Source organism: Croceitalea rosinachiae (assembly GCF_031846445.1).
Taxonomy (GTDB): Bacteria; Bacteroidota; Bacteroidia; order Flavobacteriales; family Flavobacteriaceae; genus Croceitalea; species Croceitalea rosinachiae.
Genome location: NZ_JAVRHR010000001.1, coordinates 57,672 through 115,342, shown reverse-complemented (window position 1 = coordinate 115,342; position 57,671 = coordinate 57,672). Strand labels below are relative to the sequence as shown.

Genomic DNA, 57,671 nt, shown 5'->3' with positions numbered 1-57,671 from the left:
TCCAGTAGTTGATGAAGTAGTGCCCGAAAACCCTAAGACTGAATTGATAGAGGAGTCCTATAAATCGTTTTATGCACATGCCCAAAGAAAATATCAAGTAGTACCTAATTTAAAGGGTATGTGTGGAATGGACGCCGTGGCCATTTTGGAAAACCTAGGTGTTGAAGTTGAAGTTAAGGGCAATGGAAAAGTAAAACAACAATCTGTTGAAGAAGGCACAAATATCAAAGAAATCACAAAAATAGTATTGCAACTTTCATGAAGCTGTTAAAAGACATATTGTATGGTGTTAGCCTAACTGCTGTAACAGGGGATACCAATGTAATGGTAAACAATGTGCATTTTGATTCTCGAAAAGTTGAAATGGACGATGTCTTTGTAGCTATTAAGGGTTTGATAACCGACGGGCATAAATATGTACAAAAGGCAATTGATTCTGGCGTAAAGGCAATTGTATGTGAAGTGATGCCTGAACTGGTGGTTAATGGTATTACCTACTTGCAAGTGGATAATGGCAATAAGGCATTGGCCATAATGGCCTCTAATTTTTATGAGACCCCTTCAAAAAATTTAAAATTAGTTGGGGTCACTGGTACCAATGGCAAAACTACGGTTACCTCATTATTGTATAGTTTGTTCAAAAAAGCAGGCTATAAAGTTGGACTAATATCTACTATAAAAATAATGGTAGATGACAAAGAGTACAAAACGACACATACGACACCAGATGCCCTTGCCATTAATTACCATTTGCATTTGATGAATGAAGCGGGTGTCGAATTCTGTTTTATGGAGGTAAGCTCACATGGTATCCATCAAAAAAGAGCAGAGGGTTTAAAATTCGAAGGAGCCATTTTCACCAATCTGTCTCATGATCATTTAGATTACCACAAGACTTTTGCCGAGTATCGAGATACTAAGAAAAAGTTGTTTGATGGTTTATCTAAGTCTGCATTTGCGTTGACCAATCTAGATGATAAAAATGGAATGGTGATGCTTCAAAATACAAAGGCAAAAAAATATACCTACGCATTAAAATCCTTTTCTGATTACAGAGGTCAAATATTAGAACATCAATTAGATGGTCAATTATTGAAAATTGATGACAATGAACTATGGTCAAAACTAATAGGAGATTTTAATGCTTATAATATACTTGCTATTTATGCGACCGCCGATTTGTTGGGTCTTGAAAAGTTAGAGATTTTAAAATTGATCAGTGAGTTGGATAATGTAGACGGTAGGTTCCAATATTTTATATCGAAAGAGAAGATTACGGCAATAGTTGATTATGCCCATACACCGGATGCACTAAAAAATGTGTTGATTACTATCAACGCATTGAGGACTGGAAATGAAAACGTCATCACCGTAGTGGGGTGTGGTGGTGATCGTGACAAGTCGAAGCGTCCGGTTATGGGTCATATCGCTTCTGATATGAGTAATCAAGCCATTTTCACCTCTGACAACCCAAGAACAGAATCCCCTGAAAAGATTATTGAAGAAATAGAGGCAGGCGTTGAGCCTCAAAATGCAAAAAAAACACTGTCCATAGAAAATAGAAAACAAGCCATCAAAACAGCTTGTAAGCTTGCTATGGCCAATGATATAATACTAGTTGCTGGTAAGGGGCATGAGACCTACCAAGAAACTAATGGTAAGCGTGTTGACTTTGACGATTTTAAAGAAGTTAAAGCCGCACTTCATGATTTAAATAAATAGACACAATGCTTTACTATCTATTTGAATATTTAGAACAACAATATCAACTGCCTGGGGCATCACTGTTTCAGTTTTTGACATTTCGCGCTGCAATTGCGGTATTGCTGTCATTGTTGATAGCCGTTGTCTATGGTAAGCGGGTCATTTTATTTTTACAGGCAAAACAGATTGGAGAAAGTGTACGCGATTTAGGGTTGGAAGGACAGAAACAGAAAGCAGGGACCCCTACAATGGGAGGTATTATCATTATCATATCAACTCTGATTCCTGTTTTATTATTCGCCGATTTAAAGAACATTTATGTGATTCTTTTAATAATTACCATGCTCTGGATGGGGGTTATTGGGTTTATTGATGATTACATTAAAATTTTTAAGAAAGATAAAAAAGGCCTTAAAGGAAGATTTAAAATAATGGGTCAAGTTGTTTTGGGCTTGATTGTTGGCATCGTTCTCTATTTCCATCCAGAAGTTACTATGAAAGAAAAGGATGGCACCGTAATTACCGAACAGTTTACAGTTGAAAAGGTAATAGGGAAGGAGAAAAAATCGGTCCGTACCAATGTTCCTTTCTTTAAAAATAACGAATTGGATTATACAGAATTTATTGCTTGGGCTGGTGATGGAATGGAGAAATATGCTTGGTTGATTTTTATTCCAGTAGTAATTCTAATTGTAACAGCAGTATCTAATGGTGCTAACCTAACTGATGGTATTGATGGTTTGGCAGCCGGCTCATCTGCAATCATAGTATTGACCCTTGGCATTTTTGCATGGGTTTCGGGCAACATTCAATTTTCTGATTATCTCGATATTTTTTATATACCCCGTGTAGGTGAATTAGTAGTTTTTATCGCTGCTTTTGTAGGGGGATTAGTTGGTTTTCTATGGTACAATGCATTCCCGGCCCAAGTATTCATGGGTGACACAGGTAGTTTGACCATTGGTGGTGTAATAGCCGTAATTGCCATAATCGTTCGTAAAGAATTATTGATTCCCATTTTATGTGGAATCTTCTTTGCGGAGTCCATTTCGGTCATGTTACAAGTGGGCTATTTTAAACATACAAAGAAGAAATATGGTGAGGGTAAACGAATCTTTTTGATGGCACCCTTGCACCATCATTATCAAAAAAAATTATATCACGAGAGTAAGATAGTAACGCGGTTTTGGATTATCGGGATTTTGCTAGCTGTAGTTAGTATTGTCACCTTAAAAATAAGGTGATATGAAACGCTTGGTTGTACTTGGAGGAGGCGAAAGTGGCATTGGTACAGCTATTTTAGGGAAACAACAAACATTTAAGGTTTTTGTTTCTGATAAGGGAGAGATTAAAGAAAAATATAAAAACGTTCTTAAACATTTTGAGATTGAATGGGAAGAAAATCAGCATACGGAAGCTAAGATTTTGAATGCTGATTTGGTCATGAAGAGTCCTGGAATACCAGATAAAGTTTCTTTAGTGCAGCAATTAATGAAAAAAGGAATTCCAGTTATTTCTGAAATAGAATTCGCATCAAGATATTCTGAGGCTATAATTATCGGAATTACAGGGAGTAACGGTAAGACTACCACAACAATGCTTACCAACCATCTGTTAAAAGAAGCTGGGTTTAATGCGGGTATGGCAGGTAATATTGGTAATAGCTATGCTAAAATGGTTGCGGAGAATGACTTTGAAAACTTCGTTTTGGAAATCAGCAGTTTTCAATTGGACGGAATTATTGATTTCAAGCCAAGGGTGGCAGTGATTACCAACATTACACCAGATCATTTAGATCGGTACGAATATCAATTTAAAAACTATATCGCATCAAAGTTTCGTATTGCGATGAACCAAGATGAAAATGACTACCTGATTTATGATGCGGATGATGAAGTTATTGTCGAATGGCTTAAAGAGCATCCTGTTCAATCCAAATTAATTCCTTTTTCTCTTGTAAAAGAGCAAGAAATAGGAGCTTGGTTGGAGAATGATACAATTAAAATACAATTAGAACCTAATAACACTTTGAAGATGAGTACAGATTTTTTAACACTAGAAGGTCAGCATAATGTAAAGAACGCCATGGCAGCATCACTTGCTGGGCTTTTGGTAAATGTGCGAAAAGAAACCATTCTTAAAAGTATTCAATCGTTTCAAGGTGCTCCACATCGATTAGAAAAAGTATTGAAGATAAATCATGTAGAGTATATCAATGATTCAAAAGCAACTAATGTAAATGCGACATATTATGCTTTGGACGGAATTAAAAAGCCTATAGTTTGGATAGTTGGCGGCGTAGATAAAGGCAATGACTATTCACAGTTGATGCCGATGGTACGAGAAAAGGTAAAAGGAATTATTTGCTTAGGTGTTGATAATACAAAGCTGATAGACACTTTTGGAAATGTAGTGGAACCCTTGGTGGAAACTATGTCTATGGATGAGGCTGTAAAAGTGGCATATAAAATTGCGGGGCGAGGTGATGCAGTTTTATTGTCTCCTGCTTGCGCAAGTTTTGATCTTTTTGATAATTATGAAGATAGAGGTAATCAGTTTAAAGCAGCGATAAAGAAATTATAAGATGTTGGCACTGTTCAAAAATTTAAAAGGAGATAAGGCTATTTGGGGCATAGTGGCTCTTTTGGCACTATTTTCGTTTTTGCCGGTCTATAGTGCGAGCACAAATTTGGTCTATGTAAAGGACACGGGCACCACTATCGGGCATTTAGTAAAGCATGGCGTACTCTTGTTTTTGGGTTTCATGATAATTTACGCTGTCCATCGCATTCCCACACATTATTTCAAAGGCCTTTCATTGATTGCCATGCCTATTGTTTTGATTCTTTTAGGCTATACATTGACTGTTGAGACTAATATTGGTGGCGTAAGTGCAAACCGATGGATTAAGATTCCTTTTGTTGGTATTCCCTTTCAAACATCAACCTTAGCTTCGGTGGTTTTAATGATTTGGATTGCTAGATATTTAAGTAAAATACGAGATGCTAAAATCACATTCAAAGAAAGTATATTACCCTTATGGCTCCCTGTAGGTCTAGTCGTTGGTTTAATACTCCCTGCTAATTTTTCTACTGCAGCTATTGTCGGAATATTGGTGTTGGTGCTCTGTTTTTTAGGCGGTTATCCCTTGAAATATTTATTTGCAATCACAGGAACAGGATTGGTATTGGCAGGCATGTTTCTTTTTGTTTTATTCAAAACGCCAGAAGTGCTTCCAGATAGAGCAGGAACATGGAAATCAAGAATTGAGACTTTTATTCATCCTGAAAATGCCAGTGCAGACGCTTCGCGCCAGGTCAATTACGCAAAAATGGCCGTAGCTGAAGGCGGATTGTTCGGTAAAGGAGCAGGTAAAAGTGTGATGAAGAATATTTTGTCTCAAAGCACCTCTGACTTCATATTCGCCATTATTATTGAAGAATATGGTTTGGTGGGAGGATTAGGATTGTTATTCTTCTACCTGTTACTACTATTTAGAATCGTAGTGGTTGCAAATTCTACTAAGACTGTTTTTGCAAAATTACTGGTGATTGGAGTTGGGCTGCCCATAGTTTTTCAGGCATTTATCAATATGGCAGTAGTGGTACAATTATTTCCTACCACAGGACAGCCTTTGCCTTTAATCAGTATGGGAGGTACTGCTATTTGGATGACCTGTTTAGCTATAGGTATAGTATTGAGTGCAAGTGATAAAAAGCAAGAAGAACCAGATGGTTTGAATATAGATGAGAATAACCCATTAGAAGTGCTAAGTGGGCAATTATAGGTTCATACTTTCTGGGGGTGGCACTGGAGGTCACATTTATCCGGCGATTGCTATTGCAAACGAATTGAAAAGGAGATTTAATGATGCTGAGTTTTTGTTTGTTGGCGCCAAGGATAAAATGGAAATGGAAAAAGTTCCACAAGCTGGATATAAGATAGAAGGCCTTTGGATAAGTGGATTGCAACGGAAACTGACTTTAAAAAATTTGATGTTTCCAATAAAATTGATGAGTAGTTTGTTTAGAGCACGCAACATAGTAAAAAAGTTTAAACCAGATATCGCAATTGGCACGGGCGGTTTTGCTAGTGGTCCATTATTGAAAATGGCTACAAGTTCAGGTGTGCCCTGTGTGCTACAAGAACAGAATTCTTATGCCGGAATAACCAATAAGCTATTAGCCAATAAAGCAAAAAAAATATGTGTTGCGTATGACGGAATGGAGCAGTTTTTTCCTGAAGAGAAAGTAATCAAAACAGGCAATCCTGTGCGGGCTGATTTGGTTAATATTCAAGTAGATAAAAAAGAAGCATTAGACTATTTTGGTCTCCATAGCGATAAATCAGTGGTACTAGTTTTAGGTGGAAGTTTGGGCGCTAGAAGAATTAATCAATTGATTGAAAAAGAACTGAATTTTTTTAAGGAGCTAGAGGTGCAATTGGTTTGGCAATGTGGCAAATTGTATTATGAGGATTATAAAAAATATGACTCAGAGACTGTAAAGGTAAAATCCTTTTTAAATAAAATGGATTATGCTTATTCAGCATCAGATATTATTATCTCAAGAGCTGGGGCAGGATCGGTTTCTGAATTGTGTTTGGCGGGTAAACCAACACTTTTTATTCCTTCACCTAATGTTGCTGAAGACCATCAAACCAAAAATGCGGAAGCCTTGGTTAAAGAAGATGCAGCATTGATGCTTAAGGAGAATAATTTAGAAACAGAATTTAAAACTCTTTATAAAGAGTTGATGAATTCAAAAGAAAGACAAAATATACTTGCAAAAAACATTAAAAAAATGGCTCTGCCAAAGGCAACAGAGCATATTGTTGATGAAATAGAGAAAATATTGAAATGAATTTAAAAAACATACATAACGTCTACTTTATAGGTATAGGTGGTATAGGTATGTCTGCGCTTGCGCGTTACTTTAAATTTATAAACAAAAATGTAGCAGGATATGACAAAACCCAAACCCCATTGATAGATGAGTTGGTGAATTTGGGAATTTCCATTCATTTTGAAGATAATATAAACTTTATCGAAGACCCGTATAAATTGTCAAAAAACACTTTAATTGTTTATACGCCTGCAGTATCTGAAGACCATAAAGAATTACAATTTTTTAGAACAAATGGATTTGAAATCAAAAAGCGTTCAGAGGTTTTGGGAATCATTACAAAAGATACTTTTTGTTTTGCTGTGGCGGGTACGCATGGTAAAACAACTACGTCGAGTATACTTGCCCATTTGCTTAAAGAAACAAACACACCTTTAATAGCCTTTTTAGGGGGTATTTCAGAAGATTTCAATAGCAATTTTGTTCTAGAGGGAACGGAATTTTCAGTTGTTGAAGCAGACGAGTACGATCGGTCCTTTTTACATCTTTCGCCTAATGTAGCTTGCGTAACATCTATGGATGCTGACCATCTAGATATTTATGGAACAGATGATGCACTAAAAGATTCCTTTATTGATTTTGTAAGTAAAATAAAGCCTAACGGCAAATTATTGGTCAGAAATGGTCTACCACTTAAAGGAATGACCTATGGAATCGAAGATGATTCTGACTATGCGATTACTAATATTAAGATTGAACAGGGTACCTACATATTTGATTTGAGAACTCCGGAAGAAACATTTACCAATGTTCGTTTCAATAAACCGGGGAAGCATAATTTGCTTAATGGATTAGCTGCTTTTGCAATGGCGGCGCAGGTCATTTCCCAACCGCGCCGTCTAGCTGAAGCTTTAGAAACTTTTAAAGGTGTTCAGCGCAGATTTTCATATCAAATCAAAGAAAAAGATTTCGTTTTTATTGATGATTATGCCCATCATCCAACAGAAATTGAGGCTGTACATCAGGCAGTATCAGAAATGCATCCTGATAAAAGAGTAGTTGCGGTTTTTCAGCCACATTTATTCTCTAGAACAAAGGATTTTGTAGAAAGCTTTGCTAGTAGTTTGTCAAAGTTTGATAGGATATTGCTACTGGATATTTACCCCGCAAGAGAAGAGCCTATACAAGGTGTTACCTCTTCTTGGTTATTAGAGAAAATTGAAAATCCAAATAAAAAGCTAATCACTAAGGCTACTTTAATTAACGAGATAAATAGCTGTGAGCCAGAGGTTTTGGTGACAATGGGTGCTGGTGATATTGGACTTGAAGTATTAAAAATAAAAAAAGAATTGGCTTATGCGAGTTAATTGGAATTATATCAAATTTTTAGGATTGTTATTGACCGTAATTGGGCTTTATGGGTTCGCCGATTATAGAAACAAGGCAAAAAATGTAGAAGATATTTCCATTAAGTTTTTAGGAGACAACAACTTATACTTGACAGAAGACGCAGTTAATAAATTGTTAATACAAAATTATGGCAGCGTAAAAAATAGGGCAAAAGAACAAGTAGTTTTGAATACCATAGAGACGATAATTTCGTCTAATGACATGGTGAAAAGTGCCCAAGTCTATCTCTCAGTTGAGGGAGAGCTTATTTCTAAAATTGTTCAGCGAAAACCAATTGGACGGGTTGAAGGCGTCTCCAAATTTTATTTGGATGATATGGGAAAACGCATGCCGTTATCGCGGTATCACTCGGCAAGAGTACCCATTATCACGGGTAAAATAACAGGTAAAAGCTTGGAGGATGCTTATGTCATCTTGGATTATGTAAACAAAGACAATTTTTTAAGAAAAAATGTCATAGGAATTCATATTGAAGACGAAGGAAAGTATCAATTGAAGTTTAGAGTTGAAAATTTTGTAGTGAATTTAGGTGGTGTGAAGAATCTTGATGAAAAATTTAAAAATTTTATGGCCTTTTATGTAAAGGCAACAAAAGATAAAACTTTAGAAAATTACGCAGTAGTGAGTTTAGAATTTGACAATCAAGTTGTTTGCACAAAAATATAAAGTATGGAACAGGGTAATTATTCAGTCGGTTTAGATATTGGTACTACCAAAATAGTGGCCATAATCGGTAAAGAAAACGAATACGGTAAGATTGAGATTTTGGGTACTGGTCGGTCTAAAAGCCTTGGTGTTCACCGTGGTGTTGTCAATAATATCACACAAACAATTTCTTCAATTCAGCAAGCGGTAGAGCAGGCCGAAGTGAATTCGGGCTTAAAAATTGGTTCTGTGGTTGTTGGTATTGCAGGTCAACACATAAGAAGCTTGCAGCATAGCGATTACATCACAAGACCAAATGCAGAAGAAGTTATTAATGATGAGGATTTAGACAAACTTTGTAATCAAGTTTACAAATTGGTCATGTTGCCCGGTGAAGAAATTATTCATGTGCTACCACAAGAATATAAAGTTGATGGTCAATCTGAAATTAAGCAGCCTATTGGCATGTATGGCGGACGTTTAGAAGCCAATTTTCATGTAGTGGTTGGGCAGGTAACCTCAATAAAAAATATTGGACGTTGTATAAAAAGTGCAGGATTGGATTTAGGTAACATTACGCTTGAGCCTTTAGCATCTGCCGAAGCCGTTTTAAGTCAAGAAGAAAAAGAAGCTGGCGTAGCATTGATCGACATAGGTGGTGGTACTACCGATTTGGCAATTTTTAAAGATGGGATTATCCGTCATACCTCTGTGATTCCTTTTGGTGGAAATGTTATTACTGAAGATATAAAAGAGGGTTGTTCCATAATTGAAAAACAAGCTGAATTATTGAAAATGAAGTTTGGTTCAGCTTGGCCAGGTGAGAACAAAGACAATGAGATTGTATCGATTCCTGGTTTGAGAGGTCGAGAACCTAAGGAAATTACACTAAAAAATCTTTCAAAGATAATTCATGCTCGAGTGGTTGAGATTGTTGAACAGGTTTATGTTGAAATCAAAAACTACGGACATGAAGAGCAGAAAAAGAAACTGATCGCAGGTATTGTTTTGACAGGTGGCGGTAGTCAATTAAAGCACTTAAAACAGTTAGTGGAATACATAACCGGAATGGATACTCGAATAGGATATCCAAATGAGCATTTAGCAGGCGATTCAGATGAAGAAATTGCCAGCCCTTTATATGCCACAGCAGTAGGCTTATTAATGAATGCCCTAGAAACAAGCTCAAAAAATATTGCCTCAGAGGAAGTAGTAGAAGAGCAATTGCAAGAACATGAGCAGGTACTGGCGGGCCATGAAAATATTCAAGGTAATATAGTATCCGGTACTACGCAAAGAGAACGTAAATCTATTTTTGATAAATGGTCTGAGAAATTGAAAGATTTCTTAGACAACGCAGAATAAAAACACCCACAATAAAAATCAAGTACAATGAGTAAAAACACAGAATTTGAAAATATAGGTTTTGATTTGCCCAAGAATAAAAGTAACGTCATAAAAGTTATTGGCGTAGGCGGTGGCGGTAGTAATGCCATTAACCATATGTTCCAAGCTGGAATCAACGGTGTTGATTTTGTTATTTGTAATACAGATTCTCAAGCTTTAGAGAATAGTTCAATTCCCAATAAAATCCAATTAGGGGTTTCATTGACAGAGGGTTTAGGTGCTGGCGCGGATCCATCTGTAGGTGAGCAAGCGGCTATGGAAAGTATGGAAGATATTAAGACCTTGTTGGAACAACAGACCAAAATGGTTTTTATAACGGCTGGCATGGGTGGTGGCACAGGTACTGGTGCCGCTCCGATAATCGCAAAGGCGGCAAAAGAATTGGGTGTTCTTACCGTGGGTATAGTTACAACTCCTTTTCAATTTGAAGGAGCTCATCGTTGCGGTCAAGCGCAACAGGGTATTGCCAAACTGCGTGATAATGTAGATTCTTTAATTATTATCAATAATAACAAACTAAGGGATATCTACGGAAACCTTGGCTATAAAGCAGGGTTTTCAAAAGCTGATGAAGTTCTTTCAACTGCTGCTAAGGGTATTGCAGAGGTGATAACGCATCACTATACACAAAATATTGACCTTAGAGATGCTAAGACCGTACTTTCAGATAGTGGTACTGCAATAATGGGTTCATCAACAGCTTCAGGTTCAGCAAGAGCACACGAAGCGATTACCAAAGCCCTAGATTCTCCATTACTTAATGATAATAAAATTACAGGTGCAAAGAATGTATTGTTACTGATTGTTTCTGGCGGACAAGAAATCACTATTGATGAAATAGGTGAAATCAATGATTTCATTCAAATGGAAGCTGGTCATTCTGCCAACATTATTATGGGTATTGGTGAAGATGATGATTTAGGTGATGCCATAGCAGTTACAGTTATTGCAACAGGTTTTAATAGTGATCAACAAGATGAAATTGTAAATACGGAAACTAAAAAAATTATCCATACGCTTGGTGATGAGCAAAAGGCAGTTCAAGATTTAAGCGACGAACAACGATTAAAAACATTTGAGACTGGTCAATCTACCGAAGAGCCAGTGATTAAGCACCAATTGGAAGATACTTTTGCAGAACCAGAGGTTAAGCTACCCGAATCTGATTTAATAACTACAACCAGTTATATCAGAAACTTTAATGTGTTCTATGAAGAAGTGCTGCCAGAACCTGTTAAAGAGGTTATAGCCACAAATGTAGAAGACGACGATTTTATTATCATTGAGGCAAAGAATGTACTAAATGATATCGAAGTTATTGAACCTGAAGTAGTATCAGCTAAGCCTATTGAAGAGGATCAGTTCGCTTTTTCATTTGATATGCCTTTGAATAAGGATAAGGTAGATGAAGAAGTCAAAGAAAACACCATTGTTTTTGACTTGACTGATGAAGCTCGCGATGTTGATGTTAATGAATATGTAGAAGTAAGTCCTGTGTTGGATTTCAATAAAGAAGGTGAAACACGGTATAACCTTGAGGAGTACATGGAATTGGAAACCCAATTAACAGGAGCAAGATCCGTTGCTGAAACCCATGAACCCAAGTTAGTGGAAGACGAATTGGTTTTCGAAAAAAAGACCATTAAAGTTGAAGGTTCGGCAAGTGAGGCAAGTGCAGCGAATAATGGTGACCCTTTTAATAGTTCTATTAACGATATGTTGAAGGATAGGGCTGATGAAAGACGTAAAAAATTGAAAAATTTCAATTATAAGTTTCAAGGCGGTAGAAACAGTATTGATGAAATTGAAAAGCAGCCCGCTTATAAAAGACAGGGAATTGATTTAAATGAGGAGTCTACGGAGCAAAAAGTCTCAAGAATGAGTTTGGGAGAAGATAGTAATGATGAAATTCAACTTCGTTCAAACAATTCTTTTTTACATGATAATGTTGATTAGTAGTGTTTAATTCGCTTCACTTCTTATGAAGCTTGTAAACCCGAAGGTCTTAAAACTTTCGGGTTTATTTTTTTATCTTTGCACCCCTAAAACGGTAGAAAATGAGTTTGCAAGAAAAAATAATGACTGAAATGAAAGCTGCAATGAAAGCTAAGGACGCTGTGGCTTTAGAATCATTGAGAGCGATTAAATCTGCAATATTATTAGCGCAAACGGATAAAGGAGCTGGTGGTAATCTTTCGGAGGACGATGAGGTTAAATTAGTTCAAAAATTAGTAAAGCAGCGTAAAGATAGTGCCGCTATTTTTACAGAACAAGGTAGGGCTGATTTAGCTGAACCAGAATTGGCTCAAGTCGCTATAATCGAAAAGTTTTTGCCAGAACAATTAACAGAAGAAGAAATTGAAAAAGTAGTGGTACAAACTATTGAAAGTACAGGGGCATCAGGCATGAAGGATATGGGCAAAGTAATGGGTGTGGTTTCTAAAGAATTGGCTGGTCAAGCTGATGGCAAGACTATTTCCTCTATTGTCAAAAATAAATTAAGTTCATAAGTATTTAAGGCCAAGTAGCTCAGCTGAATACCTGCCTGCCGGCAGGCAGGGAGCACTTTTAAGAAATGTGTTATTATTTTTATGCAATAGCGAGTAAAAAAGATGGGCGGATTTATAAAGGTGTTTCACAAGACGTTGACCAGCGATTAAAATGGCATAATGAAGGAAAGACCAAGTCGACCAAGGGTTACCGTCCATGGCAATTGGTTTATGTAGAAAAAGTTGACGATTTAAAAGAGGCGTTAGAGAAAGAGAAATATTATAAATCAGGAATTGGGAGAGAACAATTAAAAGAATTGATAAAACAATGGCCACGTAGCTCAGCTGAATAGAGCACTGGATTTCGGCTCCAGCGGTCGGGGGTTTGAATCCCTCCGTGGTCACTTATACTTATCAAGTAAATTCAAAAAGTCTGTAAATTAATAATTTACGGACTTTTTTGTTTTAAGAAATATCGTTTGATTTCATGTAAAACACACTATTCGGTGAGTAATTCGGTGCCTATTTCTTGTTGATTATGAGCTGTATGAAATATTTCCAAGGTAGTTGCCTGTTGACCAGCATTTTTAAATCGATACTCTATTAATTCCGAGGGCTATATATAGTACTATAAACTTATTCTACCCTTTTGCCCTCATAGGGTCTCCCTCCATAATGATATAGAATTACATTGTCAAAATATCGGTCATTGTTTTTAAAAGCTTTCAGAACTATTGAAGTTTTCTGCTAGGTTCAAGACTGTAAATAGAATTTACCTTTTTGTTAGCTGCCGCAACATACTTACCTTCTGTATCTAGCTTTTTTATGATCTTGCTATTCATAGCAACCAAGGATTCTGAAGATTTTAAGCGGTTATTATGAAATGAGAGATCGGTCAAGCTCCTCAAACTATAAAGTGGCCATAAATTATCAATCTGGTTATGCGCCAACAAGACCCATCTTAATTGTTCCATACGTGCTAAGGGGACGATGGACTTGATTCGATTTCCTGATAAAAACAGTTTTTTAAGTTTATTCAGATTTTTTAAAACCTCGATGCTTTCAATTTTATTTTCCCTTAAATCGAGCCATTCAATATTAGTCAGGTTTTTAAGAAAGCCCAAATCGCCTATATTATTATTTCGAAGTACCAGTACGCCTATATTTTTTAAGTTTGACAAAGGACTAAAATCTTTAACCTTAGTATCCATTAAGTTTACTTGAATAAGTTGATTAAGTCCACTCATTGCTTTAATATCAGAAATAGGGTTCTTTTCCAATATCAATATTTCAAGTGCTTTTAATTCCATCACTGCTTCTATGTTGGTTACATGATTATCAGGAATCCAAATTCCTTTTAGTTTGGTCAACTCTTTTAATGGCTCTATGCTTTCCAATTCATTAAATGCCAAATTAAAATGTGTGAGCTCCGTCCAGTTTTTTGCAACGTCTATTCTTTTAATCTTATTGAAATTCCCTGAGATACTTCTGAGCTTATTTAACTTAGATAATGGACCAATATCTGTTAGGAGGTTTCTATCAAAAAGAAGAGTCTCAAGGTCGACGAGGTTCTCAATCGCATGTAATGATTCTATTTTATTGCCATTAATAACCAGGTTCTTGAGTTTGGTTAAGCCTGCCAATGGCTCTAAATCGCTAATATTGTTGTTGTCTAACCTTAAGGAAGTAAGGTTTTTGGCGTATTCCAGTCCCTTTAAAGAGGTGACTCCCTGACCCGCAACTACAAAGCGAGTCAATAATTCTAAATCTAACTTTGTCAACTCACCTGTAGGTTTGTCAAAATGCTCTCTAATCGCACGTTCCAAATAAAAGTCTTGGATTACAATTTTTTCGTCATCGGTTTGGGAATGAACCAATGTTACAAAACCTAGCAATAATGATGATACTATTATTTTTAAAAAGTCCATAAGAAATAAATTATTGCATCAAAAATCAATAACTCTATTGACTTAAATGGAGAAATTTCAGCCAAAAAAGGTTCATATCATGTTATGAAACTTTTTTGTTTTTTGAAATTTGATTTAAATATCCTTTTGGAGTTTGAGAAGTATGTCTATGAAAAGCTCGATAAAAGGTAGTTTTAGACTTGAAACCAGAATCTTTGGCAATAGACTCTAGGGTAAGACTATTCTGTAATCCAGCTTTGAGCTTATCTTTTACTTCTGCTATTCTATATTTGTTTGTGAAATCGTTGAACGATATATTTAGATGATTGTTAAGTAAATTTGATAATACGCTGGGGTTGGTCTGTAATTGTTTCGCAAAAGATGCAAGAGAAAAATCTGAATTCAAATAGGGCTTTTCAATTTCCATTTTTTCTAAAATATCCTGCAGTTTTTTATTCAGAACATTTTTGTCAATAATTTTTCTAGAGCTCTTAAAAGTTGAATATGACAAGTAGCCCAATAAAGAAATAACATAGATAAGAACAGCATTATATATCTTAACAATCATAGTGAGTGAAAAACCTAACCATATATCTAAAGGTGAACTTTTCCAATACCCATAGATTTTACCTAAAAGAGCTGAAGTTAGTTCAAGTGCAACACCAAAGAACAAGAAGATTATTAAATATTTGACCCATTTGGTGTAATTATATTTACCATTTAGACCTTTCTTTTCTCTTAATTCGATCAGGGAAAGTAAGGAGTAAGTACATAATAATAATAACAATATTACATCATGGACAAATTGAACTTTAAAATATCCCATTTCTAAGACCCAACTCGCCTTTCTTTCAGGAATAATTGTTAGACTTCCCAACCATATGAACCAGTAATACAACCAGAAAATCATCGGTATTATCAAATGAAAACTATTTTGATAGTTAAGTCGAAATGTAGAATTATATATGGCCTTGAAATAAAGAAATAGTAATGGGAAAACAAAAATAACTAGATTAAAAGGAATAAACCTAAGGTAGTCATACTGCGCAACAAACCCGGAACGACCCAAAAAAGTTGGTACTAGCGATAGTCCAATTACAAGTAAAAGTGAAATCAACAATTTATTCTGAACTAATTTCCAGTTCCTATTCTTAATGATTAGAAATATCATAATCGTACTTTGAAGAAGACCAAAAAAAATCAAAGTAGTGGTAAGATCTAGGTTCATTATTTTTTCTTAGTTCACTTAATGCAAATTTAATTAATTTAAAGCTGTTGCTAGGTGTCCAAGATTTTCTTGAATTGGCTTTTGAAGGCCTTAATTACCCTTAAATCAATGCTTTTTAGAACGCTCAATTAGTCTTAATTGTGCTTGTAGTTATTAAACAATTCAATACTTGTATCATTGAAAAACAAAATCAAAAAAGGTTGTGGATCTATGGGAACAACAATTAAGTCTTCTACTAGTTCTTTGATTTCCAGCTTTTAAACTCTTTTAAATACTTTTCATTGGTTAAAGGGTATAGACCAATAACAGAATCCCCTTGATTCACTTTGTCTAGCACGAAGTTTTCGTATTCAGTCATTTTTAGGCATTCTTCTGTAACTTCTTTTACAAGATGCTGAGGTATTACCATGACCCCATCGTCATCTCCAAGTATAACATCACCTGGAAATACAGCAACATCTCCACACCCTATGGGTTCATTGACGGCAATGGCCTGGTGCAATGTCAAATTTGTGGGTGCAGAGGGCCTATTGTGGTATGAGGGCAAATCTAAATTGGCTATTTCAGCCGAATCGCGAAAACCTCCATCAGTCACGATACCGGCTACCCCTCGTTTCATCAGTCTGGTTGCCAAGATAGAACCAGCGGAAGCTGCTCTGGCATCTTTGCGACTATCAATGATAAGTACACTTTCTTTTGGGCATTCTTCTACGGCAAAGCGTTGAAGGTGTTTGGGGTCCTTAAAAACGGAAATAGGATTCAAATCTTCTCTTGCTGGAATATAGCGCAGTGTAAAAGCTTCACCGACCATAGTTGGCTTTCCTTTTTTAAGAGGAACCACACCTTGAATAAACTGATTTTTTAATCCTTTTTTGAATAGGTAAGTGGCAACAGTTGCAGTGCTAATTCCTCTTAATTTTGACCTTATGGTATTTGATAGTGAAGACATTGTAATGGTTTTTATTGTGCGTTGCGCCAAGTTTGTCTCAAGAAATTCAAGTCCTTTTTCATTTTAGCAAAAACTTCCTTTTCACTGATTGTAATTTTAGAATCTCCGTGTTCCGCACCACCCAAATCATATTCCAAATGCAAGGATACCGGTACATTGATTTCGTACTTCTTTAGCAAAGCGAAATAGCTCTTAAAATCGACCATTCCTTCTCCCAAAGGAGTATTTATGGGTTTCCATTTTCCATCAACGATACCCCATTTGAAATCTTTGATAACTAAGGATTTAATAAAAGGTTTTATCAGTCGTAATCCTAATTCCCAACTGCTTCCACCTTCTACTACAGCATGCCTAATATCGTATTGACAACCTACGTTTTCGTTATTGGTAGCGGACAGAATAGATGGCAAATCCCAAATAGGTGCACCTACATGATTTCCAGCATGATTTTGATAACAGCCAATTAATCCTAGTTTTTTGTTGAGAACCTCCAGATTTTTGAACTGATTTCCGTATAGTTTTTGACTTTCTGAAATAGACCTATCCTCGGGATATTTAAGCCATCCCGTACGATAATGAGTGAGGCCTAGCTCACTTGCTGTTTCTAAAACTTTTTTTTGTTCTAAATTTTTCGCATCCCAGATATTTGTCGTCATCATCCCAGGGTTGATTCCATATTTTTTTAGTGCACTAGCCGCCCGTGGTAAATCATCGGTTACTCTTTCTGGTAAAACATGACCTTTGGGCCTAACCGTTAAATCCAACCCGTCAAATCCCATTTCAGCAGCTGCGGCCGCCATCTCGTTATAATCAAGAAATTGAAGATGTTTTGAAAACAAACTAATAGTGAGGTCGTCTTTTGGTTTTATATGAATATCAAAAAAAGAACTACTAAATGACATTAATGGTATACTACCAATAGCTGTGGCCGATAATTTGGTAAAATTTCTTCTTGTAATGACTTTTTTAGTTTCTTGCATATTCAAGTATGGATTGCTATCTAGTCAGTGGTTTTTATGTTAAAAAATTGCGTGTATGACAAATATATGTATTTTTGGTAAACCAAATTGGTTAACCAATTTATAAAAAGAAACCAAAACTTGAGAAATGATTAAGTCTTGTTCGGTTTTCTTCTACTTGGTGTCCACTTGATTCACATAAAAAACTAAAATGATAAAAAAAGGTTTATTGGTTATAGGTGCTGCTTTGTTATTGCTTTCCTGTGGGGAAAATCCCACTAAAAAAAGCACTTATGTTAAAAATATCACTGAATTGAATGCCGCCATTAAAAATGCAGCTCCAGGAGATGAAATTGTTATGGCAAATGGTGATTGGACTGATGTTGAAATTCGATTCATAGGTTATGGGAATGATAAAAACCCGATTACACTAAAGGCAGAAACCGCTGGCGAAGTAATCATTAAAGGAAAATCAGATCTGAAACTTGGTGGAGAATATCTATTAGTTAATGGTTTGTATTTTACCGAAGGTTCTTCTCCTACCCGGTCAGTTATCGAATTTGCAATTAACCAAGATACTGTAGCGAATCACTCAAGTGTTCGTAATTGTGTGGTATTGGATTACAATAAAGGACAACGAAACCAAACCGATATTTGGGTACAGTTTAAAGGAAGGTATAATGAACTAGATCATTCATATATTGAAGGTAAAGCTAATAGGGGGCCAACGGTACGAGTTGATTTAGAAGGAAATAGAAGCATCAAGAATTATCATAAAATCACAAATAATTATTTTGGACCAAGACCTCCTAAAGGTGGTCCGAGTGCAGAGACTATCCAAATAGGTAATAGTTATACTTCTATGGCGCCAAGTTATACCCTAGTGGCCAACAATTTCTTTGATAGATGCAATGGAGAAGTAGAGGTCATTTCTAGTAAAACGAATTTCAATGAGTTTAGAAATAATGTCTTTTATAAAAGCGAGGGTTCATTGGTTACAAGACATGGTAACTATTGTATCGTTGATGGTAATTATTTTATTGGAGATGATAATTCTGAACAAATTGGTGGAATACGTTTGATAGGTACCGGGCATTGGGTAATGAACAATTACTTCTATAATCTGAAAGGAAAGGTTTTTAGGAGTCCGCTTGCCGTTATGAATGGTATTCCAAAATCACCTTTGAATCGATATATACAGGTTACGGATGTGGTTGTGGCGCACAACTCTTGGATAAATTGTACTTCCCCATTGCAATTTGGCGTAGGGTCTAATGTAGATCAAAAGGATGTCTTGCCCGCCTCTGAAATAAGATCAGAAAGGCCTATTCGCACTATTGTGGCGAATAACCTTATTTATAACGAGAAAAGTGATAAGCAGCCCATAATTGCTCATGATTCATTAGATGGGATAACCTTTAAAAGTAATTTAATAAATAATCAAGGCGGTTCCTTAAAATATTCTTCAGGATTTAGACAGGAGGAATTTTTACTTAAAGAGTTAGAAGATAAAATTTTAATATCATCAGGAGATTTACCAGAATTTGAATTATATCAGGGTTTCGAGTTTGATCAAATTACTAAGGATTTATTCGGTAATTCACGCATGACTATGAATTCAGTTGGGGCAATTTCTGGTACTTCAGTTGAGAAACCAAATCTTATGGACTTGTCAAAATATGGCCCGGATTGGTATGCTCTAAAATCTGTAGATAATGCCAGTGCCAAAATGCATGCAGCAGGTTCTGTTTCCGAATTGGAAACTGCCATTCAAGATGCAAAAAGTGGTGATACCATCATTTTAACAGCTGACCGATATGAGCTAAAATCTTCAATGAAAATTAATAAAAAGTTGATGATTAGGTCCGCTGATGCTGATAGTAAAGTCGCCATTCAATATTTAGGGGCTCCAAAAACCCCGGTATTTGAAATGAACCCTAAAGGGCATCTTATACTTAAGGGTGTCAACCTGAAAGGTACAAATAGTCAATACGCGTTTGCCAGTTTACAAAGCAATATGTCCAGCCTGTATAATTTGAATGTTAATGACTGTGAAATATCAGATTTCGACTATGTGCTGAAAGGATACAAATACTCTTTTTCGGAATATATCAAATTTAATTCTACTCTTATTAAAAACTGCGCAAATGGTCTTGAGCTGTCTGCCGAGAACGATGATCGTGGCGATTACAACGCAGAAAATATTTTCATTGATAATTGTCAATTCGAGAATGTGAATAAAAACGTAATTGATTACTATAGGGGTGGCTATGACGAATCTACGGTCGGAGGAAACCTTAAAGTGACCAATAGTAGTTTTAAGCAATGTGGCTTCCAAGAGAAAAACGGTGTTCTAATCAACACCTATGGGATTATCAATGTTGATATTTCAGGGAATAAGTTCCAGAACAACAAAGTTGAATTGGTAGCGAGACTATGGGGTGCCAAGAACAATTCACATTCAGATAATGTAATTGAAAACTCGGGAAAACTCGTCGTAGAACAAAATCTCCCACTTAAATTGATGTACTAATTCTAAGTAATAATTACTAAAGATGAATATTAAAACTTTCAAAGCGGTATTTCAACCTATTTTGATGATGGGCCTTGTATTTGTGATGAACAGTTGCTTTGATAAGGCCAAAAAGGCCAATGGTGAAGCATCAAAAGATATGGTCGTAGAGACCTCAATTTATCCAAGCGATGTGATTCCTTTTATGGATAAATGGAAAATTCTTTGTGGCAATGGATCACGTTCAGAAAACTTAGTAGGTTATCAAAAGAAGGATTTCTTTTATGTTGAAAACGATGGAAAAACCAATTGGGTGGTATACAAAACGCCCAATTCCGGAGTTACCTCGCGCACCTCAAGCAATACTAGAACAGAGCTAGGTGAAAAAGCACATTGGATACCTGAAACGGGCCGTAAATTAACAGGGACCTTAAAAGTAATGCATGTTTCTACAACGGGTGATGCCACAGTTTCCTCTTCTTATTCAGTGGTGATTGGACAAATTCACAGCGATGAAGGTCACGAAAACGAACCTTTGAAAATCTTCTACAAAAAATTTCCTGGGCACCAAAAAGGTTCTGTATTTTGGAACTATGAAATTAATACAGAAGGTGATAATTCAGGTAGATGGGATTACTCCACAGCAGTTTGGGGTCATGATTTTTCAAGTGTTGGTGAGAGTCCAACGACATATCCTGAGGAACCAGAAGATGGTATTGCTTTGGGCGAAGAATTTAGTTATGAAGTAAATGTGTTTAAAGGTGTTATGTACCTCACTTTTACTGGTGAAGGTCATGAAACGATAAAATTTACAAAGAGTTTAGTGAAATCAGATTTTTCTAAAAAATCAGATATTCCACAACAGATTATAGAGGGGTATTCGTCGAGACGAGCTGTAAGCGTAGAACGTGACACTGCTTATGCCGGCGAACTGAATTATTTCAAACAAGGGGCCTATAATCAGGCTAATGGCAAATCGACGAAATCAGAAACTTATGATGGCGACATAGCCAAACAATACACGAACGGTAGCTATGCTGAAGTTTGGTTTAGGAAGGCAACGATTGGAAAAGCGACAACGCCTAACTGATTTAAAGAATCATTAATAGGATAAGAAAATGAATCATAAAAAAACTATTATAACGGCAATTTCTATACTAGTTGTTTGTGTTTTCCCATTAATTAGTTGTAATAACTCGGTTAAAAAGAAAATAGAAAAACCCGTTTACGCAAACGATGTCATCCCATTTTTCCAACATTGGAACTTAATCTTAGGTGATGGTTCTAATGTAGGTCAAGCGACTAATTACAAGAATGAGAATTTCTTTTATACCGAAAGCGATGACAATGCTGATTGGGTAGTATTCAAAACTCCAAATGCGGGAGATACACACGGAACCTCAAATAATACACGAACTGAATTAGCACAATTAAAAAAATGGTATCCAAAAACTGCTGATGATAAATTGACCGCTACACTTAAGGTCATGAATGTATCGGCTACTGGAGATGCTCGTGTTGCTTCTACCCATTCTGTAGTTGTTGGTCAAATACATAGTGCGGATGGGCATGAAAATGAACCACTTAAAATATTTTACAAAAAGTATCCGGGGCATACCAAAGGTTCTGTCTTTTGGCATTATGAAATTAATACGGAAGGTGATGATAATTCAGGAAGATGGGATTTTTCATCAGCTGTGTGGGGCCATGATTTCTCGGTAGTTGGAAGCGATGAAAACACCTATCCCGCAGAACCTGAAAATGGTATTGCATTAGGGGAAGAATTTAGTTATGAAATCGAAGTTAAAGATGGTATTATGAATTTGAAATTTACCAGTGAAGGGCATCCAACTAAGACATTTACCAAAAATTTGATTGAATCGGAATATACGTCCAAAGAAGATATTCCAGAGCAAACACTAAAATTATTTGTGCCTATTGGTCAAGATGGCGTAGAACGTGAAAATGCGTATGCTGGCGAAGGCTGCTTTTTTAAGCTAGGCTGTTACAATCAAACCAATGGAAAATCTCCTGAAGTAAATGAAAATTGGTGTTCTGGTGCCGAAACACATGATGGCGACATTCAGAAACAGTATGAAAGCGGAAACTATGCTGAAGTTTGGTTCAAAACCGGAAGTATATCTATTAGTGATACTGCCGTATCCAACCAGGGTTATTTTACCAAGAACGATTAAATCAATTCATTGAATCACATGAATAGCAACAACAAACTAACTGGTAAAAATGTTCTAATAACTGCTGGTGCACAAGGAATTGGAGAGTCAATTACCCAGCACTTTATTGATAGTGGCGCCAATGTTGCCATTCACTATTTTTCTAGTGCCGATACAGCAGATCAACTGGTGGACTATGCCATAGGCAAAGGACAAAAAGCGGCAGCTATATCGGGAGACTTAACAAAAGAAGCCGATGCGAACGCAATGGTTGAAAAAACAATTGAGGTATTGGGTGGCCTAGATATATTGATTAACAACGCGGGGTCACTTGTTGCGCGCAGAATGCTGAACGAAATGGAGACAGATTTTTGGCACAAGGTAATGGACATCAACATGACATCTATGATGTTTGTGACTAGAGCTGCAGCTCCTTATTTAGCAAAAAATGACAACAGCAGTATTATTAATTTGGCATCACTCGCCGGACGCAAAGGTGGTCATCCTGGGTCATTGGCATACGCTACCAGCAAGGGCGCGATACTTACTTTTACGAGAGCGCTCTCGACAGAATTAGGCCCAAAAGGAGTTCGAGTGAACGCTGTTGCTCCGGGTTTAATATTAGGAACTTCATTTCACAACACACATACCACTAAAGAATCTGCAGATAAAACAACGGCTGGTATTCCAATAAAACGAGCGGGTAATGCGGCAGATGTAGCACGTGCAGTTTTATATTTAGTATCTGAATATGATGGTTTTATTACTGGCGCAACGCTAGATATTAATGGAGGAGTCTACAATATGTAGGGTTAGAAATAAATAAAAATGACAAAGCGGAACCTAAATATAATTTACCTAGCGATACTATTTGTATTTGCAATACTATTTCTTCCAAATTTTGCTTTGGCACAAGAACATCCAAATTTAATTTTGACCAAAGCCGGAGTTGAAAAAATTCGTGCTGAATTAGGAAATGTCCATTTATTTGATGCGTCGTTGGCGGCATTGAAAAAAGAGGTGGATACAGAAATTGCCTTAGGAATCGAGACACCAATTCCGAAAGATTATTCTGGTGGCTATACGCATGCCAGGCATAAAAAAAATTGGTTTCTACTACAAAAAGCTGGGGTGCTGTATCAGATACTTGACGATAAAAAGTATGCCATTTATGTTCGTGATATGTTAATGCAGTATGAAAAAATGTATAAAACGCTACCGCTACATCCTAAAACAAGATCATACGCAAGAGGCAAGTTGTTCTGGCAATGTTTAAATGATGCTAATTGGTTGGTCTATGTTAGTCAGGCCTATGATTGTATCTACAATTTTTTGTCAAAAGAAGAACGCAATAGACTTGAAACTAACCTATTCCGGCCATTTGCAGACCACATTTCAGTTAATAGTCCACAATTTTACCAAAGAGTTCATAACCATAGTACTTGGGGTAATGCCGCAGTTGGTATGATAGGTTTGGTGATGAATGACCAAGAACTGATAGACCGCGCTTTATATGGTATAAAAGATATGAATTTAGATAAAACCGCAAAAGACGATGACGGTGGATTCATAAACAAAGATGGTAAAGCAGGTTTCTTGGCCAATATAGAAGAGCCTTTTTCACCAGATGGATATTATAATGAAGGGCCATACTACCAACGCTACGCCATGTATCCGTTTTTGATTTTTGCTGTGGGTTTACAAAATGTAAGACCAGATTTGAAAATATTCGAATATAAAGATGGTGTGCTTTTGAAGTCTATTAATGCGCTTTTGAATTTATCAGATGCAGATGGCGATTTTTTTCCATTAAATGATGGACAAAAAGGGATGTCCTATTACAACAGTGCTTTAATATCTGCGGTGGATATATCTTATTATTATGGAGGTCATGACTCAGGCCTTTTGAGTATTGCAGAAAAACAGGGCAAGGTTTTATTGGCCGATTCGGGCTTAGAAGTAGCACTTGCCATTAAAAATGGGAAAGCGAAACCATTCGATAAAAAGTCGATTAATCTTACAGATGGACCTGAAGGGAAACAAGGGGGCGTTGCTATTTTAAGAAAAGAAAGTATCGAACTTGTTTTTAAATATGCTGCGCAAGGCTCAAGTCACGGGCATTATGATAAGTTGTCCTACTCACTTTACGATAACGGTAATGAAGTTCTACAAGATTATGGGTTAGCTCGTTTTGTAAATATTGAACAAAAAGGTGGGGGCAATTATCTAAAAGAAAATAAAACATGGGCCAAACAATCAATCGCCCATAATACACTTGTTCAAAATGAAACTTCCCACTTTCAAGGAAAGTATGAAATTGGGAGTAAGCACCATTCTGACCTATACTTCTATGATGATAAAGATGGCGAAGTTCAAATTGCAAGTGCAAAAGAAAATAATGCCTATCCCGGTACAGAAATACATCGTACCATGGCAATAATCAAAAATGAAAAATTTGAAAAACCCTTCTTGTTGGATATTATGAAAATAAATTCTGATTCGGAAAATCAATACGATTTACCATTTTATTTTATGGGACATGTAATGAAGGTCAACTTTGAATATGAATCTCCTGCGTTCAGTGTTCTTGGAGAAAAGAATGGCTATCAGCACTTGTATGTAGAAGGAAAGGGGAAGCCTTCTTCAGAAGGCACAATTGTTTCTTGGTTGGGCCGTAATAACTTCTATACATTGACTACGGCCACCGACACTTCTGATGAGTTGCTTTTTACGCGTTTGGGCGCCAATGACCCTAAATTCAATTTAAGAAGGGATGCAGGCTTTATGATTCGAAGAAAAAATGCTAAGAATACCACTTTTGTATCGATTATAGAATCACATGGAAGTTATAGTCCAGTGACAGAATCCGCTGTGAATTCCAATTCTAGTATCTCAAGTCTGAAATTAGTTCATGATGATGAGCACTACACGGCGGTTAACATTTCAGATGTGAATGGTGATGAATTTATGATGATAATAAGTAATACAGATTCTAATAAAACAAGTCCGCATAAATTACAGATAAACGGACGTGATTATCAATGGTCTGGTCCTTATCATTTTAAATAATACAAACTGAAATTAAGAACCTTCCATAACTGGAAAATGATATTCAAGGGAATGATTATATAGAAGCAACATATGATATTTAAAAAACAATAAACATAAACATATGAAACGATTTAGTGAAAAATACATCTCTACCAAAGAAATGGATTGGGAAGAACTTGGAGGAGGAGTATCAAGAAAGTTTTTAGGGTACGACAACCAAATTATGATGGTAAAAGTGAAATTTGAAAAAGGAGCATTGGGTGCCCCTCATCATCATTTTCATACTCAAGCTACTTATTGTGTTTCAGGTAAGTTTGAATTTGAAATTGATGGAGTGAAGAAAATAATTGAAGCAGGGGATGGAGTTTACATTGAACCTAATTTATTGCATAGTGCAGTATGCTTAGAAGAAGGGATGCTAATTGACACTTTTAGTCCTGTTAGAGAAGATTTTTTGAGTGGTGGAGAGGTATCTTATTTTGGAGATAAATAGTAATGGCAGAAATAACGTCCTATTCAATAGAAAAGGAATTTTTTAAGTGTTAGTGCCTTATTTTGTTTATAACTCATAAAATTAGATCAAACAAAATTTCATAATCCATAAAATTTTAACATTTAAATGATAAAATCGTTTTTTATTAACGATTCAATAACATATATTTGGTCAACCAAATTGGTTTACCAGTTTGGATTACCAAATAATATTTAAACTAATTAATTATATGATAAGAAGCAGAAAATAAAAAAGGATAGGTGCACGCCTATCCTTTTAAAAAAGATTACTTCTTTGGAGGGAAGTAAAATTCGACAAATACACACTTAATGCAAATTTGAAGAATTCAAATGTAATGATTCGTTTTAAGAATTTGTTTTAAAAATGTGATTAACTAAACTGAATTAGTGGCATTCCTAAATATTAGGGATAGCAATTAAAACAATCTTTTGAAATTAACTGAATAACAAATGAACTTAAAAACTAGATTATTAATAATTGTAGTATTGCTAGTCAATATTCAATTATTTGCCCAGGATACTTATAGTGTCACTGGAACCGTAAATGATGCAGATAATGTTCCAATTCCTGGAGCAAATATTGTTGTTTTGAATACAACAAGAGGCACCCAAACGGATTTTGACGGTAATTATTCCATTAATGTTTCTAATGGAGAGGTGTTACAATTTTCATATATAGGCTATGGCACTCAGACCATAATTATTAGTGGACAGGCTTCCATTAACATAATACTTGAAGAAGATACTAGCCAGCTTGATGAGGTAGTGGTAATTGGTTATGGTACACAGAGAAAGTCTACTGTTACCGGATCTATTTCTAAGGTAGTCAATGAAACCTTAGATCAGATTGCGGTATCAAGGGTTGATGATGCCCTTATTGGTCAAGTGTCAGGGGTAAATATTCAAGCGACCAATGCCGAAGCTGGTGGTGCACCTACCATAAACATAAGGGGTGTTGGTTCTGTTAGTGCAGATACTGGCCCTGCTTTGGTGATTGACGGTATTGTAGTTAGTTCAGAATTTTTCGCCAACATTGACATGAATGATGTAGAATCTTTTGAGGTTCTTAAAGATGCAGCTTCTGCTTCTGTCTATGGTAGTGAGGGTGCCAATGGGGTAATTTTAATAACAACTAAGAGCGGTAGGGCTGGAAAGACTAAGTTTAGTTATCAAACTTACACAGGTTTTAAACAAGCCCATGGTAGCGATGATTACAGAAAAGATTTGAATGAGTGGGCTGATTTAGAAGAAGCCACAACAGGTACCCTTTCAGGTGAAACCTTGTACGCCCTTGATATAGTTAATGTTACAGGAATTAATAGAGATTGGCAAGATGTATTCTTTGATGGAGGCACTGTAACCAGTCATTCTCTTTCTGCGAGAGGAGGTACAGAAAATTCGACTTTCAGTGCTTCTTTAAGGTCATTGCATGATGAAGGAGTTGTGATTACAGATGATTATAAGTTATATACAGGAAATTTAAAGTTTGATACTAAAATAGGGAAGAAATTAAAGTTTGGTCTTAGGGCCACTCCTTCTTATACGGAACAACGAAGATTGCCTACATCTATTCACAATCCAACACGTCAATCACCATGGTTGCCTATTTTTCATACAGAAGAAACATTACAGTTCATAAACCGTGATATTTATCCTGACGTAGGTGTGGGAGATTATTTTTGGGAAAACCATTTAGAAAATAGAGATTATGATAACGATGGTAATACCGAAAGACCTAGAACTTCTGGGGATTCTAACCCATATCAACAATATGTAGAGCGCGAGCACTATGAATTCAACACAAAACTATTCGGTTCTACCTATTTAAGCTATAAATTGGCAAAAGGTTTGACTGCTAAAACTTCTTTGGGTATTACCTTGGAGCAACGCAAACGTGATAGATATGATGGGGTTAATTATCATGCTTCGGGTGCATCCAGATCTAACTACTTTTTGGAAAACAGATTCCGTAAGAGACTTGTTTCTGATAATACCTTAAACTACAGCAGAAAATTTGGTGATCATGATCTTAATTTGCTAGGTCTCCTTACCGTACAACAGCGTACAACCGAAATAAGTCAGATTAATGGAAATGGTTTTACAGATGATCGTCTTAAAAACATAAATGGAGCTAATCCTGACAATACTACCGCATTTCAAGCTAATGCAGAACGTAAAAAGATAGGTTGGTTGGCAAGGGTCAATTATGCCTATAAAGACAAATATCTTTTAAATGCGTCTATTAGGGGTGATGGTAGTTCTGTTTTTGGTGTAGATAGCAAGTGGGGTTATTTCCCTGCTATATCTGCCGGTTGGAATGTAGCAAAAGAAAATTTCTTATTATCGAGCGATGTAGTCAGTAACTTAAAGTTTAGAGCCAGTTATGGTCTTACTGGATCTGAGAATTTTAACCTTTCAACACTTGAAGAGACAGTATGGCCATACTTGTCACTATTACAAAATACCAATGCAGTTGTTGATGGTAACCTTGTGAGTGGTATATCGCCCCTAAACATTGCAAATAACTTACTGCAATGGGAGGCTTCTGAAGAATTAACTATTGGTCTGGACTACGGTTTTTTGAATAATAGAATTACCGGTTCTATCGATTACTACCAAAGAAACAGTGATGAACTGCTCCTTAACAACCCTGTTTCTTATGTAACCGGTTTTAATAATGGTATTGTGAATTTAGGAGAAGTTCAAAATAGAGGACTAGAATTTGAATTAAGGACCAGAAATATAGTTAGGGAGAATTTCAGATGGAATTCTACCTTGATTGCATCTACAAATCAAAATGAACTATTGAGTTTTGGAGATTCCAATAATGCATTGATTGAAGATACGTATGGTAGAAATTCACAGTGGATCAATAGAATTGGTGAGCCAATTTCTTCCTACTGGGGTTTTGTAGTGGATAATGATGCTTATGACGAAGTTTCATTTAGAAACACCTATGTTGATAATCCTTGGAATAGAATTAATGGTCAGGCTGATGATACTATTGTCAAAGATTTGAATGGTGACGGTATTATTACTGAAGAAGATAAGACCATTCTTGGAGACCCTTATCCAGATTTAATATACAGTTTCACTAATGACTTTCAGATTGGTCAAGTAGATATCTCCTTTATGGTTCAAGGTAGCTTAGGGGCACAAGTCAATAATATTGGTGATCAATATTTCTACAACTGGTTTGGAAACAGAACCAGAAGTGGGGGAGAAGCACAAGCAGTGGCAGATGGCTTAGTACCGCATGAGTCTTTCATTCAAGAAAGAGTATTGACCAGTGAGGTAATCGCCAGTGCGGATTATTTCTCTTTACGAAATGTGCGCGTGGGCTACAATTTTGGTGGTGATACCATCTCAAGAATTGGTTTAGAAGGACTTAGGGTTTATGTAACTGGACAAAACCTTCTATATATTACTGCGGATGATTATCATGGTTTTAACCCAGAGCACGATGATAATGGTAATATTAGGGCATTTGGTTCGCAAAGAGCAGGTACTCCTATATTTAGGACATTAACATTAGGTCTAAACATTGATTTTTAAAAAATAATTATTATGAAATACATAAAATATATAACATTCATTGTTACGGCACTTTTAATGTCGTGTAGTTCAGACGAGTTTTTGAATCCAATACCTGAAACAGTGTTAGTAGAGGAATCATTTTTTCAAACTGACGCGGATGTTGAAGCGGGGCTATTGGGAGTTTATGATGCGCTCCAAGGGGTAAATGAAAACAGTGGGACCAATATTGGCAATTTTAATAGAGGGGTTCAGTTCGAACACCTTTTGACGGAGCATCGCACTGACAACACTCGAAATGCAACCTTGGAAGGCTCTAAGTCTGATTTCCACCGCTATGTTGTTGATGCGAACAATGTAGAATCAGAAGATTTTTATGCATCAATGTATGAGGTTATTTTTAGAGCAAACAATACGCTTAGGTTTATTGATATTGCTGATGAGAGCAATACGGCAAGATATGCTGCTGAGGCCAAATTTTTAAGAGCATATGCTTATTTCAAATTGGTAAGATTGTTTAGTGATGTACCTTTAATTACTGAGGTAGCTGGGCCAGAAGATAACGAGGCTCTTTTTACAAGAATATCAGAGGATCAGATTTATGCTCAGATTGTAGAAGATTTACAAGAGGCAGTCAGTGCATTGGATAATACGTACAAGGCCAGGGCATCAAGAGCTGCTGCTCAGGGTATTTTAGCAAAAGTGTATCTATCGCAGCCAACCCCTAATTATTCAGGGGCAGAACAATTATGTGAAGCAATTATCAATAGTGGGGAATTTGCTTTGGAAAGTAATTTCACGGATGTTTTTTATAACGAACTGAATGATGAAATCATTTTTGCTATTCAATACCAATTTGGTAATACGCTGGAAAGTCAAAGTTTCTCTTCGGAGTTTACCTCTTTTGTACGTCAAGGTAGGGAAGACGGTCAAAATATTGTTAATGATAATCTCGTTGTAGATTTTAGCGCATTTGGTGGTGTTAGAGGGCCACAATCTTTTGTCAACTTAGGAAGTTCGATAGAAGTAATTAAATTTTTACCAGAAGGATCAGATATAACTGTTTCACCACCAACCTATGGAGAAAATGCTCGTAACGCTGGTAACGATTATATAGCCTTGCGTTATGCTGATGTGCTTTTGATGCATGTAGAAGCTGCCATTGGGTCAGGGACAAATACTTCTGATATAGGTGCTTTACAATCCTTTCAGCAAATAAGGGATAGGGCTTTCCCAGATACTGCTCCTAATTCAATATCTAGTGTGTCTAAAGATGAGCTATTAACGGAAAGAAGGGTAGAATTGGCATTTGAAAATCAACGTTGGTTTGATTTACTGAGATTTGGTGTTGCAAATGATGTTTTGAGCGCTCACGCCGTTGAAATGGGATATGTTTATTCTGCAAGAGATTTGTTATTGCCAATTCCAGCTAGGGAAATAAATCTAAGTGACGGGCTTTTAACGCAAAATCCTGGGTATTAATCTTAAAATAAGAACAATGAAATATAACGTAAACATATTTAATAAAACAAAACTGTTATTAGCCATATTGGTTATGGGCAGTATTGTTGTGAGTTGTGTTGGTGATGAACTTTTTAGAGATGAGTTACCTGGAGCAAATTCAAAAGCAGATACCGTATTTCCAGAAGCTAATTTTTCTTATGCTTCTTCATCGGACGATTTCAGAACAATTAACTTCACCAATCTTTCTACTGAAGCGTTGTCATTTGCCTGGGATTTTGGTGATGGAAATAGCTCAACAGAGGAAGACCCTTCATTTACATTTGAAGGTGGAGAAGGTACTTATTCCGTATCACTGACAGCAACCGATGGAAATGGCATGACAGGAAGTACTACCATAGAGGTTATTGTAGTAGAAGGTCCATTTCAACCAATTATTTTGGAAGCAGGTTTTGAAGATGACACGCTACCAGAGGGCGGTGGTGATGGACGTGATTCTTGGAGAAATAGCGATTTAGGGGGTGTTATTCAGATAACAGGTAGCCCAGTTACATTTGGTGACCAAGGAGCTAAATTACCTGTCCCCGCTGGAGACCGTATTGGTTATCAAGAGATTACTGTTGACCCTGAGACTAATTACGATTTAAGTTTCTGGTATACTATGTTGAGTGGTTCTGCAGATCCACGGTTAATCGTGTCTGTATTAGGTGTTACGGAAAATGGACCTATTGAAACTAAAGAGGAGGCCGCTGATGCAACTATTGCTTCTGTAACCGTAACCGATGATTCAGAACCAGATGTATATGTGCAACAAAAATTGTCCTTTAATTCTGGAATTAATAACACAGTTGCAATTTATTTCACTAATGGAGATGTTGAAGGCAGACTGGATGATTTTACAATTGATATTGGGGCTGAAGGTGCTGTGCCTCCTTCTGCTGGTTTTGAATCTATACAAAGCGAAATTGACTTTTTGGAATATGAATTTGCCAATTCATCAACCGGAGCCGTAACATATGAATGGGATTTTGGTGATGGAAATACATCAACGGACGAATCTCCAACACATGTTTATGCCGAACCAAGCACATATACGGTTACACTTGTAGCCACAAACGAGGCTGGTTTGTCCACTACTCTAGCACAATCGATTGAAATTTTGGCCCCAGTGACTGCAGATTTTACTTCTCAAGTTGACCCTGACGATTACAGAACATTTAATTTCATGGATGCTTCTGAAGGAGCAGAAACGCTTCTATGGGAATTTGGAGATGGTTTCCAATTTACAGGAATGAATCCCTCACATACTTATGCTGAGGACGGTATTTACACAGTTACGTTAACTGCTTCAAGTATAACAGAAAACATAAGTGTTGCCACAGAAGAGCTTGTTGTAGCTCAAGGTTTCGTTGTACAGGTAATAAATGGAAACTTTGACCTCTATGGTACAACTCCAGGTTGCGGTGGAGAAAGCACCGGAGATAATGCTGACCCTTGGGATATGACGACTAATTCAACTATTAAAGATTGTGATGGTAATGATATTCCTAGTCCATATGCCGATTTGTGGGATAACTCAGCGTTAGATAGTTGGCTAGAAGCGGAATATGGTGATAATAGTGAGCAAGCAGGTTCAACAAGCGACGGTAATAATGATACGAGAGGGGCAAAATTAGATGAAACTGGTCGTCGTTTATACCAAGTTGTAACTGTTCAACAAGGTGAAACCTATACATTCTCCATAGATGCACGAACAACTGCGGGAGGAATAACCTCTGAGGTATTTATTTTAAATACAGAGATTCAAGATGAGACAGGTATTAATGCCAATCTCGGTGCAGATGCAGACGTAGATGCTTATTTTGCTATCCCGAATATTTTTGATACCGATGGTGATGCTTATGCAACCAGTACATTCCAATTTACAGCATCAACAAATCAGATAGTTATTTATGTGAGAAATATAGATGTTATAGACGGTTCAGCAGAGGCCTTCTTTGATAATATAACAATTGAGTAATAAGCTTGTATAACCATTAATAGATTAGAACCACTCCAGTCCAAGATATGGCCTTAGGGCTGGATGGTTTCTTTTATGAATTTATACTTTAACTAATGATTTATAGAAGGAAGGTGTTTTCAAAAAAATATTTAGCAGTTTTTTTAATTTCTTTTTTTGTTTTAAATGCTATAGGTGGTCAGGAAAAGGCCGGCAGTATTTCAGATTCTAAAGTTAAAGTTGGCAAGAAAAAGAGGAAGAGAAAGATTAAGTTGCCGACGGTTGATTTAAGTCATTGGAAAGTTACTATACCGGAGGGCAAAGGTAAAGGAGGAGCTATTAGCGTTAGACCACCAGAAATCCTTGATTATGCAAATAATGAGGTTTTGAAGCCTTTTATGTATAACGATTCAGTTTCAGGAGCCCTAGTTTTTCATGCATATCCAACTAATGCTACTACAGCGAACACAAAATATTCGAGAACAGAACTTAGAGAACAAATGGAGCCTGGCAATGACAATGTCAATTGGACATTTGCTCAAGAAGGGTATTTAAAGGCAAAAATGGCTATGGGTGATGTTTCTAGAGCTGAAAATGGAAAATATCACAAGGTGATTATTGCTCAGATACACGGTCGTTTAACAAATGAACAACGAGAATCTATAGGGCAAAAAGACAATAATGCACCACCTATTTTGAAGATTTATTGGCAAAATGGTAAGATTCGCGTAAAAACAAAAGTGTTGAAATATGCAGGTGTTGACCAAAAGGGAATTTTGTATAAAGAGGCATGGACAGATGATAAAGGGAAAAACTTTGAACAAGAAGTCGGTTTTAGAAAATTTACTATAGAAGTCAAGGTAACCGATGGTAAAATGGTTGTTTCTCTAAACAAAAATGAGTTTTTCGTTTATGATAATGCCAGTATAAAACGTTGGGGCGTTTTTGAAAATTATTTTAAGGTTGGAAACTATTTCCAAACAAGGGATAAAGGAGCTTATGCTAGTGTAAAGCTTTTTGAACTTGATGTTGAACATTAAGAATGACAATATGGGAAAATGTATAAAATTTTCAATGCGGCGAGAAATTAGTTTAAAGATCATATTTACTCTTTTTTTAATAGTGGTATTAGGTTCATGCAGTACTGATGAGAATACTCCTGAAGAATTGGAATTAGACGAAGTGCAAGAAGATATTGTAGAGGAAGAAGAGGTTATTGAAGATGTTGATGAATCTGTAAATCTTCCTGAAATCGATTTAGGCAATTGGAAAGTTACGTTACCGATAGAAACAAACGGAAAACCAATTGAAGTAGAGCCACCGGAAATACTGAATTATGCTACCAATGAAGTTTTAAAACCTTTTATGTACAATGATTCGATTAATGGAGCCTTGGTTTTTTATACCTATCCAGGTGCGACTACAACCAATTCATCATATTCAAGAACCGAATTAAGAGAACAAATGGATCCAGGTAGCAATGCAACTAATTGGACATTTAAACAAGGAGGGAATATGAAAGGGACAATTTCTTTAGATGAAATTTCAAGGGATCAAGATGATGATTATCACCGAACAATGGTAATGCAGATTCATGGAAGGCTGACAAATGATCAACGTGATTTAATAGGTGAAAATGATAACAATGCCCCTCCGATGTTAAAAATTTATTGGCAAGATGGATATGTAAGAGCAGTAACCAAAGCATTAAAAGATTTAAATGTTACGGACACAGAAATATTGTTTACTGATGCCTGGGAAGATGGTGAGAGTTATATATTCCCGGAGAAAGTAGATTTAGAAAAATTTACAGTTGAAATTAAAGTTTCCGAAGGAAGAATAGAAGTGATATTGAACGAAGATACTTCTAAAACATTTGAAGGCGTACACATAGAAAAATGGGATGTATTTGAAAACTATTTCAAGGCAGGAAATTATTTGCAAACAACAGATTCAGAAGCATTTGCGAAAGTTAGATTTTATGATTTAGTGGTTGAACATTGATTAATATTTGAGTTAGTTTAGTTATGTCAAAGGCTGTTATCAAGTAGCTGTTAATGGCCTTTGAAAACTAACAAAATTAAATTTTGATATTATTGAATCCAACCCCAAATTGTTGAAGTTATTTTCATAAATTTAACAAACCAATCTGGTTAACCAATTTGGTCTATTAAAAAGAGAATATGAAGATTGAAGTTTTAACTAACAATGAAAAGCGAGATGTGCAGCAAAATATTATTGCTAAGCTTCGTGATTTAATTGAATATAAAAATTTAGAACCGGGTGATAAATTACCATCTGAACGAATGCTGTCAGAAAAGTTTGAAGTAAGCCGAAGTAATATTCGCGAGGCAATTCAAAAATTGGAATTTTATGGTATTCTAAACTCTAAACCACAAAGCGGAACTTTCATTGCAGATATAGGTCGTGTGGCAATGAGCGGTATGATGGAGGATATTTTAGGTTTAGAAGAACCAGATTTTAAGGCATTGGTAGAGACAAGAATTCTACTGGAACTTAAGACTGTTAGACTAGCCGCATTAAGGAGAACAGAAGGGGACTTAGAAGCTATGCAATCAGCATTAAATGCCTACAAAATGAAAGTTCTAAATAAAGAAGACGCGGTTGAAGAAGATTTGTTGTTTCATTTGGCCATTGCAAAAGCTAGCAAGAATAGTTCAATGAATACTTTCATGTTAATTATTACACCAGAGATTATTACAAATTTTGAAAAATATCATGTATGCGATTCTAACTTGTCAATGCAGGGAATTCAAGAGCATCAAAATATTTTCGAGGCGATTAAAGAACAAAACCCTAAAAAGGCTAAAGAAATGATGAAAGTTCATTTCAGCGTATTATATCAATATTGTTATCATACGGATAATTAAATTTAATATTTGAAAGCGATTTATGCACGGATTCGCTTTTTGAAAAAATAAAAACAGGAGGGAACAAAGCTTGACCGATATGCTATGAATCAATTTTATGATTCATAAAATCATAAAAAGACTCAAGGTTTATTTAATTGATTTAGTTATTTAAAATGATCAGTTTAGGGTTTTTTTCTCCATAGACTGGATAGAAACTAAGGTATAATTTGGCTATTATGAAAGTAAAAGGACTTAGGTGGTGGATTATTGGGCTAGTTTGTTTAGCAACTATAATAAACTATATAGACAGATCCGCATTAGGAATAATGTGGCCCGAAATGAGCAAAGACTTAGGTTTGACAGAATCTGATTATGCCTGGGTCATTAATATTTTCACGATTACTTATGCAGCCGGTAAATTTATATCTGGAAAAGTTTATGATAAAGTAGGCACTAAAATTGGATTTGTACTATCAATTTTCTTTTGGTCGTTAGCATCTGTTTTACACTTTTTTGCTAGGGGTGCTGCTTCCCTAGGTGTTTTTAGAGGACTTTTAGGTGTTGCAGAAGCTGGAAACTGGCCTGGAGCTGTCAAAAATAATGCGGAATGGTTTCCCATACAAGAAAGGGCAATGGCCCAAGGAATCTTTAATGCGGGAGCAGGTATTGGTTCTATAGTTGCCGCACCTACCGTTGCTGAACTGTTTGGGGCATATGGCTGGAAATTAACTTTTGTTATTATTGGTGTATTGGGTTTTCTATGGATAATTCCTTGGTTGATTATGAATAAAAAGAAGCCAAAGCTTCACCCTTGGATTACCGACGAAGAAAAAACGCATATCGTTTCAGGAAGACATGAAAGTAGGCAAAATGAGGATGATTTAAAGGGATTGAGCGTTTTAGAAATTTTATCTAAAAAAGAGTCATGGGGACTCATAGCTGCACGTTTTTTCATTGAACCAATATGGTGGTTGTTTGTTTTTTGGATGCCTATTTACCTTTTCAAAGAATTCAACTTTAATGTAAAAGAAATTGGTTATTACGCCTGGTTCCCTTATGTCGGAGCCATGATAGGAAGTATATCTGGAGGTTGGTATGCTCAAAAACTTATTAAGAAAAGCACAGTAGATTTTAGTAGAAAAAGGACTATTGCGATAGGGGCTTTAATTATAGTACTGGCGATCTTGGGGGCAATATTCTTTGCGGATACACCTATTAAATTCGTTTCTTTTGTTTTCATTGTATTGTTTGGCTTTCAATTCTCAATCAGTAATATCCAAACAATACCAAGTGACCTTTTGAGCGGAAAATCGGTTGGCACACTCGCTGGCTTAGGAGGAAGTATAGGAGCTGTTTCAGTAATAATAATGAACTGGTTGATCCCAATTATAACTACGGAGTCTTATACTCCGGCATTTATCATATTGGCAGTTCTAGCTCCACTGGCAGTTTTATCGGTTTATGGATTAATCAAGGAAATAAAACCTATAGATATTTAAATTAAAATTGAACACAAAATAGAATAAAATAAGATGAGTAAAAATACTGGTAAAGTTGCTATAGTAACAGGTGCAACAGGCGGAATAGGTTTCGAAGTTGCAAAAAGATTAGGCACTGATGGTTATACCGTAGTTTTGAATGGTATAGAAGATGATGCGGGATCAGAAAGAGTAAAAGAATTAAAAGAGCAAGGAATTGAAGCTGAATATTATGGTTTTGATGTAACGAGTGAAGAAGCGGTAACAGCTAATATTACCAAGATTGGTCAAAAATATGGAAAAATAGATGTACTGGTAAACAATGCAGGTGGATTAGGTGGACGTTCTAGGTTCGAAGAAATGACCACCGATTTTTACAGATTTGTAATGGCGTTGAATCTTGATTCTGTATTTTTTGCATCTAGAGCTGCGATTCCATTCCTTAAAAAAGGAGAGCATCCTTCTATAATTAACTATACCTCAAATGCAGGATGGACTGCTGGTGGACCTGGAGCTGGAATCTATGGAACATCAAAAGCAGGCGTGCATGCCATAACTAGGGCTTTGGCTAAAGATTTAGCCGAGTATGGTATTCGAGCCAATGCAGTATCACCTGGTACGATAGATACTCCTTTTCATGCTCAAATTAAAGCTACAAAACCAGAAGTTTTTGCTTCATGGGCAAATAATATTATGCTAGGTAGATTGGGCCAACCAGAGGATGTTGCTGGAGTTATTTCATTCTTGGCAAGTAAAGATGCCTCATTTATAACAGCAGAGACCATTCAAATAGGCGGCGGACAGGCCTTGGGTATTTAATATTTTTTATCAAAATGAGTAGGTTAAAAGGAAAAGTCGCGGTAGTAACGGGTGGTTCTAGAGATATAGGTCAAGCTATAGCGGTTAAACTGGCCAAAGAAGGTGCTAAAGTTGTGGTTAACTACTACAATACTAAGTCAGGAGCCAGTGATACTGTTGCCAAGATAGAAGCTCTAGGTCAAGATGCTATAGCTGTCAAGGCAGACGTTTCAAAACTTGAAGATATTCAGTATTTGAAATCCAAGACTATTGAAAAATTTGGTGATCGAGTGGATGTTTTGGTGAATAATGCAGGTGGGCTTTTTGCTCGTAAAACATTGCAAGAATTTGATGAAGCTTTTTATGATATGGTCATGAATGTGAATTTTAAATCTACAGTTTTTGTAAGTCAAGCTTTCGCAGCTTTAATGGTCAAAGGCGCTTCAATTATAAATCTTTCATCACAGGCGGCAAGAGATGGAGGAGGAGGAGGTTCAGCCTTATATGCATCTTCAAAAGGATCAGTGACAACATTCAGTAGGGCTATGGCAAAGGAATTGGGGCCAAAGGGAATTCGAGTAAATGCCATTTGCCCTGGATTAATAAGAACAAAATTTCACGATGATTTTACAAAAGATGAGATTCGTGCTAAAGTTGCAGCTTCAACACCATTGCGAAAAGAAGGAAGTGCAGATGAAGTTGCAGACTTAGTTGCATACTTGGCTTCAGATGAAGCTTCTTTTGTGACGGGTAATAATATTGATATTAATGGAGGCCTGGCCTTTAGCTAGGTTATAAAATAAAATATAATTTTTTTAATAGAATGAAGAAAGTAGTAACCTTTGGAGAAATCATGCTTAGATTGGCTCCTCCCGGATTTTTAAGGTTTTCACAAACAAACGCTTTTGATGTCGTTTACGGTGGTGGTGAATCAAATGTTGCCGTTTCGTTGGCCAACTATGGTGTGTCAGTAGATTTCGTTACTAGATTGCCAAAAAACGATATTGGTGACTGTGCATTAATGGAAATGCGCAAACGAGGCGTAGGTACAGACAAGATAGTTTACGGTGGTGATCGTTTAGGAATTTATTTCTTGGAAACCGGAGCAGTTTCAAGGGGTTCAAAAGTGGTCTATGATAGAGCACATTCTGCGATTGCCGAGATTGAATCGGGAATGATTGATTGGGACCATGTTTTTGAAGGGGTAGAGTGGTTTCATTGGACAGGCATAACACCTGCTATTTCTCAAGGGGCTGCCGATGTATGCCTAGAAGCTGTTAAAGCTGCTTCTGATAAGGGAATTACAATTTCTACAGACCTTAATTATCGAGCAAAACTTTGGAATTATGGTGGGAATCGAGAGGCAATCATGACACAACTTACAAGCTATTGTGATATCATTTTAGGCAATGAAGAAGATGCAGAAAAACATTTCGGCATTCACCCTGAAGGATTAGATGTGCACAAGCATGGGCATGATGTGAAAGCAGAGACATTTTTGTCGGTTTGTAAGCAAATGATGACGAAGTTTCCAAAAGCAAAAAAGGTAATTACTACCTTGAGAGGATCTATTTCGGCATCGCATAATACCTGGGCAGGGGTATTGTATGATGGCAAGAAAATGTATGAAACCCGTCAATATCAAATTACTGATATTGTAGATAGAGTTGGGGGCGGAGATTCTTTTATGGGAGGCTTGATTTATGGGTTGTTGAAATACCCAGAAGATGACCAAAATGCTTTAGATTTTGCTGTGGCCGCCTCTTGTTTAAAACATACTATTAAAGGAGATGCTAATCTGGTTACTGTTTCAGAAGTTGAGAAATTAATGGGTGGCGATGCATCAGGTCGTGTAGCAAGATAAATAAGATTATGGCACAATATTCAAGATTGGAAGTAGCCCAAGTAATGAAAGAAAATGGTATGGTGCCGTTATTCTATCATCCTGATATAGTACTAGGGAGACAAGTGTTGAAAGCATGTTATGATGGCGGTGCAAGATTAATGGAATTTACCGCCCGAGGTGATTTTGCCTATGAAGTGTTTTCAGAATTAAATAAGTATGCTATTAAAGAGCTACCGGGCATGATTATGGGCGTAGGTTCTATAACAGATGCGGCTGCCGCTTCACTTTTTATGCAAATGGGCGCCAATTTTATTGTCACTCCCTCACTTAGAGAAGATATTGCTAAAGTTTGTAATAGACGTAAAGTATTGTGGTCTCCTGGATGTGGTTCATTAACAGAGATTAATAAAGCAGAGGAATTAGGTTGCGAAATAGTTAAACTCTTTCCAGGCTCAACGTATGGTCCTGGTTTTGTTAAAGCTATAAAAGGTCCACAGCCGTGGACAAGTGTAATGCCAACTGGAGGCGTAAGTACAGAAGAAGCTAATCTTAAGGCTTGGTTTGATGCAGGTGTAACTTGTGTTGGTATGGGGTCTAAACTTATTAGTAAAAAAATACTAGCTAATGAGGACTATAAAGCACTCGAAGAAAAAGTACGAGCTACTTTAAAAACTATTGCACAATTAAGAAGCTAAACAAATGGAAAGAATAGCCTCGAGTAAGTCATTTTTTAAGAAACTGCTCGCAGTTATTTTGGCATTTGGACCAGGTATATTCGCAATTGGTTACACCATTGGAACAGGTAGTGTTACTTCCATGATTGTAGCTGGTAGTACCTATGGTATGCAGCTCTTATGGGTGCTTTTATTGAGTTGTTTTTTCTCAGGAATTTTAATGTACGTTTATGGCAATTATGCCTTACTCACGGGAGAAACGGCCTTATATGCATTTAAGAAACATCTTAAATATGGCAAAGTTATTGCCATACTCATTATAATTGGAATTTCATTTGGACAGTGGAATTCGTTAATGGGCATACTTGGAATATCTTCCAATATTATTTTTGAGATTATTCATATTTATTTTCCTGTTGTTGGTGATTACCAATATGAAGTGGTATTGACTATAGCCCTTGTTGTTATTGCAATTATGTATGGACTCTTAATGGTTGGAAAGTATACTTTTTTTGAAAAAATTTTAGTGGTTTTTGTGACCATAATGGCGTTTTCGTTTTTAATATCTTTATTTATGGTTTATCCTTTACCCATAGATGTTGCAAAAGGATTGGTTCCTTCAATTCCAAAGGTGGAGGGAGGTAAAATGATGGTCGCCGCCTTTGTGGGAACTACAATGGCAGCTGCAACATTTTTATCAAGACCTTTGTTTGTTCAAGGGAAAGGTTGGACTATTAAAAATCTAAAGCAACAAAAGAAGGATGCTATAATAGCAGCTTGTCTGGTGTTTTTTATCAGCGCTACTATTATGGCTGTTGCCTGTGGGGCCTTATTTTACCAAGGTCAATCAGTAACTAAGGTTTTAGATATGGTTGGCGTATTAGAACCAGTTGCCGGAAAGTTTGCCCTAACGTTATTCTTTTTTGGAACACTTAGCGCAGGATTATCGTCAATTTTTCCATGTGTGCTTATCGCTCCAATATTAGTTGCAGATTACCAATCTGGTAAATTGGATACTACATCACGTCAATTTAAAATAATAACCCTTTTTGCATGTTTATTCGCTTTGATTGTTCCCATTTTTGGAGCTAATCCAATAGAAATGCAAATTCTTTCTCAGGTATTCAATGTTTTTGTTTTACCGCTTGTAATTATTGGTATTATCTTATTGATCAATAACAAAAAAATGAAGAGTAAACATAAAACAAGCTCATTTATTAATTTGAGTTTATTCTGCGCTTTATTCTTCTCTTGTATCATATCATACAATGGTATTTTAGCGTTGATTAATTTTTAGTCTGGTATAAATGAAGAATCTCGAACAATGAGATTCGTTTTAATTTCTATTGTTTTAGTAAGTAAATTTTCTTTTGGGTTTTCAATTTCTTCAATTAAATAGCTTACTGAAGTTCGTCCAATTTTTTCTCCAGGTTGGTCCACTGTGGATAGGGAGGGATTTATGATGGTAGAGCTTATATTATTACTAAAACCCACAACAGCAATTTCATTGGGTATTATCACCTTAAATTTATTTAAGGCTTTAATGACACCAATTGCCGCACTATCCGTTATAGCAAAAATTGCATCTGGTCTTTTCATAAGACTTAAAAGGTTGTTGGCAAGTATTCTTCCTTTGCTAAGGGAAATATCTTCTGTACTTAAAATTATTTTTTCGTCAATCGGTAAATGATGTTCTTTAAGAGCTCTAAGATATCCTTGAAACCTTTTTCTAGAGTTAAAGGACTGTTCGGTTTCTTTTATTATGGCAATTCTTTTTTTTCCTGTATTTATTAGGTGTTCAACGGCATTATAAGCAGCTTCTTCATCATTGATAACAACCTGGGTGCATGGTATTTTATCTGATACTTTATCAAATAGTACTAAAGGGATTCGATTTTGAATTTGTAGAATACCATCTATTGATTTTGTTTTACGTGCTAGTGCCATCAGGATGCCATCAACACCGAATTGAAGCATGGTTTCTAGCATTTCTGTCTGTTTTATTTCATCATTTTTCGATTCAGAAATAATGACTCTATATCCCATATTCTCACTTTCCGCGAGTATACCTTTTAGTATGGTGGTAGTAAAGTAGTGCGAAATATTGGGTACAATTACTCCAAGGATATGAGTTCTATGGCTTCTAAACCCTTTTGCAAATAGATTAGGAGTATAATGGAGTTTAGTAGCTAACTGCTTCACCTTCTCTCTGGTAGCAAGGCTTATGTCGGGATGATCATTTAATGCTCTTGAGACTGTCGAAATAGATAGTTCAAGTGCCAGTGCAAGATCTTTAAGTGTCGTATTTCGTTTTTTACTCATCTTTTCAAAGATAAAACTAAATCTAAGCGATGGGACAGTTTGAATCGCAAACGTTATCGCAAACGTTTGCATATGTTTTTGATAAAAAATAAGAACATTTATTAGGATATTAAAATAATTTTAAAAAAATATTAGAAATATCATATTCTAAGATTAAGCTCAATTAACAAATAACTAAATCATTATGAAAAATTTACTCTTTGCGGTACTTGTACTTTTTGGCTTAAGTTCAGCTATTGCACAAACAGAAATTAGCGGAATCGTTAAAGACGCATCGGGGGTTCCAGTTCTTGGAGCCAACGTTTTAATCTCAGGAACAACCGAGGGAACAACTACAGATTTTGATGGAAATTTCATTTTATCTACTAGTCTAACGGGTGAGCAAACCATTCGAGTATCCTATATTGGTTTTGCTCCGGCTGAGCAATCGGCTAATTTAAATGGTACAGCGGTATCATTAAATTTCGTGCTCAATGAAAGCGGACAACAACTTGATGAAGTTGTAATTACAGCTTCAAGTACTTTTAGGTCTCAGAAACAAGCCCCGTTATCCATTAGTTCCAAAAAGATGGCCGCAATTACCAAACTATCTGCTAATAGCCAGGCTGATATTTTGAGAGATGTACCGGGTATCACTGCAGAAGGTGGTGGTGGTGAGACCGCAACGAATTTATTTGTAAGAGGTTTACCCTCTGGTGGTCAGTATGTTTTCAATCCTTTGCAATATGACGGAATGCCGCTAATGAGTACGTTTGGCCTAAATTCTTCAGCTCATGATGTTTATGCAAGACCTGACATCGGCTTTAAAGGTGTAGAATTCGTTCGTGGTGGGGCAGCAGTCTTGTATGGTGCTGGTTCAGTTGCTGGGATAATTAATTATACAAGTAAAACAGGTGATACTAATCCTGGCAATATCATAAATATGGAATATGGAACCAGAGGAAGATTAAAAACTGATTTTTATTCTGGTGGTAAACTGGGTGGCGAAGATTCCAATACCTTTTACTCATTTACCGGCTTTGTTCGTAAAGATGATGGGCCAATCGAAACAGGCCTTGCAACAAGGGGTGTACAGTTTAGAGGCAATATCAAAAAACGTTTTGAAAATGGTTCTTTTACTTTACACGGGCAATTTATCAATGATAGGGCACAATTCTTTTTACCACTTCCATTACAAGGTGGTTCTAGAGAACGTATAGCAGGTAACGATGGAGAAGATGTAGAACAGTTATTAAGCGGTGAGTTAGCAGAGACTTCATTTTTGACTCCTGGTGGTGTTTATAAAAGTCCAATAGAAGATGGTGTATTCACAAAAGGAGGCTATCTAATGGGTGATTTTATATATAATTTATCGGATAATACAATATTCAAGGCTAAGGTTAAGTATGCAGATTATCAGCATAATTTCGCTTTATATGTTGGTGGGAATGGTGATTTTGGCAATCCAATTGCTCTTAACGATTATGTTGCTGCTGTAGCTCCAGGAAATACTGCCTTTAATGCACAATACCAAGGAGGCAGTGGGGAGCAAATAAGCGGTAATGATTTGGTTGTTGAGAACTTACATGTAGATCGTCTACGACCAATGATGGATTATTCCGGTGAAGCAAGTCTTATTTTTAAATCAGCGAATAATGCACATACGTATACGCTAGGTACCTATATGGCCAGAACAGAAGCGGAAGATGTCAACTATCAATATAGAGTTCTTTCTGAGTTTAACAATAATCCGAAATTAGTAAATTTAAGCTATACAGCTGCTGGTGGAAATAATGTTATTTATTCTGATGGAGGTATATATAATAGAATTGGAATGGCAACTAATCGTTTTCTTACTCAAAGCAGAACCGCTTTTTATATAACAGATGAAATGGTTTTTGATCGTTGGAGATTTGATGTTGGATTAAGAATTGAATCTACAGATGGTACTTTTAATGATGGTAACCCTGGTTTGGTAGAGACTCAAGTTTATGATAACCCTGATTTAACTCCTGAATTGGCCAATGTAAGGTTTACGGATGGTAGTTTTGTCACTGGTACCATTAAGGATACTGATTGGGCACTTTCTCTAGCGGGCTTATATGAGTTAACAGAATCAACGAATTTATATGCTAACTTCTCAAGAGGATTTTTCTTCCCTCAACAGAGAGGTTTTGCACCAACCCCTGGTATACGGGAAACAAATTACGAAGCAGAAACAATTATTCAAGGAGAACTTGGAGCTAAATTCGGTACTTCAAGTTTTTCTGGTTCCGTAGCAGGTTATTTTGTTAACCTAAGTGATCGAATTAGAATAGATCAAGCAATTTCTGGAGGGCAATTAGTAGATCAAGCAAGAAGTGAGCAAACCACAAGAACCTTTGGTTTAGAAGCAACAGGCAAGTATGTAATATCTGATGCATTTAATATAAATGCTACGTTTACTTACCAAAATCATGAGATTACTCAAAATCAAACTACTGATTTAGTTGCAAATACAACTTCCACTATTAATGAGGGGAATGAGATAGGAAGACAACCAAATCTATTGGGAAGTCTTTGCCTAAATTATGACGATAGAAAGTTTGATGCCAATTTCACTTTAAACCATACTGGAAGTAAGTTTACTGATGATACTAATAATGTAGAATTAGATGCCATAACTATAGCTAGGTTAGGCGCTGGTTATACGTTTAAGACACAAGAAGTTAATTCATTGCGATTAGGTTTTTCAGTTTTCAATTTGTTTGATAGTGTTGGATTGACTGAGGGTAACCCAAGAGCTGGTGTAGCTGGTCAATCTACTGATGGGGAGTTCTTCTTCGGAAGACCTATTTTACCAAGAAGATTTTTCTTAACTGCTACATTTAATTTTTAATTAGCGCAAAAAATAGTTTAAGTTAGTTTTTTAGTTCAATGATTCATTGGCGGTTTCACCGCCAATGTTTCTGTTTACCATTATACTATTATATGAAAGAGCAAATAATTAATAAGGCCATCCAAGTGTTGGATAATAATTTTCAAAAAGGGGGTTTTACAATTCCTAGCAAGGGCTTATACCCTTTTCAATGGAAGTGGGATTCAGGTTTCATAGCGCTTGGTTTTGCACATTATGATATTGATAAAGCCAAACAAGAAGTCGAAACCATATTAGATGCCCAATGGGAAAATGGTTTTATACCTCATATCGTTTTTCATAATGATAGCGATACTTATTTTCCAGGACCGGAATTTCACCAGTCTCATTTACATCCTTTGGCATCCAAAAAATATAGATCAACTGGCATGACTCAGCCGCCGGTATTTGGATTTATTTTAGAGAGACTTTACGAAATAGCTGATGATAAACAAGACATGCTTGACTTTATTAATAAGCAGATTGATAAAGTTTATGATAACCATGTTTATTTCTACAAGAATCGTGATTTAAATCAGGATGGGTTGGTATATATCTATCACAATTGGGAGTCAGGAACAGATAATTCTCCATTGTGGGACGATATTTGGACGACAATGAATCCACCAGAATATACCTTTGAAAGAAGAGATACTTCGCATGTTGATGCTTCTCAAAGACCGTCTAAAAGGGAATATGATCATTATTTGCACATCATAGATATTGCAAAAGAGCATAACTATGATGATGCTAAGATTGCTGAACTTTCGCCTTTTTTGGTACTTGATCCATTGTTTAATGCAATTTTGATTCGTTCCAATGAAGCATTAATTAATCTTTATCAACAGATAGGTGGTCATCAAGACAAAATCGATTTTCTAAAACAGCAACAATTAAAAAGTATTTCAGGATTAAATTCCAAACTATTTAATGAAGAATTAGGGGCATATGTACACTATGATTTAAGGAATGACAGACAAATTCCTTACTTATGTTCGTCTTCTTTTGCTCCTTTGTATTCCGGCGCTCCTGATGCAGATAAAGCAAAAAGACTGGCAGAAACAATGCTTAAAAGGTTTGGAGATGAAGGTAGATATCTATGCGCATCTTTTGATCCAACTCATGATAGGTTTAATCCCAAAAAATATTGGAGGGGCCCAGTTTGGATAAATATGAATTGGATGCTGTATCATGGCCTTAGACGTCATGGGATAAATGATTTAGCCGATAGAATAAAAGCTGATTCACTTGAATTGATTGAGAAAAATGGATTTTTTGAATATTTTGATTCAAGAAAATCAAATCCTGATTCTGAAACCAATGGTTATGGTGGTAACAATTTTTCTTGGAGTGCAGCTTTACTAATTGACTTTTTAAAAGAATAAGTTTAAGAACCTAGAAATGTTACTTGATTTTGGTTTTGATTATGTCTTAGAAAATGATCGGGTTAGGTTAGAACCATTAAGAATTGATCATTTAAGTGCTTTAAAAAATATTTCCAGAGAAGAGAATATTTGGACATACTTTTTGGGAAGGTCAAACGGCCAAGAAAATTTTGAATCATATATTCTTGATGCCATAGATTGTAGAAAAAAAGAAAAAGAATACTCTTTTGCAGTTTTTGATAAAGAAAAGAATAGTTACGCAGGGAGTACTCGTTTTTTTGAAATTTCTGATGAATTAAATACTATACGATTAGGATATACATGGTATGGAAAAGGGTTTAGAGGCACTGGACTAAATAAGAACTGTAAATACCTATTATTTGAATTTGCTTTTGAAAGATTAAAAGCAGAACGTATCGGTCTTGGGGCGCATGAAGAAAATATCGTCAGTATTGCCGCGATGAAGACTATTGGCTGCACTGAGGAGGGAAGAATTAGAAACCTTTTTCCCTCAATAGATAATCATGGTAGGTCAGATGCCATTTTACTTGGCATACTCAAAAAAGAGTGGCATGAAGAAGTGAAACACAAACTAAAAACAACACTAATCAAAATATAAATAGTATGAATTGGCTGGATTACGGTATAGTAGTATTTTACATTATTTTCTTTTTAGGAATGGGTTTTTTCTTTAAAGATAATAAAGACTCCAAGGATTATTTTTTAGGTGGAAAAAGTATGGGGTGGTTTCCCTTGAGTTTGTCGACTATGGCTACTCAACTATCTGCAATCAGTTTTATCTCTGCACCTGCTTTTGTGGGGTTAAAATTAGGTGGCGGAATGAAATGGTTAACCTTTGAGTTTGCAGTGCCTCTAGCTATGATTTTTATTATGATAATCATCATTCCACCGCTATTTAGATCTGGAGTTGTCAGTATTTATGAGTTTGTGGAAAAACGATTTAGCGTTTCGACCAGATTAATATTGAGTGTTGTTTTTCAAATAAGCCGCGCCTTGGGCACCGGAGTTATGGTCTATACCATAGCCATAATATTACAAGCCGTGTTAGATATAGATTTTGTTTATACCATATTGATTATTAGTGTAATAACTATAATTTATTCTTGGCAAGGCGGAATGAAAGCAGTTGTTTGGGGTGATGCTATTCAAATGATTATCCTATTTGCTGGACTAATAATTTGCCTCTACTATGGGTGGACCCTTTTACAAGAACATGGAGGATTGACCCAAGGTTTTCCTAAAGATAGGTTACAGGTAATAGACTTTAATTTTGGTATTGGCGAAGGCAATGAATATGGCTTTTGGCCAATGATTATTGGCGGATTTTTTCTTTATGCATCATACTATGGATGCGATCAAACCCAAGCACAACGTCTGTTATCGGCAAAAAATGAAAATACCATTAGAACTCTTTTATTGGCAAATGGCTTATTAAGATTTCCTGTGGTTTTGGTATATTGTATAATGGGCTTGGTCATTGGAGGATTAATTACAGTAGCACCAGATTTTATGGAAGAAATAGCGGCCACAACGCAAAGATATTTTCCAAGTGAATATAAAGCCAATGGTATAAAAGCAGATTTGATGATTCCTGTTTTTATAATGAAGTATTTACCACATGGCTTAATAGGTATTTTAATGGTGGGCATACTATCTGCTGCAATGTCCTCATTAAGTTCGACCGTTAATTCACTATCGGCAGTAACTGTTGAAGATTTTTTTAACCGTGGAAAAACAAAATTAAGTGCTAAAAGATATATGCTTATTTCTAAAGGGTCTGTTGTATTTTGGGGTGCTATATGTATCGCCAGTGCATTTCTTTTTGGGGGCAGCAAGAGTGCTGTTATAGAAATTATTAATGCGATAGGTTCTGTATTTTATGGCCCAGTTTTGGTAACCTTCTGTTTAGCGTTTTTTTCAAAAAAAGTGAATCATATTGGCATGAATGTCGGTATTATTTCAGCAGTTCTTATCAATCTTATATTTTCAAGCACCATTCAAGAAATCTTTCATATTGATTTAGGGTTCAATATATTCTGGATTTGGCTAAATTTTACTGGGGTAGTACTAGCTTTGGTTGTTGCCTATATAGTGAGTGCCATGACCAGTAAGACTAAAGTAAAAGGTATTTCTAACTTTAATATAGCAATCAAAAAATCAGATTTTCTAATTAAGGAAGTGTATATTTTAGTAATATTTTTCATTGTTATTTTAGTGTTTAGTTATTTTATACCATCAATATTAGGCTGATATATGAAGTTTGTTGTAGCTCCGGATAAATATAAGGGTTCACTAAGTGGCGCTGAGTTTTACGATGCTGTGGAGCATGGTATAAAAAGAGTTTTTCCAAATGCAACTATTATAAAAAAACCTTTGGCCGATGGCGGTGATGGTACTATTGATGTAATTAGAGACTATCTAAAGGCGGAAGAGATAGAGGTATTGGTCAGAGACCCATTGTTCAATTTAATTAAGGCTAAATATTTGTACTCTGAACAAAAAAAAACGGCCTTTATTGAAATGTCTGAAGCATCGGGATATCGCTTATTGACCAATAATGATTTGAATTGTAGACTGACCACTTCTTTGGGTACTGGCGAGCTCATTGCAGATGCCCTAGATAAAGGGGCTGAGCAAATTATTTTAGGAATTGGCGGGAGCGCCACCAATGACGGAGGAATGGGAATTGCTGTCGCCCTTGGATATGAATTCTTGGGCGAAAAGAACCATATACTAACACCTATTGGAGAGAATCTAATAAAGGTAAAAACAATTTCTAAGGCAAAAGCGGATAAAAGACTTGAAAAGGTACAACTGAAAGTTGCATGCGATGTGAACAATCCTTTTTATGGACCAGAAGGTGCTGCCTACGTTTATGCACCACAGAAAGGGGCTACTGCAGAAGATGTTAACTTTTTGGATAAAGGATTAGAGCACTTTGCAAAAGCTTTGAATACTGAATTTGGAGTTGATGTTCAAAAAATTCCGGGTTCTGGTGCTGCTGGGGGAGTTGGAGGTGGCTCAGTTGTATTTTTAAATGCTACCTTAAATTCAGGTATAGATTTGGTGAAAGAAATAGCTGATTTTGAAAACGCTATCGAACAAGCCAATTGGATTATTACAGGAGAAGGAAAATTAGACAATCAAACCTTTTCGGGAAAGACCATTTTTGGAGTAGTGGAATCCGCTAAAAAGAAGAATATTCCGGTAGCTGCGTTTTGTGGTGCAATTGAACTAACTCTTGAAGAGCAAGAAAGTATGGGCATTACCTATGCCAGCTCTGTTCTTAAAAATGTTGGTTCTTTTGATGAAGCTGTCAAGTCTAGTTATGAAAACTTAGAATTTGCGGCTTTTAACTTTGCAAGAATTCTAAAAAGGGATATAACCTTAATTTAGATTGACTCTTTTTTTAATGCTTTGATATCAACAATAAGTTGTGCGATTGAAGACCTGTTTAAACCATTGTAAATTCCTCTAATATGTTTGTTCTTATCGATTAATAGAAAGTTTTCGGTATGAAGAAAATCATCCAGATTTTTTGGCTCGCCCAAGTCATTTTCTACAAAATAATGGTCTCTGCCCAAGCTATAAATTTCTTCTCTATCACCTGTCACTAAGTGCCATTTATTGTCGATTATACCATATTTTGAGGCATAATCTTTTAAGACCGAAACAGAATCTATTGATGGTGTTACAGAATGAGATAGTATTAAAAGTTCCAAATCATCCTTAAATTCCTCTTGAATTTTGATCATATTATTGGTCATCTTTAAACAAATGCCTGGGCAACTGGTAAAAAAGAAATCTACTACAACTATTTTTTCATCAAATGTCTTTTGTGTAATAGTCTCCCCCAATTGATTGGTAAGGCTAAAATCTGGAATTTTATGAAATGCCTTTTCTTGATCGCTTCCTGGTGTGATCCAATGAGGGGTGAACGTTTTTTCATTAAAAAAGGGTAGGTGCTCTACTCTTGCAGTTTTTTTAATTCTAATATGCTCTTTCTTGATTTTTGATTTACAGCTAGCAAGGCATATCAAAAACAGAACGATAACAGAGAAAACAACTCTAATTTTTGGACGATACAACTTCTTCATTTTCTAATTTATAACAGGAATTGGCGCGTCTCATACCAAAAATCCTTCCATTTTTAGCCTCATAATTGACGTACAAGGTTCCATTTTCTAACCATGCCTGCTGTAAACCAATTTCCTTTCCATCTACTAAATTCCTTAATTTGGCCAGTGTTCCATCTCGATACCATTTTTTAGAGGTCCCATTGGTTTTTCCATCTATATACATAGTTTCTGATGCCAGATTACCATTGTCCCACCAAGATCGATATGAGCCGTTAAGTTTGTTTTTCTGATAGTAAGATTCAGTTTTTAAAATACCATTTGGAAACCAGATTTTGGCAACTCCCATTTTTTTTCCATTTGCAAAACCAACTTTTTGCTGCAATGAGTCGTTTTCATAATATTTAACGGCATATCCACTAAAAAGCTGGTTTTTATAGTACCAATTACCTTCATTGCCATTTAGGAGGAGACTGTCTTTAACAACTTCAATACTCGCAATTACATCATTTTGCCCACTATTTTCTTTTTGCTGGCCTATATCATTTTTGCAACTGAAAATAATTACAATTAAAGAGAAGAAAAGAAATTGTCTGACCATATTCATTTAGTAACCTTGATAAGGTCCGGCAAAAGCTATATACGAACCTGTTGTTGAATATACTTCATTAATAATATGGTAATGATATTCTCCATCGGGATTGTGAGGTGTAGGTCCAAAATGACCACCAGATTCATCTAAGTCCGTTGGATATTCGTTTGATGGATAGTCACGCCTACCGTAGAGGAAAACCCCATCTAATAAAACTCCCACTAAATTATCGTCATCATTAGTGAATGCTTTTGGTTCTAGGTGGTAATGATAGACCCCAGGTCCGATATGAGCCCCTGTCCAATCTAAACTACCCGCAGCCTGATCTAAAGCACCGCCCCCCTCTTGGTCATTAAATAACGATGAGCCACTTACAGCTATGCCAATAGTACCTAACTGTGTTTCGGAAGTGTTTCCCTCTAAATTAGGGATGGCATCAACAGTAATGGTAATTGCATTATTATTGCTGCTCATAATTGAAGGTGTAAGTCTTACGTCCGGTTCTTCTCTATATAAATCATTTCCTTCACCCCAATATACAGTTTCGTGATTGGGTAGACCAGTGGTCTCTATGGTAACTGTTGCACCGCCATCAGATAAATAAATTTCTGTTGCTTCTGTATTGAATTCTGCAAAAGCGGCATGTAATTCAGTTAGAACGTCATCATCAGTTGCTATTTGGTCGTCTGTAACATCGTCACCATCAGAACTGCATGCGATAAGTGCGATTAAAAGTAATGATGTTAATAGGAAAATTGGATTTTTTTTCATGACAAACGGGTTTTTAGTTAGCTGTTAATTTCTGTTGGGTCTACCTCTTCTTTCGGGCTTTGGGGCTTTCTCTAGTTCTTCCTTCGATAACAACCCATCTTCATTTAAATCTATTTTGTCAAAGTCATTCTTTAAAGGGCCTTTGACTTCTTTTTTTGATAGCATTCCATCCTCATTTTCATCCATTTTTTCAAATAGCTCTTCTATAGAAGGTGGCTTTCTTTCTTCTCTTTGATTGTTTTGAGCCACCATTTGGCATGAGCTAAAGACCCCTAAAGCCAAAATTGCGATAACTGATTTCATATTTCTTTTCATCATTTTAAAATTATTTGTTGAAGTTTTAGATGAGTAATACAAAAAAAACTTGCGCTCGAATTAAAAAAAATAAAATAGGTTACTTTGTATTACAAAAAAAACCAACAACCCTTTTGGACGAAAGTCAATTTTTGATAGCACTAAAAGAGCAAAGCCAAGCAGCCTATGCAAAGCTCTTAGATGACTATCAGAGAAAGGTTTTTAATACCTGTTTGTCGTTTGTGCCTAATGCAGAGGATGCCGAAGATATTGCACAAGAAGTTTTTATTGAAATCTATAATTCCGTTAAGAAGTTTAAGGGAGATTCTAAATTATCTACTTGGATTTATAGAATCTCGGTAAATAAAAGTTTAGAATTTATCAGAAAAAGGAACACAAAGAAACGCTTTGGGTTTATGCAGCCCATCAGTGGTAATGCGATTCCTGTAGATAGGTCATCGTATTTTACAGAGTTCAATCATCCAGGCATTCAGTTGGAAGATAAAGAACGCAATGAAATTCTTTTTAAGGCAATAAATCAACTTCCTGAAAGCCAAAAAGTGGTTTTTACATTGCATAAAATAGATGGGTTTAGCTATAAGGAAGTTAGCGAGATTACAAACAAAAGTATTTCATCAATAGAGTCGTTATTGTTTAGGGCTCGAAAGAATTTAAAAGATATTTTAACAAAGTTTTATAAAAAAGAAGGTTGGTAGTGCAAGTTTTAAACCTATCTGGCATCTAAAACGATAATACCACCATTATAGACCATGAATGATAAAAAAAATACTTCAAAAATTGTAGATGAACTTCTTGATTTTCCTTTAAATATAAAAGAGGTCAATAGTCCTCCCTTTTTTAAAGATAGGGTGTTAAATAAACTATCTACCTTAAATGAGAAAAAGTATAGCAATGATGTACTTTTTTGGTTCACTCCAAAATATCAAATTATAGCATTGGTGCTTTTCGCATTTTTAAACCTAGCAGTGCTTTACTCGTATATTTCAGATAATAAGGCAAGTGAGTTACAAACCTTTGCACAAGTATCTGGGTTATCTTCTTCAGAAAATAATTCTATTTTAAATTAGTACTTATGAAAAAAAATCTACTCTTAACTATTTTGTTGATTTTTTTGATGGTGATGAATGGAGTGCTTTTGTACTTAGTTCTGAATAAAACTGAACGCAAAAATAGACCACCAAAAGTATTTATTACCCAGCAACTTGGTTTTAATGATAATCAGTTGGCGGATTTTAGAAGTATTGATGAAGAGCATCATAGAAAAATGAGAGCCCTTGAAGATAATTCAAGAGACTTAAAAGAATTACTTTTCTCAAATCTTGATAACACAAATTTTACAACCAATGAATTAGATTCTATAACAAACTTAATTGGACAATTAAGTATTGATAAGGAGCAAGAGGTATTTAATTATTTCAAGGCATTGGAGAATATTTGCACGGATAAACAAAAAATCAAACTTAAAAATATTGTTACTGGTGCATTAAGACGTAACCCCCAAAGAGGTGACCCGCCACCACCAAGATGATATTTTAATTATAAATTGATTGAAAAGTCCAACAATTATTTTGTTGGACTTTTTTTATTACAAGCGCAAGTTTTTTTAAAAGAACTAGTCTAAATATTTAAACCCATACCTAGACGCATAAATTTTTACTCATTTATTAATCAATTTAAAACAAATTCAATGAGAGATTTATGCCCCACGAGAACATTTTTATATGTTCTGTTTTATATTTTATTGTTTAACAGCTGTTCTGACGAAATAGAACCTTTTGACCAAAGCTCGAATGGCGAATTTACGGCGATACCTGATGACGAAGAGCTAGTTGACTTGCTAGTTGATGTTTCAAATGGTCTTGGACATAGTTTTTTTATTCTTCCAAATGAAACTGATTATGCCAGTATTCCACAAGACCCTAAAAACCCAATTACTGCAGCAAAAGTTGCTTTGGGGCAATTGCTTGTTCACGAAACTGCCACTGGTGGGGCGCCTAAGGTTGAATCTGCAATTTATACGTACTCCTGCTCAAGCTGTCATCCGGTTGCATCTGGATTTTATTCTGGATTGCGACAAGGAATCGGGGAAGGCGGAATGGGTTTTGGTTTTTCTGGTGATGGACGTGTAGTTATGCCAGAATCAGTTTTCCCAAGAGATTCTTTAGATGTATTGCCGATTAAGGTACCCACTATTTTAAATGTTGCATACCAAGAGGTCATGTTGTGGAATGGTGCCCTAGGAGGAACAGGTATAAACGCCCCATTTATAAATACCGGTACAAATGCGGAGGACTTACCAGATAATTTACTCGGATTTGAAGGATTGGAAGTACAAGGGATGGCTGGTCAATTAGTTCATCGTTTGAAGATTGATGAAGAGTTTGTAGATCAATTTGGATATCGGGCAATGTTTGATGCTGCATTTCCTGAAATATCTGAAAACGAACGTTATTCTAGATTGACTGGTGCCTTGGCCATAGCAGCTTTTAATAGAACGGTTTTATCAAACCAATCTCCTTGGCAAAATTGGCTCAAAGGAAATGATGATGCTATGACGGATAACCAAGTGAGTGGGGCAAAAGTATTTTTTGATAAGGGTAAATGCTATCAGTGCCATACCGGCCCTGCCCTAAAATCCAATGAATTTCATGCATTCGGAATGGGAGATTTTGATCCTCGTGAAACGATAATTTTAGATAGAAGAGGTTTTAAAAAAGATGTTACTCGAGGTCGCGGAGCTTTTACTGAAAGAGAAGAAGATGAGTTTAAATTCAAAGTTCCGACACTATACAATTTAAGGGATAATCCGTCTTATGGTCATGGTGGAACTTTTACAAGTGTGCGTCAAGTAATAGAGTATAAAAACAATGGACGAAAGCAAAATGAGAGAGTGCCAGATACTCAATTAGCAGATCAGTTTGGGAATCTTGATTTAACTGAAACAGAGATTTCGCAATTGGTCGATTTTGTCGAAAATGGCTTGTATGACCCAAACTTGATAAGATATGTTCCAGAAGAAGTGTTATCAGGAAATTGTATTCCAAATAATGACACTCAGTCTAAATTAGATTTGGGGTGCGAAGATTAATTTTAAGGTTGGTTTTTGGTTGGTAAGAATGCCCGGGTGTGATGCTCGGGCATTTCTTTTCAGCAGAGTTTATGAGAGTTCCTATTATTTCCATTAAATTACAATTGTAAAGCCATGGCTTTATTTTCGACCTAATGACAATACTAATTTAAACAACCGACCCAATGACTCAAAAGCTTATTGAAATCGCTAAGATTTCAGAACTTCAAGAAAAACAACCAGCATATGCTTTAGTTAAGAATACTGATTTAGTAATAATTAAACATGAGTCCGGTATTTCTGTGCTTTATGGCAGATGTCATCATAGGGGTGCTTTGTTGGCAGATGGTCATGTTGATGGCCAAAATTTAATATGCGGTGTGCATGGGTGGGATTACCGCTATGACACTGGGATCAGCGAATACAATAATGACGAAAGGCTCCATAAATTTCAAGAACATATCGATGGAGATTCATTAAAGATTGATGAAAATGAGATTGTGGCATTTGAAACTGAACAACCACAGCCTTTTGATAGAGATGCCTATTTAGGAACATATCAAGACACGCATCCAGAGGATACCGAACCTTATACAGGCTATATTAAAGAGTTAGCCGTAAATGGACTAAAGAATTTAGGACATCATGGGTTTTCTGCGTCCATGGGCGTTGATAGAAATACCTTGCCACAATGGAAAGATATTCAATTTCTGCCTGCTCAGTTAGCTTCTCGACCATTATTGGATCATGAAGAAGTAGCCACTAAAGTAGTTATAGGTTCAAAAGCTAAGAAACCACTGGTCTTAGATATTCCTTTGTTCGTTAGTGATATGAGTTTTGGGGCATTATCTCGAGAAGCCAAAATTGCATTATCTAAGGGCGCGGAAATGGCAGGCACCGGTATTTGTTCCGGCGAAGGGGGAATGCTGCCTGAAGAGCAGAAGAACAATTCAAAGTACTTTTATGAATTGGCTTCCGCTCAATTTGGGTTTAGTTGGGATAAATTAGATAATGTTCAAGCATTCCATTTTAAGGGTGGTCAAGGAGCTAAAACAGGTACGGGAGGTCATTTGCCGGGGAATAAGGTAAGTAAAGAAATTGCTGAGGTGCGTGGATTAAATGAAGGGGAAACTGCGATTAGTCCAGCAACGTTTCCCAATTTTCATGGCGTGAATGATTTCAAAGATTTTGCCGCTAAAGTACGCGAGCGAACTGGCGGAATTCCAGTAGGATTTAAAATTGCAGCAAGCCACATAGAAAAAGACATTCAATTCGCATTAGATGTTGGAGTGGATTATATCATTTTAGATGGTAGGGGAGGCGGTACTGGTTCCGCGCCTACGATATTAAGAGACAATATTAATGTGCCGACGATTCCAGCTTTGGCAAGAGCAAGAAAATATTTAAATAAAGTTGGCGCAACAGATGTTACTTTGGTAATCACAGGTGGTCTTAGAATAGCCGAGGATTTTGCAAAAGCTATGATGATGGGTGCTGATGCCATAGCAGTTTCCAATTCTGCAATTCAGGCAATAGGGTGTTTGGGCATGCGAGCTTGTGGTTCTAATAATTGTCCCGTAGGTATCGCTACCCAGAAAGAATCACTTCGAAGTAGATTAATTATTGATTCTTCAGCTAAACAGTTGGCTAACTTTTTTAGTGCTACCAATGATTTAATTAAAGTGATAGCCCGTTCTTGTGGTTATGATGATATCACTAAGTTTAACCACAATGACCTTTCCACTTTCAAAAAAGAGATGCACGAATTAGCAGGAATTCCTTTTGCAGGGGT

Annotated in this window: 49 protein-coding genes and 1 tRNA gene (2 of these 50 cut by a window edge); 41 read left to right on the top strand and 9 right to left on the bottom strand. The window is 36.1% G+C overall.

All coding sequences use genetic code 11. From position 1 onward, the window contains the following. The 13 genes from RM706_RS00550 to RM706_RS00490 form a co-directional block, all read left to right on the top strand. Positions 1–262 carry the end of a penicillin-binding protein gene (locus RM706_RS00550; protein WP_311349067.1) on the top strand. The gene continues 1,748 nt to the left of window position 1, outside the view, so only the last 262 of its 2,010 coding nucleotides appear in the window; its start codon lies off the left edge, out of view; the stop codon is at positions 260–262. Then, positions 259–1,722 (top strand): UDP-N-acetylmuramoyl-L-alanyl-D-glutamate--2,6-diaminopimelate ligase, encoded by a 1,464-nt coding sequence (locus RM706_RS00545; protein ID WP_311349066.1) that lies wholly within the window; start codon positions 259–261, stop codon positions 1,720–1,722. The genes RM706_RS00550 and RM706_RS00545 overlap by 4 nt, the downstream gene beginning before the upstream one ends. A gap of 5 nt (positions 1,723–1,727) precedes the next feature. Next, positions 1,728–2,948, top strand: a complete 1,221-nt coding sequence (gene mraY / locus RM706_RS00540; RefSeq protein WP_311349065.1) for a phospho-N-acetylmuramoyl-pentapeptide-transferase — start codon at positions 1,728–1,730, stop codon at positions 2,946–2,948. Between the two features lies 1 nt (position 2,949). After that, positions 2,950–4,287 carry a UDP-N-acetylmuramoyl-L-alanine--D-glutamate ligase gene (gene murD, locus RM706_RS00535; RefSeq protein WP_311349064.1) on the top strand — a complete coding sequence of 446 codons (1,338 nt, stop codon included), beginning with the start codon at positions 2,950–2,952 and terminating at the stop codon, positions 4,285–4,287. 1 nt (position 4,288) lies between these two features. Further along, positions 4,289–5,491 carry an FtsW/RodA/SpoVE family cell cycle protein gene (locus RM706_RS00530; protein WP_311349063.1) on the top strand — a complete coding sequence of 401 codons (1,203 nt, stop codon included), beginning with the start codon at positions 4,289–4,291 and terminating at the stop codon, positions 5,489–5,491. Next, complete coding sequence (murG, locus tag RM706_RS00525; RefSeq protein ID WP_311349062.1) at positions 5,478–6,566, top strand: undecaprenyldiphospho-muramoylpentapeptide beta-N-acetylglucosaminyltransferase; 1,089 nt, start codon at positions 5,478–5,480, stop codon at positions 6,564–6,566. Before RM706_RS00530 ends, murG begins: the two co-directional genes overlap by 14 nt. Next, positions 6,563–7,915, top strand: a complete 1,353-nt coding sequence (gene murC, locus RM706_RS00520; protein WP_311349061.1) for a UDP-N-acetylmuramate--L-alanine ligase — start codon at positions 6,563–6,565, stop codon at positions 7,913–7,915. Before murG ends, murC begins: the two co-directional genes overlap by 4 nt. Next, positions 7,905–8,624 (top strand): cell division protein FtsQ/DivIB, encoded by a 720-nt coding sequence (locus tag RM706_RS00515; protein ID WP_311349060.1) that lies wholly within the window; start codon positions 7,905–7,907, stop codon positions 8,622–8,624. The genes murC and RM706_RS00515 overlap by 11 nt, the downstream gene beginning before the upstream one ends. Positions 8,625–8,627: 3 nt before the next feature. After that, entirely contained in the window at positions 8,628–9,968 is a 1,341-nt protein-coding gene (gene ftsA / locus RM706_RS00510; RefSeq protein ID WP_311349059.1) for a cell division protein FtsA, read from the top strand. 27 nt (positions 9,969–9,995) lie between these two features. Further along, positions 9,996–11,966: a cell division protein FtsZ gene (ftsZ, locus tag RM706_RS00505; protein ID WP_311349058.1), complete on the top strand. Its 1,971-nt coding sequence runs from the start codon at positions 9,996–9,998 to the stop codon at positions 11,964–11,966. Between the two features lie 101 nt (positions 11,967–12,067). Continuing rightward, positions 12,068–12,520, top strand: a complete 453-nt coding sequence (locus tag RM706_RS00500; RefSeq protein ID WP_311349057.1) for a GatB/YqeY domain-containing protein — start codon at positions 12,068–12,070, stop codon at positions 12,518–12,520. A 65-nt stretch (positions 12,521–12,585) separates the two neighbouring features. Further along, entirely contained in the window at positions 12,586–12,852 is a 267-nt protein-coding gene (locus RM706_RS00495) for a GIY-YIG nuclease family protein (RefSeq protein WP_311349056.1), read from the top strand. Further along, positions 12,830–12,903 (top strand) — tRNA-Arg (locus tag RM706_RS00490). Before RM706_RS00495 ends, RM706_RS00490 begins: the two co-directional genes overlap by 23 nt. Before the next feature lie 327 nt (positions 12,904–13,230). On the opposite strand, the gene RM706_RS00485 is transcribed toward RM706_RS00490, so the two are convergent. From RM706_RS00485 to RM706_RS00470, 4 genes are all read right to left on the bottom strand, one after another. Next, positions 13,231–14,427, bottom strand: coding sequence for a leucine-rich repeat domain-containing protein (locus RM706_RS00485; protein ID WP_311349055.1), 1,197 nt, complete (start codon positions 14,425–14,427; stop codon positions 13,231–13,233). 82 nt (positions 14,428–14,509) lie between these two features. Beyond that, entirely contained in the window at positions 14,510–15,634 is a 1,125-nt protein-coding gene (locus RM706_RS00480; protein WP_311349054.1) for a helix-turn-helix domain-containing protein, read from the bottom strand. Positions 15,635–15,869: 235 nt separating this feature from the next. Further along, a complete protein-coding gene (locus tag RM706_RS00475; RefSeq protein WP_311349053.1) occupies positions 15,870–16,583 on the bottom strand; it encodes a ribonuclease activity regulator RraA in 714 nt (237 codons plus the stop codon). A gap of 11 nt (positions 16,584–16,594) precedes the next feature. After that, positions 16,595–17,563, bottom strand: coding sequence for a sugar phosphate isomerase/epimerase family protein (locus RM706_RS00470; RefSeq protein WP_311349052.1), 969 nt, complete (start codon positions 17,561–17,563; stop codon positions 16,595–16,597). A gap of 190 nt (positions 17,564–17,753) precedes the next feature. Between RM706_RS00470 and RM706_RS00465 the strand changes: the two genes are divergently transcribed. The 18 genes from RM706_RS00465 (at position 17,754) to RM706_RS00380 (ending at position 41,752) form a co-directional block, all read left to right on the top strand. Continuing rightward, a complete protein-coding gene (locus RM706_RS00465; RefSeq protein WP_311349051.1) occupies positions 17,754–20,075 on the top strand; it encodes a chondroitinase-B domain-containing protein in 2,322 nt (773 codons plus the stop codon). Between the two features lie 22 nt (positions 20,076–20,097). Beyond that, complete coding sequence (locus tag RM706_RS00460) at positions 20,098–21,144, top strand: polysaccharide lyase family 7 protein (protein WP_311349050.1); 1,047 nt, start codon at positions 20,098–20,100, stop codon at positions 21,142–21,144. Between the two features lie 28 nt (positions 21,145–21,172). Next, positions 21,173–22,249, top strand: a complete 1,077-nt coding sequence (locus tag RM706_RS00455) for a polysaccharide lyase family 7 protein (protein WP_311349049.1) — start codon at positions 21,173–21,175, stop codon at positions 22,247–22,249. 18 nt (positions 22,250–22,267) lie between these two features. Beyond that, a complete protein-coding gene (locus tag RM706_RS00450) occupies positions 22,268–23,038 on the top strand; it encodes an SDR family NAD(P)-dependent oxidoreductase (protein WP_311349048.1) in 771 nt (256 codons plus the stop codon). 18 nt (positions 23,039–23,056) lie between these two features. Next, positions 23,057–25,297 carry an alginate lyase family protein gene (locus tag RM706_RS00445; protein ID WP_311349047.1) on the top strand — a complete coding sequence of 747 codons (2,241 nt, stop codon included), beginning with the start codon at positions 23,057–23,059 and terminating at the stop codon, positions 25,295–25,297. Positions 25,298–25,400: 103 nt separating this feature from the next. Then, positions 25,401–25,772 carry a cupin domain-containing protein gene (locus RM706_RS00440; RefSeq protein ID WP_311349046.1) on the top strand — a complete coding sequence of 124 codons (372 nt, stop codon included), beginning with the start codon at positions 25,401–25,403 and terminating at the stop codon, positions 25,770–25,772. 470 nt (positions 25,773–26,242) lie between these two features. Further along, positions 26,243–29,347 carry a SusC/RagA family TonB-linked outer membrane protein gene (locus RM706_RS00435; RefSeq protein ID WP_311349045.1) on the top strand — a complete coding sequence of 1,035 codons (3,105 nt, stop codon included), beginning with the start codon at positions 26,243–26,245 and terminating at the stop codon, positions 29,345–29,347. Between the two features lie 12 nt (positions 29,348–29,359). Beyond that, on the top strand, positions 29,360–30,808 hold the full coding sequence (locus RM706_RS00430; RefSeq protein ID WP_311349044.1) for a RagB/SusD family nutrient uptake outer membrane protein: 1,449 nt from the start codon (positions 29,360–29,362) through the stop codon (positions 30,806–30,808). 16 nt (positions 30,809–30,824) lie between these two features. Further along, positions 30,825–32,807 (top strand): PKD domain-containing protein, encoded by a 1,983-nt coding sequence (locus tag RM706_RS00425; RefSeq protein WP_311349043.1) that lies wholly within the window; start codon positions 30,825–30,827, stop codon positions 32,805–32,807. A gap of 95 nt (positions 32,808–32,902) precedes the next feature. Further along, positions 32,903–33,826 carry a polysaccharide lyase family 7 protein gene (locus RM706_RS00420; protein WP_311349042.1) on the top strand — a complete coding sequence of 308 codons (924 nt, stop codon included), beginning with the start codon at positions 32,903–32,905 and terminating at the stop codon, positions 33,824–33,826. 34 nt (positions 33,827–33,860) lie between these two features. Beyond that, positions 33,861–34,790: a polysaccharide lyase family 7 protein gene (locus RM706_RS00415; protein ID WP_311349041.1), complete on the top strand. Its 930-nt coding sequence runs from the start codon at positions 33,861–33,863 to the stop codon at positions 34,788–34,790. Positions 34,791–34,969: 179 nt separating this feature from the next. Next, complete coding sequence (locus RM706_RS00410; protein WP_311349040.1) at positions 34,970–35,677, top strand: FadR/GntR family transcriptional regulator; 708 nt, start codon at positions 34,970–34,972, stop codon at positions 35,675–35,677. Positions 35,678–35,895: 218 nt separating this feature from the next. Next, positions 35,896–37,158 (top strand): MFS transporter, encoded by a 1,263-nt coding sequence (locus RM706_RS00405; protein ID WP_311349039.1) that lies wholly within the window; start codon positions 35,896–35,898, stop codon positions 37,156–37,158. A gap of 33 nt (positions 37,159–37,191) precedes the next feature. Then, a complete protein-coding gene (locus RM706_RS00400) occupies positions 37,192–37,956 on the top strand; it encodes an SDR family NAD(P)-dependent oxidoreductase (RefSeq protein WP_311349038.1) in 765 nt (254 codons plus the stop codon). A 14-nt stretch (positions 37,957–37,970) separates the two neighbouring features. After that, on the top strand, positions 37,971–38,726 hold the full coding sequence (locus RM706_RS00395) for an SDR family NAD(P)-dependent oxidoreductase (protein WP_311349037.1): 756 nt from the start codon (positions 37,971–37,973) through the stop codon (positions 38,724–38,726). Between the two features lie 32 nt (positions 38,727–38,758). After that, positions 38,759–39,799, top strand: a complete 1,041-nt coding sequence (locus RM706_RS00390; RefSeq protein WP_311349036.1) for a PfkB family carbohydrate kinase — start codon at positions 38,759–38,761, stop codon at positions 39,797–39,799. Between the two features lie 8 nt (positions 39,800–39,807). Next, on the top strand, positions 39,808–40,476 hold the full coding sequence (locus tag RM706_RS00385) for a bifunctional 4-hydroxy-2-oxoglutarate aldolase/2-dehydro-3-deoxy-phosphogluconate aldolase (protein ID WP_311349035.1): 669 nt from the start codon (positions 39,808–39,810) through the stop codon (positions 40,474–40,476). Positions 40,477–40,480: 4 nt separating this feature from the next. After that, positions 40,481–41,752 carry an NRAMP family divalent metal transporter gene (locus tag RM706_RS00380; RefSeq protein ID WP_311349034.1) on the top strand — a complete coding sequence of 424 codons (1,272 nt, stop codon included), beginning with the start codon at positions 40,481–40,483 and terminating at the stop codon, positions 41,750–41,752. On the opposite strand, the gene RM706_RS00375 is transcribed toward RM706_RS00380, so the two are convergent. After that, positions 41,749–42,777, bottom strand: coding sequence for a LacI family DNA-binding transcriptional regulator (locus RM706_RS00375; protein ID WP_311349033.1), 1,029 nt, complete (start codon positions 42,775–42,777; stop codon positions 41,749–41,751). The genes RM706_RS00380 and RM706_RS00375 overlap by 4 nt on opposite strands. Positions 42,778–42,961: 184 nt before the next feature. Here RM706_RS00375 and RM706_RS00370 point away from each other — a divergent pair, with 184 nt between their 5' ends. The 5 genes from RM706_RS00370 to RM706_RS00350 all read left to right on the top strand — a co-directional run bounded on the left by RM706_RS00370 (position 42,962) and on the right by RM706_RS00350 (position 50,454). Continuing rightward, a complete protein-coding gene (locus RM706_RS00370) occupies positions 42,962–45,634 on the top strand; it encodes a TonB-dependent receptor (protein ID WP_311349032.1) in 2,673 nt (890 codons plus the stop codon). A 92-nt stretch (positions 45,635–45,726) separates the two neighbouring features. Next, positions 45,727–47,037 (top strand): MGH1-like glycoside hydrolase domain-containing protein, encoded by a 1,311-nt coding sequence (locus tag RM706_RS00365; RefSeq protein ID WP_311349031.1) that lies wholly within the window; start codon positions 45,727–45,729, stop codon positions 47,035–47,037. Positions 47,038–47,053: 16 nt separating this feature from the next. After that, positions 47,054–47,656, top strand: a complete 603-nt coding sequence (locus tag RM706_RS00360) for a GNAT family N-acetyltransferase (protein ID WP_311349030.1) — start codon at positions 47,054–47,056, stop codon at positions 47,654–47,656. A gap of 5 nt (positions 47,657–47,661) precedes the next feature. Further along, the gene (locus RM706_RS00355) at positions 47,662–49,308 is read left to right on the top strand and encodes a sodium:solute symporter family transporter (RefSeq protein ID WP_311349029.1); all 1,647 of its coding nucleotides are present in this window, start codon (positions 47,662–47,664) and stop codon (positions 49,306–49,308) included. A 3-nt stretch (positions 49,309–49,311) separates the two neighbouring features. Continuing rightward, positions 49,312–50,454: a glycerate kinase gene (locus tag RM706_RS00350; RefSeq protein ID WP_311349028.1), complete on the top strand. Its 1,143-nt coding sequence runs from the start codon at positions 49,312–49,314 to the stop codon at positions 50,452–50,454. Here the strand turns inward: RM706_RS00350 and RM706_RS00345 are convergent. Genes RM706_RS00345 through RM706_RS00330 form a run of 4 tightly spaced genes read right to left on the bottom strand, consistent with a single transcriptional unit; the run spans position 50,451 to position 52,815 of the window. Beyond that, positions 50,451–51,155, bottom strand: coding sequence for an SCO family protein (locus RM706_RS00345; RefSeq protein WP_311349027.1), 705 nt, complete (start codon positions 51,153–51,155; stop codon positions 50,451–50,453). The two genes, RM706_RS00350 and RM706_RS00345, sit on opposite strands and share 4 nt — an antisense overlap. Further along, on the bottom strand, positions 51,127–51,735 hold the full coding sequence (locus RM706_RS00340; protein ID WP_311349026.1) for a toxin-antitoxin system YwqK family antitoxin: 609 nt from the start codon (positions 51,733–51,735) through the stop codon (positions 51,127–51,129). The genes RM706_RS00345 and RM706_RS00340 overlap by 29 nt, the downstream gene beginning before the upstream one ends. 6 nt (positions 51,736–51,741) lie before the next feature. Beyond that, positions 51,742–52,497 carry a YHYH protein gene (locus RM706_RS00335; RefSeq protein WP_311349025.1) on the bottom strand — a complete coding sequence of 252 codons (756 nt, stop codon included), beginning with the start codon at positions 52,495–52,497 and terminating at the stop codon, positions 51,742–51,744. A gap of 24 nt (positions 52,498–52,521) precedes the next feature. After that, positions 52,522–52,815, bottom strand: a complete 294-nt coding sequence (locus RM706_RS00330; RefSeq protein ID WP_311349024.1) for an EF-hand domain-containing protein — start codon at positions 52,813–52,815, stop codon at positions 52,522–52,524. Positions 52,816–52,925: 110 nt separating this feature from the next. On the opposite strand from RM706_RS00330, the gene RM706_RS00325 reads away from it, so the two are divergent. From RM706_RS00325 to RM706_RS00305, 5 genes are all read left to right on the top strand, one after another. Then, a complete protein-coding gene (locus RM706_RS00325; protein ID WP_311349023.1) occupies positions 52,926–53,507 on the top strand; it encodes an RNA polymerase sigma factor in 582 nt (193 codons plus the stop codon). A gap of 54 nt (positions 53,508–53,561) precedes the next feature. Beyond that, positions 53,562–53,879 carry a hypothetical protein gene (locus RM706_RS00320; protein ID WP_311349022.1) on the top strand — a complete coding sequence of 106 codons (318 nt, stop codon included), beginning with the start codon at positions 53,562–53,564 and terminating at the stop codon, positions 53,877–53,879. 5 nt (positions 53,880–53,884) lie between these two features. Further along, a complete protein-coding gene (locus RM706_RS00315) occupies positions 53,885–54,340 on the top strand; it encodes a hypothetical protein (protein WP_311349021.1) in 456 nt (151 codons plus the stop codon). A 159-nt stretch (positions 54,341–54,499) separates the two neighbouring features. Then, positions 54,500–55,900: a cytochrome-c peroxidase gene (locus RM706_RS00310; RefSeq protein ID WP_311349020.1), complete on the top strand. Its 1,401-nt coding sequence runs from the start codon at positions 54,500–54,502 to the stop codon at positions 55,898–55,900. Positions 55,901–56,064: 164 nt separating this feature from the next. Further along, positions 56,065–57,671 carry the 5' portion of a glutamate synthase-related protein gene (locus RM706_RS00305; RefSeq protein ID WP_311349019.1) on the top strand. 7 nt of this gene lie beyond the right edge of the window, so the window shows 1,607 of its 1,614 coding nt (coding positions 1–1,607); its start codon is at positions 56,065–56,067; its stop codon lies beyond the right edge, outside the window.

What these genes read in the sequence shown, in the direction of transcription:
- RM706_RS00415 (WP_311349041.1), top strand. Translation starts at nt 33,861, where the DNA reads ATGCGGCGAGAAATTAGTTTAAAGATCATATTTACTCTTTTTTTAATA.
- RM706_RS00420 (WP_311349042.1), top strand. Translation starts at nt 32,903, where the DNA reads ATGATTTATAGAAGGAAGGTGTTTTCAAAAAAATATTTAGCAGTTTTT.
- RM706_RS00455 (WP_311349049.1), top strand. Translation starts at nt 21,173, where the DNA reads ATGAATCATAAAAAAACTATTATAACGGCAATTTCTATACTAGTTGTT.
- RM706_RS00335 (WP_311349025.1), bottom strand. Translation starts at nt 52,497, where the DNA reads ATGAAAAAAAATCCAATTTTCCTATTAACATCATTACTTTTAATCGCA.
- RM706_RS00380 (WP_311349034.1), top strand. Translation starts at nt 40,481, where the DNA reads ATGGAAAGAATAGCCTCGAGTAAGTCATTTTTTAAGAAACTGCTCGCA.
- RM706_RS00485 (WP_311349055.1), bottom strand. Translation starts at nt 14,427, where the DNA reads ATGGACTTTTTAAAAATAATAGTATCATCATTATTGCTAGGTTTTGTA.
- RM706_RS00330 (WP_311349024.1), bottom strand. Translation starts at nt 52,815, where the DNA reads ATGATGAAAAGAAATATGAAATCAGTTATCGCAATTTTGGCTTTAGGG.
- RM706_RS00530 (WP_311349063.1), top strand. Translation starts at nt 4,289, where the DNA reads ATGTTGGCACTGTTCAAAAATTTAAAAGGAGATAAGGCTATTTGGGGC.
- RM706_RS00500 (WP_311349057.1), top strand. Translation starts at nt 12,068, where the DNA reads ATGAGTTTGCAAGAAAAAATAATGACTGAAATGAAAGCTGCAATGAAA.
- RM706_RS00345 (WP_311349027.1), bottom strand. Translation starts at nt 51,155, where the DNA reads ATGAAGAAGTTGTATCGTCCAAAAATTAGAGTTGTTTTCTCTGTTATC.
- RM706_RS00385 (WP_311349035.1), top strand. Translation starts at nt 39,808, where the DNA reads ATGGCACAATATTCAAGATTGGAAGTAGCCCAAGTAATGAAAGAAAAT.
- RM706_RS00360 (WP_311349030.1), top strand. Translation starts at nt 47,054, where the DNA reads ATGTTACTTGATTTTGGTTTTGATTATGTCTTAGAAAATGATCGGGTT.
- RM706_RS00365 (WP_311349031.1), top strand. Translation starts at nt 45,727, where the DNA reads ATGAAAGAGCAAATAATTAATAAGGCCATCCAAGTGTTGGATAATAAT.
- RM706_RS00340 (WP_311349026.1), bottom strand. Translation starts at nt 51,735, where the DNA reads ATGGTCAGACAATTTCTTTTCTTCTCTTTAATTGTAATTATTTTCAGT.
- RM706_RS00475 (WP_311349053.1), bottom strand. Translation starts at nt 16,583, where the DNA reads ATGTCTTCACTATCAAATACCATAAGGTCAAAATTAAGAGGAATTAGC.
- RM706_RS00450 (WP_311349048.1), top strand. Translation starts at nt 22,268, where the DNA reads ATGAATAGCAACAACAAACTAACTGGTAAAAATGTTCTAATAACTGCT.
- RM706_RS00425 (WP_311349043.1), top strand. Translation starts at nt 30,825, where the DNA reads ATGAAATATAACGTAAACATATTTAATAAAACAAAACTGTTATTAGCC.
- murC (WP_311349061.1), top strand. Translation starts at nt 6,563, where the DNA reads ATGAATTTAAAAAACATACATAACGTCTACTTTATAGGTATAGGTGGT.
- RM706_RS00355 (WP_311349029.1), top strand. Translation starts at nt 47,662, where the DNA reads ATGAATTGGCTGGATTACGGTATAGTAGTATTTTACATTATTTTCTTT.
- RM706_RS00545 (WP_311349066.1), top strand. Translation starts at nt 259, where the DNA reads ATGAAGCTGTTAAAAGACATATTGTATGGTGTTAGCCTAACTGCTGTA.
- ftsA (WP_311349059.1), top strand. Translation starts at nt 8,628, where the DNA reads ATGGAACAGGGTAATTATTCAGTCGGTTTAGATATTGGTACTACCAAA.
- ftsZ (WP_311349058.1), top strand. Translation starts at nt 9,996, where the DNA reads ATGAGTAAAAACACAGAATTTGAAAATATAGGTTTTGATTTGCCCAAG.
- murD (WP_311349064.1), top strand. Translation starts at nt 2,950, where the DNA reads ATGAAACGCTTGGTTGTACTTGGAGGAGGCGAAAGTGGCATTGGTACA.
- RM706_RS00440 (WP_311349046.1), top strand. Translation starts at nt 25,401, where the DNA reads ATGAAACGATTTAGTGAAAAATACATCTCTACCAAAGAAATGGATTGG.
- RM706_RS00435 (WP_311349045.1), top strand. Translation starts at nt 26,243, where the DNA reads ATGAACTTAAAAACTAGATTATTAATAATTGTAGTATTGCTAGTCAAT.
- RM706_RS00310 (WP_311349020.1), top strand. Translation starts at nt 54,500, where the DNA reads ATGAGAGATTTATGCCCCACGAGAACATTTTTATATGTTCTGTTTTAT.
- RM706_RS00430 (WP_311349044.1), top strand. Translation starts at nt 29,360, where the DNA reads ATGAAATACATAAAATATATAACATTCATTGTTACGGCACTTTTAATG.
- RM706_RS00400 (WP_311349038.1), top strand. Translation starts at nt 37,192, where the DNA reads ATGAGTAAAAATACTGGTAAAGTTGCTATAGTAACAGGTGCAACAGGC.
- RM706_RS00460 (WP_311349050.1), top strand. Translation starts at nt 20,098, where the DNA reads ATGAATATTAAAACTTTCAAAGCGGTATTTCAACCTATTTTGATGATG.
- RM706_RS00350 (WP_311349028.1), top strand. Translation starts at nt 49,312, where the DNA reads ATGAAGTTTGTTGTAGCTCCGGATAAATATAAGGGTTCACTAAGTGGC.
- RM706_RS00465 (WP_311349051.1), top strand. Translation starts at nt 17,754, where the DNA reads ATGATAAAAAAAGGTTTATTGGTTATAGGTGCTGCTTTGTTATTGCTT.
- mraY (WP_311349065.1), top strand. Translation starts at nt 1,728, where the DNA reads ATGCTTTACTATCTATTTGAATATTTAGAACAACAATATCAACTGCCT.
- RM706_RS00445 (WP_311349047.1), top strand. Translation starts at nt 23,057, where the DNA reads ATGACAAAGCGGAACCTAAATATAATTTACCTAGCGATACTATTTGTA.
- RM706_RS00315 (WP_311349021.1), top strand. Translation starts at nt 53,885, where the DNA reads ATGAAAAAAAATCTACTCTTAACTATTTTGTTGATTTTTTTGATGGTG.
- RM706_RS00405 (WP_311349039.1), top strand. Translation starts at nt 35,896, where the DNA reads ATGAAAGTAAAAGGACTTAGGTGGTGGATTATTGGGCTAGTTTGTTTA.
- RM706_RS00410 (WP_311349040.1), top strand. Translation starts at nt 34,970, where the DNA reads ATGAAGATTGAAGTTTTAACTAACAATGAAAAGCGAGATGTGCAGCAA.
- RM706_RS00470 (WP_311349052.1), bottom strand. Translation starts at nt 17,563, where the DNA reads ATGCAAGAAACTAAAAAAGTCATTACAAGAAGAAATTTTACCAAATTA.
- RM706_RS00395 (WP_311349037.1), top strand. Translation starts at nt 37,971, where the DNA reads ATGAGTAGGTTAAAAGGAAAAGTCGCGGTAGTAACGGGTGGTTCTAGA.
- RM706_RS00495 (WP_311349056.1), top strand. Translation starts at nt 12,586, where the DNA reads ATGTGTTATTATTTTTATGCAATAGCGAGTAAAAAAGATGGGCGGATT.
- RM706_RS00370 (WP_311349032.1), top strand. Translation starts at nt 42,962, where the DNA reads ATGAAAAATTTACTCTTTGCGGTACTTGTACTTTTTGGCTTAAGTTCA.
- RM706_RS00390 (WP_311349036.1), top strand. Translation starts at nt 38,759, where the DNA reads ATGAAGAAAGTAGTAACCTTTGGAGAAATCATGCTTAGATTGGCTCCT.
- RM706_RS00480 (WP_311349054.1), bottom strand. Translation starts at nt 15,634, where the DNA reads ATGAACCTAGATCTTACCACTACTTTGATTTTTTTTGGTCTTCTTCAA.
- RM706_RS00320 (WP_311349022.1), top strand. Translation starts at nt 53,562, where the DNA reads ATGAATGATAAAAAAAATACTTCAAAAATTGTAGATGAACTTCTTGAT.
- RM706_RS00375 (WP_311349033.1), bottom strand. Translation starts at nt 42,777, where the DNA reads ATGAGTAAAAAACGAAATACGACACTTAAAGATCTTGCACTGGCACTT.
- RM706_RS00515 (WP_311349060.1), top strand. Translation starts at nt 7,905, where the DNA reads ATGCGAGTTAATTGGAATTATATCAAATTTTTAGGATTGTTATTGACC.